The organism is Spirosoma radiotolerans (assembly GCF_000974425.1).
GTDB classification, from domain to species: domain Bacteria; phylum Bacteroidota; class Bacteroidia; order Cytophagales; family Spirosomataceae; genus Spirosoma; species Spirosoma radiotolerans.
Genome location: NZ_CP010429.1, coordinates 4,675,856 through 4,733,526, shown reverse-complemented (window position 1 = coordinate 4,733,526; position 57,671 = coordinate 4,675,856). Strand labels below are relative to the sequence as shown.

Annotated in this window: 34 protein-coding genes (1 of these 34 cut by a window edge); 21 read left to right on the top strand and 13 right to left on the bottom strand. The window is 48.7% G+C overall.

Features of this window, described 5'->3' with window-relative positions:
* Positions 1-132 precede the first annotated feature (132 nt).
* From SD10_RS19175 to SD10_RS19165, 3 genes are read left to right on the top strand one after another with little or no spacing between them, the layout of a single operon-like run.
* Positions 133-1,662, top strand: coding sequence for a gliding motility-associated C-terminal domain-containing protein (locus SD10_RS19175; RefSeq protein ID WP_046575948.1), 1,530 nt, complete (start codon positions 133-135; stop codon positions 1,660-1,662).
* Positions 1,663-1,700: 38 nt separating this feature from the next.
* The gene (locus SD10_RS19170; RefSeq protein WP_046575947.1) at positions 1,701-2,492 is read left to right on the top strand and encodes a ThuA domain-containing protein; all 792 of its coding nucleotides are present in this window, start codon (positions 1,701-1,703) and stop codon (positions 2,490-2,492) included.
* Positions 2,493-2,552: 60 nt separating this feature from the next.
* A complete protein-coding gene (locus SD10_RS19165) occupies positions 2,553-4,397 on the top strand; it encodes a glycoside hydrolase family 9 protein (protein ID WP_052731227.1) in 1,845 nt (614 codons plus the stop codon).
* Between the two features lie 6 nt (positions 4,398-4,403).
* Here the strand turns inward: SD10_RS19165 and SD10_RS19160 are convergent, their stop codons facing one another.
* The 3 genes from SD10_RS19160 to msrA form a co-directional block, all read right to left on the bottom strand.
* Positions 4,404-5,018, bottom strand: coding sequence for a hypothetical protein (locus SD10_RS19160; protein WP_046575946.1), 615 nt, complete (start codon positions 5,016-5,018; stop codon positions 4,404-4,406).
* Between the two features lie 110 nt (positions 5,019-5,128).
* Positions 5,129-6,337: an MFS transporter gene (locus tag SD10_RS19155; RefSeq protein ID WP_046575944.1), complete on the bottom strand. Its 1,209-nt coding sequence runs from the start codon at positions 6,335-6,337 to the stop codon at positions 5,129-5,131.
* An 85-nt stretch (positions 6,338-6,422) separates the two neighbouring features.
* On the bottom strand, positions 6,423-7,085 hold the full coding sequence (msrA, locus tag SD10_RS19150; protein WP_046575942.1) for a peptide-methionine (S)-S-oxide reductase MsrA: 663 nt from the start codon (positions 7,083-7,085) through the stop codon (positions 6,423-6,425).
* 121 nt (positions 7,086-7,206) lie between these two features.
* Here msrA and SD10_RS19145 point away from each other — a divergent pair, with 121 nt between their 5' ends.
* Positions 7,207-8,112, top strand: coding sequence for an AraC family transcriptional regulator (locus SD10_RS19145; protein WP_046575941.1), 906 nt, complete (start codon positions 7,207-7,209; stop codon positions 8,110-8,112).
* Positions 8,113-8,148: 36 nt separating this feature from the next.
* Here SD10_RS19145 and SD10_RS19140 read toward each other — a convergent pair whose 3' ends face one another.
* Complete coding sequence (locus SD10_RS19140) at positions 8,149-9,714, bottom strand: RagB/SusD family nutrient uptake outer membrane protein (protein ID WP_046575939.1); 1,566 nt, start codon at positions 9,712-9,714, stop codon at positions 8,149-8,151.
* Positions 9,715-9,751: 37 nt separating this feature from the next.
* Positions 9,752-12,982 carry a SusC/RagA family TonB-linked outer membrane protein gene (locus SD10_RS19135; protein WP_046575938.1) on the bottom strand — a complete coding sequence of 1,077 codons (3,231 nt, stop codon included), beginning with the start codon at positions 12,980-12,982 and terminating at the stop codon, positions 9,752-9,754.
* Positions 12,983-13,407: 425 nt separating this feature from the next.
* Between SD10_RS19135 and SD10_RS19130 the strand changes: the two genes are divergently transcribed.
* The 4 genes from SD10_RS19130 (at position 13,408) to SD10_RS30380 (ending at position 22,158) form a co-directional block, all read left to right on the top strand.
* Positions 13,408-14,547 (top strand): FG-GAP repeat domain-containing protein, encoded by a 1,140-nt coding sequence (locus tag SD10_RS19130; RefSeq protein WP_046575936.1) that lies wholly within the window; start codon positions 13,408-13,410, stop codon positions 14,545-14,547.
* A gap of 77 nt (positions 14,548-14,624) precedes the next feature.
* On the top strand, positions 14,625-15,029 hold the full coding sequence (locus SD10_RS19125; protein WP_046575934.1) for a hypothetical protein: 405 nt from the start codon (positions 14,625-14,627) through the stop codon (positions 15,027-15,029).
* Between the two features lie 53 nt (positions 15,030-15,082).
* Entirely contained in the window at positions 15,083-19,249 is a 4,167-nt protein-coding gene (locus SD10_RS19120) for a hybrid sensor histidine kinase/response regulator transcription factor (RefSeq protein ID WP_046575932.1), read from the top strand.
* 278 nt (positions 19,250-19,527) lie between these two features.
* On the top strand, positions 19,528-22,158 hold the full coding sequence (locus SD10_RS30380; RefSeq protein WP_052731226.1) for an RICIN domain-containing protein: 2,631 nt from the start codon (positions 19,528-19,530) through the stop codon (positions 22,156-22,158).
* 100 nt (positions 22,159-22,258) lie between these two features.
* Here the strand turns inward: SD10_RS30380 and SD10_RS19100 are convergent, their stop codons facing one another.
* The gene (locus SD10_RS19100; protein ID WP_046575928.1) at positions 22,259-23,767 is read right to left on the bottom strand and encodes a Gfo/Idh/MocA family protein; all 1,509 of its coding nucleotides are present in this window, start codon (positions 23,765-23,767) and stop codon (positions 22,259-22,261) included.
* Positions 23,768-23,946: 179 nt separating this feature from the next.
* Between SD10_RS19100 and SD10_RS19095 the strand changes: the two genes are divergently transcribed.
* From SD10_RS19095 to SD10_RS19070, 6 genes are all read left to right on the top strand, one after another.
* Positions 23,947-27,228 carry a helicase-related protein gene (locus SD10_RS19095; protein WP_046575926.1) on the top strand — a complete coding sequence of 1,094 codons (3,282 nt, stop codon included), beginning with the start codon at positions 23,947-23,949 and terminating at the stop codon, positions 27,226-27,228.
* Between the two features lie 196 nt (positions 27,229-27,424).
* The gene (locus SD10_RS19090) at positions 27,425-28,519 is read left to right on the top strand and encodes a PDDEXK nuclease domain-containing protein (protein ID WP_046575925.1); all 1,095 of its coding nucleotides are present in this window, start codon (positions 27,425-27,427) and stop codon (positions 28,517-28,519) included.
* Positions 28,520-28,536: 17 nt separating this feature from the next.
* Positions 28,537-32,097 carry an Eco57I restriction-modification methylase domain-containing protein gene (locus SD10_RS28825; protein ID WP_052731225.1) on the top strand — a complete coding sequence of 1,187 codons (3,561 nt, stop codon included), beginning with the start codon at positions 28,537-28,539 and terminating at the stop codon, positions 32,095-32,097.
* A 21-nt stretch (positions 32,098-32,118) separates the two neighbouring features.
* Positions 32,119-33,948: an AAA family ATPase gene (locus SD10_RS19080; protein ID WP_046575922.1), complete on the top strand. Its 1,830-nt coding sequence runs from the start codon at positions 32,119-32,121 to the stop codon at positions 33,946-33,948.
* A gap of 27 nt (positions 33,949-33,975) precedes the next feature.
* Positions 33,976-34,644, top strand: a complete 669-nt coding sequence (locus tag SD10_RS19075; RefSeq protein ID WP_046575920.1) for a nucleotidyltransferase domain-containing protein — start codon at positions 33,976-33,978, stop codon at positions 34,642-34,644.
* A 55-nt stretch (positions 34,645-34,699) separates the two neighbouring features.
* Entirely contained in the window at positions 34,700-37,666 is a 2,967-nt protein-coding gene (locus tag SD10_RS19070; RefSeq protein WP_046575918.1) for a helicase-related protein, read from the top strand.
* A gap of 13 nt (positions 37,667-37,679) precedes the next feature.
* Here SD10_RS19070 and SD10_RS19065 read toward each other — a convergent pair whose 3' ends face one another.
* Positions 37,680-38,405 carry a pseudouridine synthase gene (locus SD10_RS19065; RefSeq protein WP_046575916.1) on the bottom strand — a complete coding sequence of 242 codons (726 nt, stop codon included), beginning with the start codon at positions 38,403-38,405 and terminating at the stop codon, positions 37,680-37,682.
* Positions 38,406-38,679: 274 nt separating this feature from the next.
* On the opposite strand from SD10_RS19065, the gene SD10_RS19060 reads away from it, so the two are divergent.
* Both SD10_RS19060 and SD10_RS19055 read left to right on the top strand, forming a co-directional pair.
* The gene (locus SD10_RS19060; protein ID WP_227699022.1) at positions 38,680-40,263 is read left to right on the top strand and encodes a CehA/McbA family metallohydrolase; all 1,584 of its coding nucleotides are present in this window, start codon (positions 38,680-38,682) and stop codon (positions 40,261-40,263) included.
* Between the two features lie 118 nt (positions 40,264-40,381).
* Positions 40,382-41,245 (top strand): M23 family metallopeptidase, encoded by an 864-nt coding sequence (locus SD10_RS19055; protein ID WP_046575914.1) that lies wholly within the window; start codon positions 40,382-40,384, stop codon positions 41,243-41,245.
* A gap of 100 nt (positions 41,246-41,345) precedes the next feature.
* Here the strand turns inward: SD10_RS19055 and kduI are convergent, their stop codons facing one another.
* On the bottom strand, positions 41,346-42,230 hold the full coding sequence (kduI, locus tag SD10_RS19050; protein ID WP_046579791.1) for a 5-dehydro-4-deoxy-D-glucuronate isomerase: 885 nt from the start codon (positions 42,228-42,230) through the stop codon (positions 41,346-41,348).
* Positions 42,231-42,708: 478 nt separating this feature from the next.
* On the opposite strand from kduI, the gene SD10_RS19045 reads away from it, so the two are divergent.
* The 5 genes from SD10_RS19045 (at position 42,709) to SD10_RS19025 (ending at position 50,629) form a co-directional block, all read left to right on the top strand.
* Complete coding sequence (locus SD10_RS19045; protein WP_046575912.1) at positions 42,709-43,446, top strand: HAD family hydrolase; 738 nt, start codon at positions 42,709-42,711, stop codon at positions 43,444-43,446.
* 66 nt (positions 43,447-43,512) lie between these two features.
* Positions 43,513-44,664 (top strand): TIGR03364 family FAD-dependent oxidoreductase, encoded by a 1,152-nt coding sequence (locus SD10_RS19040; RefSeq protein WP_046575910.1) that lies wholly within the window; start codon positions 43,513-43,515, stop codon positions 44,662-44,664.
* 331 nt (positions 44,665-44,995) lie between these two features.
* On the top strand, positions 44,996-48,271 hold the full coding sequence (locus SD10_RS19035; RefSeq protein WP_046575908.1) for a SusC/RagA family TonB-linked outer membrane protein: 3,276 nt from the start codon (positions 44,996-44,998) through the stop codon (positions 48,269-48,271).
* A 60-nt stretch (positions 48,272-48,331) separates the two neighbouring features.
* The gene (locus SD10_RS19030; RefSeq protein ID WP_046575906.1) at positions 48,332-49,903 is read left to right on the top strand and encodes a SusD/RagB family nutrient-binding outer membrane lipoprotein; all 1,572 of its coding nucleotides are present in this window, start codon (positions 48,332-48,334) and stop codon (positions 49,901-49,903) included.
* Between the two features lie 186 nt (positions 49,904-50,089).
* The gene (locus SD10_RS19025; protein ID WP_046575904.1) at positions 50,090-50,629 is read left to right on the top strand and encodes a phosphonate degradation HD-domain oxygenase; all 540 of its coding nucleotides are present in this window, start codon (positions 50,090-50,092) and stop codon (positions 50,627-50,629) included.
* A gap of 272 nt (positions 50,630-50,901) precedes the next feature.
* Here SD10_RS19025 and SD10_RS19020 read toward each other — a convergent pair whose 3' ends face one another.
* From SD10_RS19020 to SD10_RS19000, 5 genes are all read right to left on the bottom strand, one after another.
* A complete protein-coding gene (locus tag SD10_RS19020) occupies positions 50,902-52,125 on the bottom strand; it encodes an Nramp family divalent metal transporter (protein WP_046575902.1) in 1,224 nt (407 codons plus the stop codon).
* 95 nt (positions 52,126-52,220) lie between these two features.
* Positions 52,221-52,694 (bottom strand): Dps family protein, encoded by a 474-nt coding sequence (locus SD10_RS19015; protein ID WP_046575900.1) that lies wholly within the window; start codon positions 52,692-52,694, stop codon positions 52,221-52,223.
* Between the two features lie 82 nt (positions 52,695-52,776).
* Positions 52,777-53,715, bottom strand: a complete 939-nt coding sequence (locus SD10_RS19010) for a sugar phosphate isomerase/epimerase family protein (protein WP_046575898.1) — start codon at positions 53,713-53,715, stop codon at positions 52,777-52,779.
* Between the two features lie 44 nt (positions 53,716-53,759).
* Complete coding sequence (locus SD10_RS19005; protein ID WP_046575896.1) at positions 53,760-54,881, bottom strand: hypothetical protein; 1,122 nt, start codon at positions 54,879-54,881, stop codon at positions 53,760-53,762.
* Positions 54,882-55,006: 125 nt separating this feature from the next.
* On the bottom strand, positions 55,007-57,671 hold the 3' portion of the coding sequence (locus SD10_RS19000) for a hydantoinase B/oxoprolinase family protein (protein WP_046575894.1). It continues 1,187 nt past the right edge of the window; 2,665 of the gene's 3,852 nt are visible here — the last part of the coding sequence; its start codon lies beyond the right edge, outside the window — the gene reads right to left on this strand; it ends in the stop codon at positions 55,007-55,009.

The following is a 57,671-nucleotide window of genomic DNA, read 5'->3' as shown; positions in this document are numbered from 1 at the left end:
GTGGGTTTCATGCATAAATAGTGGGTAACCCTTCGAAGATGGTACCTATATTCACAAAAATCAGTATCTTAGACGCCCTTCGTTTGGTAGATCAGGTCATTGGTGCCAACCCCATTTAATGACATCAGGGTTATGCAAAAAGGATATAGTTGGCTCTGGGTTAGCCTCGTTGCGTTCCTGCCCGGAATGCTGGCGGGCCAAAACCTCATTCCCAACGGTAACTTTGAAACGTACCGAAATTGCCCACGTCAAGATAATCAACTCATCGAGGCCACTCCCTGGTATAACCCGAACCGGGCCACCCCTGATTTCTACCACGAATGTTTTCAGACGGGGCAAATGTCGTTACCGCCCCATTCGGGTAAGGGAGTTGGGCATTTGTTTTTCGATCAGGGCTGGGCTGAGTACCTGGGCGTACGGCTGATCAAACCACTGATCGCCGATGAGTGCTATTATTTCGAGATGTACATTGCTACGGATACACCCAATAAATACCTTCCCGAAACACTGGGGGCCTATTTCTCGACCAGCCCGGTCACGGATGTAACAACAACGGACAGACTGCCAGCCAATCCGCAAATTCTGGATACCCAACCTAAAAATAGTCTTGGCCGCCTGCAGTGGCAACGTGTTGCGGGTTTCGTAACGGCGAAAGGTGGTGAGCAATATATAACCATTGGAAACTTTAATAAAGAACCTCCTTTTCTAGGCTACTACTATTTATTTGTTGATGATATATCGCTGGTACCCGTCAACCTCGAACTGGGTAAAGACACCACCTTATGCGGTCGTCAGAGTACGCTATTACTCGATGCTACAACGCCCGGAGCCTTCGATTATCGGTGGAACGATGGGAGCACAAAGCCAACTCGGCAGGTAACTAAACCAGGTAAATACTCTGTAACAGCTGTCACTTCGTGTAAAACACTCACCGATAGTCTCATCGTCGATTACGCGCTTGACTTCAGCCTGGGTGCCGATACGACGATTTGTAATGGTCAGACCCTCACGCTCAAGGTGCCTGCGACAACCACATCGACTTACCGCTGGCAGGATGGGTCATCGACCAATACATTGACAGTGCGCCAGGCCGGGCAATACAGCATTCGGGTGACACAGGCCAGTTGTATTGCCAGTGATACCATTCAGGTACAGTATATACGGCCGCCCGAGTTGGAGTTAGGACCCGACAAACAACTGTGTGGGGCACAACTGTTTGTCATCAAACCGACGGTTGCCGAGGGGAAGTTTAGCTGGACGGATCAAATTTCAGGCGTTGAACGAACGGTGAGTAGTTCGGGCATATACCGGGCAAGCGTGCAGAATGCCTGCGCCACGGTTACCGATTCGATTGTTATTGATTATAACGCCTGCGATTGTGTTCTTTACGCGCCCAATACCTTTACGCCAAATGGGGATGGGCTAAATGATGTTTTTCTGGCCTATGGTTGTGGCGATATTACCATCACATCACTGGCAATTTTTAATCGCTGGGGAGAGGTTGTTTTCGAGACGAAAGACTCGCCCTTTCTGTGGGACGGTAATTATCGCGGTGACCATTGCGAAACGGGGGTCTATGCCTGGCGTATTCAGTATCGGCTCAGGCAGCAGGGTAAAGTCATCACGGATCAGAAAACTGGACCCCTTAGTTTGATTCGCTAGCCAAAAAAACAGTTCACTACAAGGAAGTCAAAACATAGATGGCAACGCATTTTACAAAACGAAGTTTTATTCGTTCGCTTCTGATCCTGGTTGGTGCCAGTGGGAGCGGTTCCCTACTCGGACAATCCACGAAACCCCGGTTCAATGTGCTCGTCATGACCGAAGCCGGTGGCATTCATGCGCCATTCGTAGCCGCGGCAAAGACGTGGCTCTCCAATCAGGCCGCCGAAAACAATTTCGCCATCCACTACATTGAAAATGCCGAGCCAATAAACGATAGGTTTCTGGACCAGTATCAACTGTTTATTCAATTGAATTATCCGCCCTATATGTGGAGTGATACGGCAAAAGCCGCTTTTCAGAAGTACATTACCGAAGGCAAAGGTGGCTGGATTGGGTTTCATCATGCCACCTTGCTGGGCGAATTCGATGGGTATTCTATATGGCCTTGGTTCTCCGATTTCATGGGCGGTATTCGATATAAAAACTACATTGCTGATTTCGCCAAAGCCACTGTACGGGTAGAAGCTAAAAATCATCCCTGCATGAAAGGATTGCCTGCTTCGTTTGAGGTTCAAAAAGAAGAGTGGTACACGTATGATAAAAGCCCACGCCCCAATGTTAATGTGCTGGCCTCGGTCGATGAATCGACTTACTCGCCGGACTCGGCCATTAAAATGGGTGATCACCCGGTGGTTTGGTCGAATGAGCGGATGAAGGCGCGGAACATCTATATCTTTATGGGCCATCACCCCGACTTGTTGACCAACAAAGCATTTACCACAATTTTTAGAAATGCCATCCTGTGGGGAGCCGGAAAGTCAGAATAGGTTATATGCTCTAACAACCCACAACAAGCCGCTACACTACTCAATCAACCATAATTTTCAATGCATTATCGATCCGTCAAAAAGCTGTTTGTCTTTATTTTTATCCATCTATCCTGCCTGCTGAATGCACAGTCGATTCGTGTTTTAACCAACCAGGTAGGGTACGAGCCGACAAAAGCCAAGCGGGCTATCGTGATGGCCGACAAGCAGGTAGTTATCCAGGGCTTCGAACTCATCAACACCACAACCGGTAAAGTTGTATACTCGGGAAAATCCGTGTTTAGCGGACCTGTGAACAAATGGAAAAACTGGCTCTTCTGGACGCTTGATTTCAGTCCGTATACGACCGAAGGCACTTACCGGGTGCAGATCACCAGTGCCGGAAAACCAATTGAGTCCTACCCATTTTCGATCAGTAAAAATGTACTGGAGCAATTTACCTTATCGGATGTGGTCTATTATTTCAAAGGCCAGCGCAGTTCAGGCTTGCTGGACAAAGCGGATCATAAGCTAATATTGGCGGGTCGTCCGGGCGATACACTTGATGTTCACGGCGGGTGGTACGATGCAACCGGCGATTATGGCAAGCACTTATCGCACCTTACCTTCTCGTCGTATTTCAATCCGCAGCAAATTTCACTCACTGCCTGGAGCCTGTTAAAAACGCACGGTCAATTAACCAAACGAACAGGAACGGACTTTCGGCAGTATATGCGCCGATTACTTGATGAAGCCATGTACGGTGCTGATTACCTGGTGCGGGCACAGGCCAAAGGCGGCTCGTTTTACCGGTCTGTAAAAGCGCCGGGGCCAGGTAAGTTAGCGAAGGACCGCGTTATACAGGCCGAAGATAAAGCGTATCGGATTAAGCAAACAAAGGACCAAACACTTGCCAGTGCAGCCGATGAAACAAACTGGCGTAAATACCAGGTTAGTTATCGGTCGGGTGGGGGATTGGCCATTGCGGCTCTGGCGATGTCCTCTACGTATGCTCCTGATATGACCGGCGATTTTACTCCAGCTGCTTATTTGAAAGCGGCTGAGGATGCCTTCGCTTTTTTGGAGAAAGAAAACGCGGCCATGACCAACGATGGAGTGGAGAATATCGTTGATGATTACTGTGCGCTGAGTGCGGCCACGGAATTATATAAGGCGACAAAAAAAAGTAGCTATAAACAAGTGGCTGATAAACGGGCTCAGCAGCTTATGAATCGGCTTTCGTCCTGGAAAAACTACAAAGATTACTGGCGGGCCGACAACAAGGACCGGCCCTTCTTTCACCCTTCAGATGCTGGTTTGCCGTTAATAAGTCTTGTGTATTATTACCCCTTGGCGTCGCCTGAAATTCAGGGTAAACTAAAAGAAGCGATTAAGCGATCGATGACCTATGAACTGGCGGTCACGCATGAGGTAACGAACCCGTTCGGCTACAGTCGGCAGTTAGTGCAGGACACGTTAGGAAATCGGCGGAGTACCTTCTTCTTCCCGCATGGGAGCGAAGCCTCTCCCTGGTGGCAGGGTGAAAATGCCCGGATTGCGTCTATGGCAACGGCCGCACGGCTGGCTGCTCCCTTATTTAGCGATGACAAACAACTGCACGATCAATTGGCTGGCTTCGCTCTTGATCAGCTTAATTGGGTATTGGGGTTAAATCCGTATGATGCCTGTATGTTGCAGGGAGCAGGACATAATAACCCAACCTATGGCTTTTTTGGCACGTTTGAATACACCAATGCACCCGGCGGTATCGTGAACGGGGTTACATCTGGATTCAATAATGAAGATGATATTGATTTTAACCTGGCCTATAAACTAACCGGCAAAGACAGTGACTGGCGGTGGGCCGAACAATGGTTACCGCATGCTGCCTGGTACATGCTGGCTATCGCGGTCAATGAAGAATAGACGATCTTAAAACTCGATTCCTTCTTCGTGTAACAACTCGGCCAGGTTCAGAACAACATCGTCTAGAACAGGTACGCTGGCATCCCAGTTCTGGGTGAGCCAGGGAGCCGTGCGGGTAGCCACGAATATTTTTTTAGGCTCCGTTGTGATCCAGATAACCGTCTCGACGCCAAAAGCCAATAAGCGCTCTGTTTTGGCATAGACATAGCCGGATTCTTTCCCCGAGAACTCTTCGGGTTCAATCCGAACGTCTACTTCAATAGCGATTTTAGGCGGCACAGTAAAGTATTTGTCGGATAATGTCAGGCCGGACGATTTGTCGAAAATGGCAATATCATTGGATAGGTTGTTACCTCTATCCAGGTGAATACCCGACTCATTTGTAACAACTAAGTACTTCCTTCGATTAATAACTCTGCCTAAAAACATCACTAAAGTAGCTACTAAAGTGGCCTGTAATGAACTGCTTCCCATAATTTCGGCGGGTGTTTTTTTTCCGGTTTTTACATCCCGGTAACCACGGTAATACAGCGCGCGTCCGTTGAGCGTTTCATAAATCAGGTAGGTTGGTACGCCCGATTTCCTCTGCTTTTTAGGGGATGTGGCAACAGCTACTGTCATGGCTTTCGTTGATTGCGTTTCATAACAATACTACGCATTTTAGCTGGTAGTAAGTAAAAGTCTCTTAAAATGGCTGCACGCAATGGCTCGTTCCGGCGTTTATGTTGGCCTTAAAATAGCTTGACCATGCGGGCTAAGCCTGCCGAGATGAGGAGCATAACGGCTACAAAGCCCAGGCCATAATATAAACCGAAGGCTTCAGCAACGAACCCGATCAGGGGCGGGCCAGCTAGAAAACCGATGAAGCTAAACGTCGCAAACGTCGCCAGACCTGCTGCGGGCGGAATACCCGGCACCCGCATGGAGGCTGCATAGAGCACTGGTGCACCAAGGGAGCAGCCCGCGCCCAGCAAGCCGAAGCCAATGAGCGCCGTTGCTGGATAGGGTAGCGCAATGGCGAATAAAAGGCCCGCTGCTGCCAGAATACCACCAATTTGTAACCAGTTTTTGGCGCCTATTTTTGGAATAATAGCATCACCCAGAAACCGGAACCCAGTCATTGTTAGGGAAAAACTGGCAAAGCCCAGTGCCGCAATCTGGCTGCTGGCGCCCAGGGTTTCACGAAGATAAACCGCACTCCAGTCAAAAGCGGCTCCTTCACCCATGGCCAGGGCAAGGCCAATCAGAATCATCAAGAGTAAATCCAGGTTCGGACGAACAAACGACGACCCGGCTTTTTCGCCCGTTTCTGTCCGACTACTCGACGGAATCTGCGACAGGATTGGCTGTAGCACAAAGGTCAGTAGTAAGATCAGGCCCGCCATCACCGCAAGGTGTGTTGGGGGCGACATGTGTAGCGCAATGACCGCTCCGGCAATGCCCGAACCAAGTAGCCCTCCCAGGCTCCACATACCGTGGCACGACGACATGATAACAATGCCTTTGGCGCGCTCCAGGTTGGTTGCAGTGGTGTTCATAGCCACGTTTATCAGGGCTGCATTCAGACCCATCAGAAATAGGCCAATGGCCAGCACGTAGGGGTTAGGCGCGTTGAGCGGAATACAAATAGCCAGCGTTAAACCAACCGCCGACCAGAAACAGGAGCGTGCTTCGCCCAGCCGGGCTATGATCCAGCCCGTTAGCGGGTTCATTACCAGTAGTCCAATAGGCATGGCGAACAGCGTCAGCCCCAGCTCGGCGTCAGAGAGGTGCAGGTTTGCTTTCACATAGGGAATGTGAGCTACCCAACTACCAAACAGGATGCTATCGGAGGCAAATACTAGGCCTACAGCCAATGCCTGCTTGTTCAGGAAGAAGGTCAGCAGATTCTGTACAAACAGATTTCGGTGCGGGTTATTCAACGGAGCAGTCGTGTTCATAAGGCAAAAATAGCCGGTTGAGGCCGGCTATTTTTATCATCTATTATCCGTTATTAATGCTGAATTGACACGTTCATGTCAGAAACTAATCATTCATTGTCAACGCTGTATTATTTTTGAGGTGACCTGCCATTGCTTTCCGGAGTTTCTCAACTTTGGGCAATGATACTCGCTGAATGTAAGGCTGGTCTGGGTGCAGAGCAAAATAATTCTGGTGGTAGTTTTCCGCGGGGTAGAAAACGGTGATTGGTGTTACTTCCGTAACAACCGGATTCGCGTAGTGCTTCGACTCGTTGGTGCGCTTGATGGCGGCCAGAATTTCAGCTTTTTCGGCCGGTGTCCGATAGAAGGCAACTGAGCGATAGTCACGGCCTACATCGGGCCCCTGACGGTTTAGTGTGGTGGGGTCATGACCGGCAAAAAAGGCATCGAGTAATTGGGCATAGCTAATTACTTTCGGATCGTAATAGACTTGAACCGATTCGGCGTGACCCGTTACATCGGTGCCAACTTGTTCGTAGGTTGGGTCTTTCACGTTGCCGCCAGCGTAGCCGGAAATAACTTCGCGAACCCCTTTAAGCTGGTTCATACCTTCTTCCAGGGCCCAGAAACAGCCACCGGCAAAGGTAGCAACAGCCTCTCCGTTTTTCAGAGCAGGAAGCTTGGCGGGTGAGGTGTCTTTCGATTGGCCTTGTGCACAACCGGCGAGCAAAAGCAGACTGAGCGCCAACAAGTGAATTCGTTTCATGTTGTTTTGTGAAGTATTGTTACGGTATAAACGATTGGAAATGAGTTACGGTTTCCTATTTAATGAATCGCGGTAGAAACCCGCTTATTATTTTCGTAAGTTACAATCTGCACCGTCGGTTATGAAACTTCAATTTGAAAAAATAGAACCCGAAGCGGGAAGTTCATTCAAGGTAATGCACCATACAGCGCCCGAAACCTGTAGGGTATACTGGCACTATCATCCTGAATATGAAATTGTTTACATACCGGGTGGGAATGGCCAGCGACGGGTGGGCACAAACGTGTCACGATATGAATTGGGCGAATTGGTGTTTATCGGACCAAACTTACCTCACCTGAACTTTAGCTACGGAAAAGAAGGCCAGTTTGAAGAAATCGTCGTGCAGATGCGTGATGATTTTATGGGGGACGCTTTTTTGCAAAAGCCAGAGCTGGCTACCGTTCGGCGGTTATTTGAGCGGGCGCATAGGGGCCTCACCTTTGGTATCGAGACTAAAAAAAACGTGGGGCCTTTGTTAGCGAAATTACCGGAGCAGATTCCCTTTGAGCGACTAATAACCCTGCTGCAAATTTTGCAATACCTGGCGAATGCGCCGGACGCCGAAGCACTCCACGCCGATGGTGTGCGGTTCGATCTTAATCCTAAAGAGCAGGAGCGAATTAACCGGATATGCCAGTATGTCGAACAACACTATACGGAACTAATTGATATACGCGCTGTATCTGACTTGGCCAGCTTGACTGTACCCGCCTTTTGTCGGTATTTTAAACGAATGACTCAATTCACGTTTACCGATTTTGTAAATGAATATCGTGTCAATCAGGCACGTCGGTTGCTGCACTCCGCCCGCACAGTAGCCGATGTAGGAACGGCTGTTGGGTTTAACAACCTGTCGCACTTCAACAAGACATTCCTGGCGATAACGGGCCAAACGCCAAGTGCTTATCGAAAAATGCTTAGTGGGCAGTACCTTTCAACCAAACACGTTGCGGATGCACGTATAAAAAAACCGATAAGGCTATGACAGCCTTATCGGTTTTCAAGCTCATTAACGGTCTGATTAGACGCCTGGATAACCTGGGTTCTGAGTTTTCAGATTAGGGTTATTCAACAGCTCCTGTTTCGGCAGGGGCAGCAGCAGGTGTTTCTCCTGCAACGCCTGATTCGAGCTTAGATTGACGTGACCAACAAAATTGTCGAATCCGTTGGTTTTTTCGTTGTACACTTTCCGCAGGCGTACCATGTCAAACCAGGTAATCTGTTCGTAACACAGTTCGTGCCACCGTTCCCGCCAAACGGCTTCGCGGAAGGTTGCCTGCGTATAGGAACCCAGAGCGGGTGTCGTCAACGTAGCCCGATCACGAATTCGTTTGAAGGCATCGTAAGCCGCTTGTGTAGGTCCACCTACTTCGTTTTGCGCTTCAGCGTAGATCAGCAGCGTTTCGGCATACCGGATCTGGGGTACGTTCAGGTTGTTCTGACGTGAACCCGCAACACCCGCCGTTCCGTTGGCCGTACGGTTGAAGTGTTTGAACACATAAGGCGCGCCCAGATCAAAAGGGGCACCATTCCCGTTGGTATAGTACGTAGTGTAGAAATACCCCGCCTGGTCCTTCGCCCGAAGATCTCCCTTTTCGTAGGAGTTATAGAAGGCTGGGGTGGGTACCGAACTACCCGTTCCTCCCGGACCGTTGTAGGTAACCGGCTTAAAGTTCGGATAGAAGTTATTCATCGGATTTCCGGCCACCAGCGTGTTATACTGGAGCATAAACAGGTGTTCTACCCGGTTCTTCGTGCTCTCGCGGTGAACGTCTTCGTAAGTCGTAAACAGGTTGATCAGCGATGGGTTTGCATTGGCATACGTGATTACCTCCAGGGCTTTGTCGGCGGCTAGTTTGTAATGCGATGCACCTTTGCTAAGCGGGAACCCGGCCATCGTCAGGTAAACTTTGGCGAGTTGTGTTTTTACCGCAGCCAGGTTGGCCCGACCACTTGCATCCATCCAGGCCAGACCCGATGCTTCAGCAGCAGTCAGGTCTTCAACGATCAGTTTGTAGACATCTTCTTTAGACGCACGAGCGGGCAAAAAATCCGCCGAAGCCGCTGATTGGGGCTTCGTAACCAGCGGAATATCGCCCCATAGCTGAACGGCAGTGAAGTAAGCGGAAGCGCGCAGGAACCGGGCTTCGCCCAGAATTTTGGTTTTCTGAGCCGCATCCATCGGTGTAATACCCGGCACTTTGTCAAGCAACTGGTTCGCGTTGGCAATGACCCGATACAGGCCGTTCCAGTAATTGACCACGTGCCCTGTATTGCCATCGTGCACCAGCGAATACAGGTTGTTCAGGTCGGAGTTTTGCGCGGTCTCCGTTGTGGATGTACCCGTCAGCGCTTCCAGTAGCTGCCAGTTGCTGGAGAAAATACCAGCATCGTCGCCCATAAACCGCAGGCTGGCGTATACCGACGCCAGAGCCGCTTCGGCGTGGTCTGGAATGGTATAGAAGTTGGTCGTCGTTAAGTTCGACGGGGCTTGTTCAGTTAGGAAATCCGTACAGCCAATCGGGCCGGTTAGGGCAAATCCGCATAGCAAGGCCCGGCTTATATGTTTTACGAGTGTATGTCTCATACTTTTGAAATGTCAACTAGTTAAATGGGTTTGTGGACTACAATCCAATCTGGAGACCAAGCAGATACGTGGTTGGTTTTGGATAGTTGTGCCAGATCATGCCTTGCGAGAAAGCACTGTTGTCCGTTCCCTGGTTGGTTGGTGTTACTTCAGGATCGCCAACGATTGGATCTTTCAAGAGAAGGAAAAAGTTTTGCGAAGAAACATACACGCGCAAGCGGCTCAACTTAAGCTTGTTCGTTACGGCAACTGGGAGCGTATAGCCGAACAGCAGGTTTTTGCCACGCAGGAATGAGCCATCCTTGATCCAGTGACTGTCTACGTTGGTCACATAACCAGCCCGCGTATCCCGTACTTCGGCAATCTGGCTGCCTTGGTTGGTAGGCGTCCAGGCACCCAGCACAGATGCGTAGCTGTTAGCCAGAGCCTGCCGGTCTTCGCTGGCGTGGAGGTTCATCAACATAACTTTGTTGCCGAACATATACTGGAGTTCAAGGGTGGCATCGAAGTTACCGAACCGGATGTTGTTTGTCATGGCACCCCAGCCTTTAGGGCTACCGTTACCGATGATACTACGGTCAGCATCCGTGATGGCTTTGTCGCCATTTACGTCCAAGTATTTGATGTCGCCGGGCAGAATAGTCAGGCCGTTGCGATAGCTGGTAAACTTGGCCGCTTCCTCGCGCTCTGCTTCACTCCATACACCTGCACGGGTTAAACCCCAGAACGAACCCACCGCTTCGCCGACCCGGATTATGTTCGTTGGGTTGGTGAAGTTAGGACCACCCACGTTGAAGATGTCGGAAGGCGTTGCCAGCGATAAAACTTTATTTCTATTGAGCGAAATATTGAACGTTGTGTTCCAGCTAAACTGACCCCGGCTGATGTTCACCGTGTTCAGACCAAATTCGAACCCTTTGTTTTCCATCGAACCGACGTTCCGGCGAATCGTAGCGTAACCGCTGGTACGTGGAACCGGAGCATCGAGCAGCATGTCGGTGGTCAGGCGGTAGTAGTAATCCGCTTCTAACGTCACGCGGCCTTTGAACAGACCAATTTCCAGACCTACATCGGTTTGCGCCGTTTTCTCCCAACGAAGATCAGGGTTGGCCAGACGGTTGATGCCCGTTCCACTCACTTTAGTATCGTTGTAAATGGTGGCATAGTTTGAGCTCAGCAGCGATAATGACGAATAAGGCGGAATTTCAGAGTTACCTGTTAAGCCATAGCTAGTCCGTAGTTTCAGGTTTGAAATCAGCGAGTTGCCTTTCAGGAAGTCTTCTTCCGATATACGCCAGGCTAAAGCTGCCGAAGGGAAGAAAGCAAATTTGTGGTTTTCACCGAACTTCGATGAGCCATCGGCACGTCCGGTTGCGGTGAACAGGTACTTATTCTTGTAACCATAGTTGATCCGGCCAAAATAGGAGTTGAACGCAAACCGCGTTGCCCCCGAGCTAACTGATGGGTTGATCGCGCCAGCCCCTAAGTTATTGTAGGTAAAGTAGTCGGTAGCGAATCCACTCACACTGGCACCAAAGCCAAATGTGTTGGTTTCCTGCCAGGATAGACCCAATAAGCCCGTAAACGAATGGTCCTGACCGATCTGCTTATTATAAGTCAGGTAGTTTTCCAACGACCAGAAATTCTGCCGGTTACTATTGGTCGATGCGTTACCGTTGTTGCCAATGTTCAGGGTACGGGTTTGCGACTGGTTGATTTCCTGGGTTTGAATGTTCGTACCCAAAACGGTGCGCATTTCCAGCCCTTTTCCAAACGTGATGTTCGTGAACAGGCTACCCAGAATCGTTTGGGTATTCTGGATGTATTTGCGATCCATCAGGCGGTGAACCGAACTCATCGTACCTTCAGCGTATGGATAATCGCGGTTTTCAGCGAACACACCTGTGTCGGGGTACCGAACGGGCAGGAACGGAAAGTCTTCCACAATTTGCCGGGCTACAGCGTCATTGATATCCACCAGGTTTTCCGTCTGGTAGTTGTAGCTCATCGTACCGCCAATTTTCAGCCAGCTTTTCACCTGATCGTCAATCGAGAAGCGGCCCGAGTACCGTTTCATGTACGACGTTTTGATCAGACCCTGATCATCCCGATAGTTTAGCGAAAGTGAATACTGTGTCCGTTCATTACCACCACTAAAGCCTAACTGGTGATTTTGCGATAATTTGTTCTGTGACGATTCTTTGAACCAGTCGGTATCGTATAATGGGTTCAGGTTTGCATCGAAAACGCCCGGATGCGCTGCGCTAAAAGCCGTCCGCCGAACCTTGGGGTCCAGGTAAGACCATTTGCCAGCTGCCCAGCCGACGGGATCGTATTTCGCCATATTGGCATACGCCAGATCCTCAGTAGCTAAGTATTCTTTTGCGTTCAGAACTTTTGGTTTGTTTGGACCGATGGTGTTTACGCTGAACTGGCTATCGTAGGTAACGCGGCTTTCACCGGCTTTCCCTTTACGAGTCGATACCAGGATAACGCCGTTGGCTCCACGTGCGCCATAAATAGCCGTCGATGAGGCATCTTTCAGTACCTCAACGTTGACAATGTCATTCGGGTTAATGTAGTCGATTGGGTTACTGAACTGATCGCCGGTACCCTGTGGAAGCATAACGCCATCGACCACATAAAGTGGGTTGTTCGACGAGTTGATGGAGCTAAAACCCCGAATGCGGATAGTTGTACGACCACCAGGACGACCCGAGTTGGTGTTTACCTGCACACCCGGCATCCGACCCGAGAGCGCCTGGTTCAGCGATGGGGCAGGCCGTTCCTGCAACTGCGCTTCTTTAACGCCAGATACGGCTCCGGTAAGGTCTGATTTCTTCGTGGTACCATACCCAATAACCACAATCTCGTCGAGTACTTTGCTGTCTGCTTTCAGGCTGATATCGACCGCTGTTTGGTTGCCGATACGCACTTCCTGCGAGAGATACCCAACAAATGAAAACACAAGGGTCGAGCCATTGTCGGGTACGTCTAATTTATAACGACCATCAGCATCTGTAACCGTTCCGCGTTGGCTTCCTTTTAGAATAACACTAACACCGGGTAGGGCTTCATCTTTTTCATCCGTAACTCGACCGGTGAGGGTTCTGTCAGCACGGATTTCGGGATGATTTACGTAGGGATTCCGCTCAAACGAGTTGTTTGCATAGGTAAAACTAACACAGGTAAATGCCAGCAGCAATTGAGTACTTGATGTTTTTAATAGTCTGCCCAGCATTCGTCGGGGAAGTAAGTGTTTCTTCATAAGGTCGTTTCTTTATACTTACAGTTTGGTTTTGTTAGGGAAAGAAAATTATACATTGGGAAGATTTTTTTGTAAAAACGCTAAGCACTTGCAGAACTACTCGCAAAGATTAGAAAATAATTAAAAAAGAGTTAATTGGTTATTAAAAATAGTTGAAGTAACAATTGGTATGGAATACGTCTATTTTCAGATAATTTTAGACAAAGTCTTGAATATTTTCCTGAAAACTAGCCTCTTAAATGGCTTTAGTGAGTAGAAATACACTTGTCTATGAAGGAGTAATCATATAGAGACCATTGATCTTTCTGGCACCCACTCAGGGAGTGCCCCAGTTACTGTTTGTGCCTGAAATAGGTTAATCTGCTTGCCGATTCGTAGTAAAGATTCGCGTATATAAGCTTTAGCTAACGAAAACAGATGCCTGTATGCTTCGTCCGGTTAGTAGTCTTTTCGCCTTGCTGCTTTTAGTCAGCGCTGTTGCCCCTGAACCAGCCTTGCGTTTCAACCGCTATTTTGTCGCGGCCGAAAGCTATGAATCGGTGGGTGTCTTCGACGTGGATAACAATGACACGCTTGATCTGGTATCGGGCGATTTCTGGTACGAAGGCCCCCGCTTCCGGAATCGGCATCTTATTGGAAACGAGCCTCGCAAAGACCAGTACTACGACGACTTTTCGACCATTCCGATGGATGTCAATGCTGACGGACGACTGGATTTTATAACCGGCGGTTGGTTCGATCAAACCCTGCGCTGGGTCGAAAACCCCGGAAAAAAAGGGAGCACCTGGCCATTGCACGAAATTGGTAAAGTCGGTAATGTAGAAACAACGCGTGCCTGGGATGTAGATGGCGACGGAGTCATCGATATCGTGCCAAACAATCCGAACCATCCGCTGAAGTATATCAAATTAACAAGCCCGGGTGTGTTCAGGACCGTAACCGTAGCGCCAACACAGGGGCACGGGCTTGGCTTCGGAGACGTTAACGGCGACGGACGAGGTGATCTGATTGTGAGCGATGGCTGGCTGGAAGCACCCGCCAACCGGGAGCAGACGCCCTGGACCTTGCACAAGGAGTTTTCATTCGGTACGGCCAGTGTCCCTATCCTTGTTGCCGACGTGAACGGCGATCAGCGAAACGACCTGATTGTAGGGCAGGGCCACAGTTATGGTCTGCACTGGTACGAGCAAACCCGCGATGCCAGTGGTCAGCGTGGCTGGACAAAGCATCTGATCGATGAGAAAAATTCGCAGTACCATTGCCTCGAATGGATTGACATAACGGGAGATGGCCGCCCGGAACTCCTAACGGGCAAACGTTTTCGGGCGCACAATGGCCGCGACCCCGGTGAGGAAGATCCGGTTGGCTTGTATTATTTTACCTGGGATGCTCCCAGAAAACAGTTTGTCAAACACGACATTGCGTATGGCCCGGCGGGCGTTGGGAAAGGAACGGGCATTTATTTTGCTGTGGCTGATTTGCACAAAACCGGCCGAAAAGACATCATTGTGGCTGGTAAAGACGGGTTGTTTGTATTTTTTAACGAAGGCGCTATGAAAAAATAACGTTGTTAGTCTATGTGCTTGGCAGTTTTTACGTATTTTTATCTTTCGTTTTTTTCTTTCCGTAACAAACTGACTATATGCAACGTGCTCAATTAAAGGAGTTTTACGGGTATGGCCTCATACTGGCCGTCCTGACAACCGTTCAGGTGTATTCTGTTTATCTTGCCACAACAACCGATTTATCCCTCTCCTGGAAGCATTACGTAGGCTTTGGTGCTACAGCCCTGGCGGGCATTTTGTGGGCCTTTCGTAAACCACAGTATTTGTTTTATGCCCTTGGCCTGACGCTCGTACTGGGCTATGAAAACCTCATCGGCTTCACCCCAACGCTTGATTTCACGGCTACGCGCTATTATTTCAACAACATGGCCTTCCCGGTATCGTACCAGGACTTTTCCATGTACATGCTGCTGATCTGGGCTTATGTCGCTCACGAGCGTCTACGCACCATGGTGCAGTCGTTGTTTCTGAAAACGAGGTAAATAAAGAACCTAAAATAGGTTCTTTATTTACCTTTCCGGAAAACACACCTTGGATGCGTCTTCTTTGTGTAGTATTCTATCTACTACCTTTTTCCTTATTTGCTCAGCCTGGCGGCTGGCAGGAAATCACTATATCCGAAGGCTTGTCGCAGGGCATGATCTATGATCTCAAGCAGGATCAAAGGGGCTTTATATGGGCAGCGACCAAAGACGGACTGAATCGCTACGACGGCTATAATTTCACCGTTTTTACCCACAACACCTACAATAAGTACAGTCTGTCGTCTAATGCGTGTTCGACCTTACTCGTTGATCGCCATGGGCGGTTATGGATTGGCACGTTGAATCGAGGACTCAATCTGTATAACGACCGAACCCAACAGTTTTATCATATAGATATGAGTGATCCGGCTTCTCCTGACGCCGGAAATTATGAGATCAGTCTGTTGGCCGAAGATCCGGAAGGTAATATCTGGGTGGGAACCAGCCAGAACAAACTCGTTAAAGTTACCTTGTCCGGTACGCTAAAATCCGGTTTTCCCGAGCAGCCTGACGTCACGTCCGGGGTTGAGTTCAGCCGATTTTCGTTTCCGCTACATGGAGGAAGCAGTGGCAGCGCACCCGCGCGAATTAGCTTCCAGGCCAATGGGCAGGCAGTGGTCAGTGCTGCCCGAGAACTATACCGGCTAAATTGGCGTCAACCGATGCCCGCCACCTATTCACAAATCAAACGGTTTGGTTCGTTAGCCACCCTGTTCAAGGCAACACCGGACGGGCAGCAACCGGACTACTGGTTTGGATTCAGTGCCGATACGCTCATTGGGTGGCAACAGACCAAACGAAAAGCGATCAGATTACCACCAACCAAAAATTCCAGTGTTTATCTGAGCAGTATTGATCACCAGACGATAGCTGTGGCAACGCCCGACTTTTTGTGGCTTATGTCTCCCGCTCAACTCTACGCACAGGATAGTTTATCGGTGCGTAATGCGTTCGCCGTTATGCCATCGAATGTATTTGCTGTAACCAAAATCCTTATCGACAGGACCGGCAACGTCTGGGTGGGTACGGCAGGCTATGGGTTGCGTAAATTCAATCCGCACGTCAAACAGTTTCAGATTTACCTGCCTAACAGTTCCCTGTCTTACTTATTTCAGGACCAACAGGCACAAATCTATGTACGCAATCAATTCGATTATGGGCGGTTAGACCGTTCCAGCAATCGCTGGAAACCTTTTCTGTCTAAAAGCGGTCTGACGCTGAACGATAGGCCAGCGTATATTATACAGGACCATCAGGGCTTTTTCTGGGTATCCATGGCGAACGACCAGGCCGATCCACCTGTTCATCGACTCGTTAAGTTTTCAGCGAATTGGCAGCAGCTCAAAACCTACCGGCTGCCGCCCGGCATTGCCTTTGGTTTGTATGGAAACCAAACCCGGGAAGATAAAGCCGGACATCTGTGGATTGGGGCAGCCAATGGCAGGCTTGTTCGATTCGACCCGATTACTGAAACATTTCAGGTATTTTCGTATCAGGACCTGCTGCTTCGACAGACTGCCGAAAGCGAAACCTATTCGCTGTATTTCGATGGAGCTGGTACGGGCTGGATTGGTACACAGGGTGGTCTTATCCGGATCGATCATCCACAGGCTACCCCCACGTTTTCGATTTATAAAAACGACATAGCTAAACCCGAAAGTTTAAGCAATGATTTTGTATCCAGTACAATCGACGATCCTGACCAGCCGGATAAGTACCTGTGGGTAAGCACAAAAGGGGGTGGGCTGGAACAACTTTCTAAAAAGACGGGGCAGTTTCGGCATTTTACCGAAGCGCAGGGGCTACCCAATAAAGTAGTCTATGGCATTCTGGTGGATGAATTTAAAAATCTCTGGATGAGTACCAACCGGGGGTTAGCCCGGTTTAACCCCAGAACGTTCAAATTCCGTAACTATACCAAAGCCGATGGGCTTCAGGACGATGAGTTCAATACGGGTTCGTTTCTGAAAACTGCATCCGGCGAGTTACTCTTTGGGGGGATAAATGGGTTGACAGCCTTTCAACCCCGGAACATAGCGGCTACAATGACCAAAGCCGCTCCCTTGGTGCAGCTTATTGGGTTAAAAATAAATAACGAAGCCATTGCCGTGGGTGCCCCTGATGGTATTTTGCCGGCCAGTATAGAACAGACCCGGGAACTTGATTTATTGCATACACAGAATCTGGTAACACTGGAATTTGCGTTGATGGATTATACCAATTCGGCTAAAAATCAGTACCGATATCGGTTGGATGGCATCGACCAGGATTGGGTGGATGCTGGCACTAATCGCTTCGCCAACTATGCTCAACTGCCCAGTGGCACCTATACGTTTGAGCTGGAAAGTTCAGCTAACGGAGAAATCTGGAGCAAATCCCTACCACTAGTCATACGCATTCATCCGCCCTATTACCGGAGCTGGTGGGCTTACTTACTGTATGTCTGTATACTGCTATTCATGGGCTGGCTGCTATATAAGTTCCAGAAACAACGATGGTTTTTGCAGCAGCAGGTAGCGCTTGAGCAAAAAGAGGCCGTCCGGTTAGCGGAACTGGATGTGCTCAAAACACAGTTCTTTACGAATATTTCGCATGAGTTTCGTACCCCGCTGACGTTGATACTGGGTCCCTTGACCGCATTGAAACAGCAACTTCAGACAGAGAAGGTCGTTACGTTGACTGCACCAGTGGTTCATGTGATGGAGCAAAACAGTAACCGGTTACTGAGTCTGATCAACCAACTTCTCGACCTAAGCAAACTGTCGGCCAGCCAGCTTGGGCCGGCACCGGAGATTGGCGATCTAAGCACCTTTTTCCGAACCTTAGCCAGCTCCTTCAGTTCACTGGCCGAAAGCCGACAGATTCAGTTCTCATTCACGCAGCCACATGCCCGCGTTCAGGCTAAGTTCGATCATGACAAGATCGAAAAAATAGTTACTAATCTCCTCTCAAACGCTTTCAAATTTACCCCCAACGGCAACCGGGTTTATTTACGAGTTGATTACCCGGACCCAGGAGAAACCGGAGAGTTGGTCATTACAGTAGAGGACACCGGGATTGGTATTGCCCAAACTGATCTGGCGCATATTTATGAGCGATTTTATCGGCGGTCCTCTGGTCCGGTCGCTGGTGAATTCAACCGAACCTACGAAGGCACAGGTATTGGGCTATCGTTGGTTAGTGAGTTGGTAAAGGTACTGGGGGGCACAATCAATGTGAACAGTAGAGAAGGAATAGGCACGCGGTTCAAGGTTCGCTTACCGCTAACGGGTATCGAGCAACAAACGGTAGAAGAGAATGTAGCGCTGTCCGAGCCGCCAGAGCGTAATATGGTGCCTTCACAGGTTCTGGTCAACACGCCTTTACCAACGCCTTCGACCGATAATGTGCTGCTCATTATCGATGACAATGCGGACATTCGGGCGTATGTGCGGACGATATTCGAGTCGAATTACCACATTATTGAAGCCGAAAATGGACAAAGCGGCCTGGATAAAGCGACAACCAGCCTGCCTAACGTAATCATCTGCGATCTGATGATGCCCCGACTCGATGGATTTGAGTTTTGTCGCTTGCTGAAACAGCAGGAAGTTACCAGCCATATTCCCGTAATCATGCTCACCGCCAAAGCAACGGTGGAGGATCGCATTGGCGGTTTTGAGCTGGGCGCTGACGACTATCTGACCAAACCCTTCAACCCGACCGAACTTGAGGCCAGGGTACGTAATCTGGTTCGGCAGCGCGAGCGGCTGTATCAGCGATTTACCAGAGAACAGGCCACATCAATGACCGATACGGCCAGCGCGGAAGTCGGTAAATCCGGTCTGTTGGCGGCTGAACAGAACTTTATGGACCGATTATCGGCGGTAGTGACGCAGCACATTGACGATCCGGAATTTACGGTAGAGATCCTGGCCGAAGCGCTTAATATGAGCCGAACTCAATTGTTTCGTAAACTCAAAGCGCTGACCAACACAACGGCAACGAACTATATTCTGGATATCCGCATGACGAAAGCCGCCCAGCTTCTGAAAGGTCGGGAGGAGAGTGTTACACAGGTCGCATATGCGGTTGGGTTCGACAATCCCTCTTACTTTACAAAAGTATTTAAAGAACGTTATGGTGTACTACCCTCCCAGTTTGGTAAGCCACCGGTTCGTTCAGTGGATTCAGAATAGCCCGATTGACCCTTCATGTTCGTTTAAAAAGCCCTCTTTAGGGCTTTTTTTTATTTCTGCAACCAGAGTGCTACTCGATGCAACCAGAGTGGTAGCCGATGATTTCGTATCGGTGCTACTTGCCGCCGTATTCAGTAGGCCTGTAGCTTTTACTCGTACAACGGCAATCGTTCTGCCAATCATAAATGATAACGCAGTCCATTCTCGTAAATCCAAATAAAAGTCTGGCGTAAGGAGTACAACCGTTTGCAAAAATCTAACCCATATATAATTCTTCTATGAACTCAATATTTACGTTGATTCCGAAGCCGTATGCCGTTGGCTACCGCTTTGCCGTTGGCCTCCTCTGTTGGCTGGGGAGCCAGATTACCGCGCTGGGCCTGCCGATACCGACGAGCTTTCACCGGACTGGGGAGATAGCGAAACGCTACCCGGCTACCCAGGTATCCGCCATGCTCGCCTTGCCGGTATCGGTATCGGGGGTTGAGGCTGGCAAGTGTTATCGACTCGTGTCTCGGCTGAGCGGCAAGGTGCTGGGCGTAAGTGGCACCGCCCAAAGCGACGGCGACCCGCTCACTCAGCAAACCGATGCCAATAAGCTCATGCAGGGCTGGCGCTTCACGGCTACGGGCGGAGACTATTATACCATTCAGGGGCTGGCCACCCAGAAAGCCATGCAGGTCAACGGCTCCTCGACGGCGGAGGATGCCTTGGTCGAGCAGTGGACGTACTGGGGTGGTGCTCATCAGCAGTGGCGGCTGGTGCGCAATGGCGAGGGCTACTTCACTATCCTCAACCGCAATTCGGGCAAGGCTATTACGGTGCGTAATGCCAGCACGGCTGAGGGGGCTGCCATCAGTCAGCAGACTGCGGGGGCGGGCCAGAACCAGCAGTGGAGCATTGAGGAGCGCAGTTGTACCGCTACGGCCACCAATCAGGCACCTGTAGTTGTCGCCACATCGACCCCGTTAACGGGTAGTTCGCCCTTGAGCGTGACCTTCACAGGCAGCAAATCCTATGACCCGGACGGCGACCCCATCACCTACGAATGGAATTTTGGCGATGGCAGCAGTTTCTCTACTGAAGCTAATCCTGTGAAGGTGTTCACTGCAAAGCCCGGCAGTCAGGGTGTCGGTCTGATTCTGAACTATACAGTTCAATTGACGGTCATCGACAGCAAAGGGCTGCGGAGCCCGGTCCAGACCTTTGCTGTCAGGCTCAACAGTACCAATCCCACCGTCCAGATTACCAACCCGGTCAACAATGCCAAATACGCGCTCGACAAGTCTACCAGCTATACCCTGGGCGCTACGGTTACCGGCAGTGGCATCCAGTCTCAAATCTGGCAGGTAAAGCTGCGTCATAACAACAGCGAACAACTGGTGAAAACCACGTCGGGGACTAATCCGGTTATCGATATTTCGCCCGTGGGCTGCGATGGCGATGATTACTACTACGTGATTTCGGTAAAGGTGACGGATTATGCTAATCTGTCGGGTCAGGATTCGGTCAGGATTTATCCGGATTGCAACTCGGCTAAGCTCAATGTTATCGGGCTGACGGCTACCCCGATCAGTAACGGCAGCATACGCCTTAACTGGACAAACCCAACGCTCCCCTTCGATAAAGTACTGGTGGTGGGCAGGGCTGGCTCGGGCCTTACAAATATTCCTCTGGAGCCTGCCTATACGGCCAATGCCAGCTTCACTGGCAATGGTTCGGAGTTGCCGGGAGGAGGCAAGGTACTCTATCAGGGTACATCGAACTCGGTGGTGGTAACTGACCTGACAGCGGGTCAACCCTATTATTTTCGGGTGTATGCCCACGCTGGCAACGGCTGGTCGGGGGGCGTAGAGGTAAGCACGACGCCGACATCGGTTACCGCTAATCGTCCGCCCGTGGTCGTAGCGACAACAACTTCGTTAACGGGTACATCGCCCCTGAGCGTGACCTTTACCGGCGACAAATCCTATGACCCCGACGGCGATCAGCTTTTCTATGAGTGGGCGTTTAGTGATGGCACCTACTTAAACGTGGCTAACCCTGTGAAGACCTTCACGCCACAAATAGGGCAGCATGGATCAGGTTCGATTACAAGATTTACCGCTCAACTTACGGTAACCGATAGCAAAGGGCAACGAAGCACCAGCCAGGTATTTACTATCTCGCTCACCGATAATACCGCACCAACGGCCGATAAGTGTTATCGACTCGTGTCTCGGCTAAGCGGCAAAGTGCTGGGCGTAAGCGGCACCGCCCAGAGTGACGGCGATAAGCTTACCCAGCAAACCGATGCCACCAAACTTGTTCAGGGCTGGCGCTTCACGGCTACGAGCGGAGACTACTACAGCATCCAGGCGTTATCTACTACGAAAGGCATTCAGGTTGCCGGTTCCTCGACGGCCGATGATGCCTTGCTGGAGCAATGGACCTATTGGGGGGGCGCTCATCAGCAATGGCGCTTAGTGCGCAATGCAGACGGCTATTTCACCATCCTCAACCGCAATTCGGGCAAGGCCATCACGGTGCGCAATGCCAGCACGGCCGAAGGGGGGCAGATCAGTCAGATGACACTGGGAGCGGGGCAGGAACAGCAGTGGAGCATTGTAGAGAGAACGTGTACGACTGGAGCCAGAGTGGGGGCTATGGAAGCGGGTATTGCCATCAAACTATGGCCTAACCCGGCCAACGACCATGTGCTGGTCGATTTAAGTCCCGTCATTGGCCAGCCTGTCGGTCTGGAAGTAAACGATCTGCTTGGGCGCTCAATTCAACAGATACAACTGGATGCGGCTTCTGCTGAGCCATATCGTTTCAACACGAGCCAACTCCCCAATGGCCTGTACCTGATTCGGCTTACGCCTGCCGGGCAACTGCCAACTACGCTGCGGCTATTGATACAACGTTAAAAAAGACGGGACTGCCAGGACAAATAACCCAGAACGGCGAAAAGGCCATAAAGATTTGTTCTTTATGGCCTTTTCGCCGTTTGTAAAAATTAAGAATACTCTACGCCGTTAAGGACCAGCCCTGGCGGTATTCGCGCTTAACGAACTGGTTGGCTTCGTCGAGGTTGGTGATTTTCATATTTTTGCCATCCCACAACAGTCGCTTACGGCCTGGGTAATCAAAACCTTTGCCATCCGCTTTAGGCGTACGGAGTGTATAGCTACGGATAGCCAGGTTACCCATCAGAACCGATTCGGTGAGGGGACCCGCAAAGTCGAACGAAGACGTTAGCGCCTTATGTTCCTTGCTGTTAAAACCTGCCTTACAGGCTTCGGTCCATAATACCTGGTGACCGTTTTCGGGCAGGCCACCTGTTGGTTTGGGCGCTGCAACCAGTTTGTCCCCGCTTTTAGTATACAGTCGTGGGTTGTCGCCATACATGCCGCAAACAATCAGGCCTTTGTCGCCGTGCATCAGCACGCCATTCTCCCCATTTTCTGGCATGAGTTCGCCTTCAGGCAACATATCCGGGCGGAACGGACGCAAACCGCCATCTTCCCAGATCAACGTAACTGCCGACTTATTTTTGGTCGAAGCGGGAAACTTCAGTTCAACATGCGAGGATGGTGGACATCCTTCGGGAATGTACTCGGGGGTCCAGTCTTTCAGGAACACCTGGCCAATGCTGGTTTCAACCTGGGTTGGGTAGCCTAGGCCAAGTACCCGGAAGGGCACGTCCATGATGTGACAGCCAATGTCGCCCAGTGCACCCGCACCGAAGTTCCACCAGCCGCGCCATTTGAATGGGTGGTAAGCGGGTGTGTAGCCTACTTTTTGTGCGGGTCCGAGCCACAGATCCCAGTCGAGGTCGACGGGCGTTTCCGATGCCGGTTGTGGTACCGGAATGCCTTGTGGCCACACGGGCCGGTTGGTCCATAAGTTGATCGTATGAACGTTACCAATCAGCCCCTTGTCGAACCACTCCACCATTTGTTTCTGCTGCGGATTGGACGACCCCTGGTTACCCATCTGTGTAACGACTTTATACTTACGGGCTGCTTCGGTCAGCATCCGCGCTTCGTAGATGTTATGGGTCAGTGGTTTCTGCACATATACGTGTTTGCCCCGTTGCATAGCCGCCATAGCGATGACGGCGTGGGTATGGTCAGCTGTCGATACGGTTACCGCATCAATGTTCTTCCCTTCCTTATCCAGCATCTCGCGGAAGTCCTTATACCGTTTGGCGTTTGGGTGCTTGGTGAAATTTTCTTTCACGCGGGCCAGACCCCAGTCTACGTCGCACAGAGCCACCATGTTATTAGCTCCATTGTTATACGAGTTGTTGGTATCGCTGAACCCTTTACCGCCAAAGCCTACCCCGGCAATATTGAGTTTATCACTGGGGGCAATAAAACCTTTGCCACCCAGCACGTGGCGAGGTACAATAAAAAAGCCTGCCGCAGCCAGAGCTCCGGTTTGCATAAATTGACGCCGTGAGGTTGTCGAACCGGTAGCCCCGGTCTGATCGGGCGAGTCCACGCCAGGCGTTGCGTTATCTGATGGATTCATAAAACAGATGTCAAACTGATTTAGGGAGATAAAGTAAGGTGGTTTGTTTTTTTACCCTAGTCCGTTTGGAATTGTTGGATTTAAGGTATGTGTTGAACGGGCCTATTTTATTGATCTTGCAGTTTTTTCCATACTTTATTGATAAGAGCAATAAATTGCCGACTAATAGTACTAATCGAATGCAAACGAAATTCTTCACCAACGACGATGGCAACTCCCTGCTTGCTAAAATTGAAGGTATTTTCACTCATCGTAATATTTACTTCTTTGATGCGTTAGTCGGCTATTTCTATGCATCGGGTTATTTTCGGATCCGCCCCTATATAAAGCGGGCGGGTGAAGTGCGGGTGTTAGTCGGTATCAATGTCGACAAAATGGTGTACGAAGCATCCCGGCAGGGTGTGTTGTTTTCTGCTGATGCCTATAAATCGCAGGAAGACTTTTTTGAGTCTATTAAAAAGAACATTCAGCAGGCTAAATACAGTAAGGCCGTTGAAGAGGGAATGCTGGGGATGATTGACGACATCGTCTCCGGTAAGCTTCAAATTCGGGTACATCCTAAGCAGAATATTCACGCTAAAGTTTATGTGTTTCGGGAAGAAGTCCGGCATGACCATGGCTATGGTTCTGTTATTACAGGTTCCAGCAACCTGACCGAACCAGGACTGGAACGTAACTTCGAGTTCAATGTCGAACTGCGAGAGAACGGTGATATTGACTTTGCTACGGAAACATTTAACCGCCTTTGGGATGAATCGGTGCCGGTGTCTGAAGAGTTCATTGCCCGACTGAAAACGGAAACATTTCTTAACGACCAGTTTACAGCCTACGAAGTATATCTGAAATTTCTGATCGAGTATTTTGGCAAGAGCATCGACTACGATCCGAATTCAGAGACCGACTTGCCCAAGGGCTTTATGCCCTTAGCGTATCAGGCTGATGCCGTCAATGATGGCTACAACAAGATGGCCAAACACGGTGGCTTTTTCCTGTCTGATGTCGTTGGCCTGGGCAAAACCATCATCGCTACCCGAATTGCCAAGAAGTTTTATTTCAAAAACGGTTTTCCAGAATATCGCTCGCGCACACTGATTGTTGTGCCACCGGCACTTAAGCAGAACTGGGACGAAACCATCGAAAAGTTCAGTCTGGATGGGGTGCATATTGTAACGAATGGTAGCCTGCATAAAGTTAGGAACCCCAGTCAGTATGATATGGTCATTGTAGATGAGGCCCATAAGTTTCGGTCCGATACGGCAGAAGCCTACAACGATCTGCAAAAGATATGCAAAACGCCCACCCGACGCCGTAAGAACGATGGATCGCGTTACCCCAAACGGGTGATGCTGGTATCGGCAACACCGCTTAACAACTACCCCCAGGATATTGCCAATCTGGTCTATCTGTTTCAGGATAGTAAAGACTCGACGCTCGAAATCGGTAATCTTCAGCACTTTTTCCGGCAGCATATCGATGCTTATCGACGGCTGAAACAGGAGCCTGATATGCAGAAGGTGAAAGAGGGCGTTCGGCAGATTTATGAGCAGATTCGGGTTAAAGTCATTGAACCGCTTACCGTTCGGCGGACGCGTACCGACCTGAAAATTCATAGCCAGTATAAAGACGATCTGGCGGCTCAGAAAATCGAATTCCCGGATGTGCGCAAGCCCGAAAAAATACTCTATCAACTGGCTCCCCATCTGGAAATGCTGTATGACCAGACGATCCGCCAGTTAACCCACCCGACCGAAGGATTGACATATAACCGCTATCGAGCCATTGGCGCCCTGAAGCCCCATAAAAAGCAGAAGTATAAAAAGGCCGATATGATCTCGACCCAGTTGGCGAAAATCATGAAAACGATGCTCGTCAAGCGGATCGACAGCAGTTTCTACGCCTTTCGCCAGTCGATCCGCCGGTTCTGCGATGCGAATGATGCCATGCTGAAGATGTTCGATACCGGTCGGGTATTTATTGCCCCCAATCTACCCGTTTCGGACATGATCAATGACGGTCGGGAAGATGAACTGTTTGACCTGGTTACAACCCTGATGGATCTTGATCCAACGGTCGATATCTGCGTGCCGGATGATTTTGAGCCGGGTTTTTACCAAGGCTTAAAACGTGATCAGGCCATTCTTAACGACCTGTCAAAAGCCTGGGATGATCTTGGCGATGAGGACCCAAAACTTAATACGTTTGTCGAGTATCTTCATCGGCAGCTTTTCGATGATACGAATCGGGAAAAGAAACTCGTCGTTTTCTCCGAAAGCAAAGAGACAACCGAATATGTGGCCCGGCGCTTGAAAAGCCTGGTACCTCATCGGATTCTGACAGTAGACAGTCACACCCGCAAGGATCGGATGCCTACCATCCGGGCTAATTTTGACGCGAACTTACCGACTGATCTTCAGCAGAATGAGTATGATATCATCATTTCGACCGAAGTATTGGCGGAGGGGGTAAACCTGCACCGCGCCAATGTGATCGTCAACTACGATACACCCTGGAACGCAACCCGCCTGATGCAGCGTATTGGCCGGGTAAACCGCATCGGTACTAAGGCGAAAGCCATTTACATCTATAATTTCTTCCCGACAGCGCAGGTCGACAACGACATCGATTTGCAGAAAAAGGCGATGATGAAATTGCAGGCCTTTCATGCTGCCCTGGGCGAAGACAGTCAGATTTACAGTCCCGATGAGGAGATAGAGTCATTTGGGCTGTTTGATAAGGAGGTTGATGAGGAACGCGACGAAAAGCTGGATTACCTGATGGAAATTCGGAATCTGAAAGAGAAAGACCCGGATCTGTTTAAGCGTATCAAAACCATGCCATTACGCGCCCGCGTCGGACGTAAAGACCGAATGCAGCATCAGGCGACTATTGCGTTTATTCGGGATCAGAAACGGGATGCGTTTCTGTATGTTCATGCCAATAAAACCGCCGAAAACTATAAAGTTGAGGAACTGACGTTCCTGGAAACGGCTAAACGATTTCAGTGCATGGTGCATGAGCGGGCTACGAAGCTCCATGATCTTCATCACGAACAGGTACAACTGGCCGTAGATCGGTTTCAGGCGCAGGTAGAAGCCGAAAAGGCGCAGGACAAAAAAGTAGACGTTTCGCAGGGGCCTAATGAGAAGAAAGCGCTGATGTTTCTGGATGCGTTTCTATCATTGCCATTTATCAGCGAGGACGAGAAAGCATTAGTTGGTTTGGCAAAAGATGCGATTCGGCGCGGGCGGTTCCAGAATTTGCAACGCGACATCAATAAGCTTCAGAAAACGCAATCAAAAGTGAAAGTGCAGGCCGCCATCTTGTTGGAACACCTGATGAAAATCCTCAATAGCTATCCGCTAAGCGAGCCCGATGAAGATGTGTCGGTAACGCCTGTTTTGCCGGTCGTTGTTGCGCCTACTGAACCAGCCATTATTATTTCGGAGAGTTTCAGCATGTGATAGTCATTGGATGATCACAAATGGATTTTAAATACCTCCAACTATATTCTGGTTAGTGAATAAAAAGACATCGAACTTGACTGGCTAAAAAAAATAGAAACGAAATAGGAATTTGGCTTATCTATTGATAATCAGTCTGGTTTTCTATTTTTAGACCTGTTGCAAGAAATAGTAGCGCAAAATAAACCCACCTAGCATGAAAGAGACAGAAGCAACAGATCCATATCTGACTTTATTGCAGGATATAAGCAGCCAGATTCTGCAAAGCCGCTACCGGGCAGCACGCTTGGTCAACCGAGAATTGTTATTGCTGTACTTTACTGTAGGCAAACGGTTGTCTGAAAAAGTTGCGGCTGAGAAGTGGGGTGCAAAAGTTTTGGAGCAACTGTCGGCAGATTTACAAAATCAATTACCTGGATTACGGGGATTTTCATATCGTAATCTGAGAAATATGCGCCAGTTTGCGGAAGCCTACAGCCAGTTAATTGCCGATCCGTCATATAGTCAGGTGCCAATCGAAGACAATCAGTCAGAATCAATTTGGCAGATACCGTCTGCCAAATTAAGTGATCAGGATTTTAAGGTTTTCGTCGGTTTAGGCTTCTCCCATCATATTCTACTGTTAAATCGTTGTCATGATTTGGAGGAACGGCTTTTTTATATGCGTAAAGCCGTTGCAAACCAATGGACACATGAGATGCTTGACTGGCAGATCAAAGCTCGACTGTATCAAAAACAAGGGCAATTACCTAACAATTTCGAGCAGACGCTTTCAGAGCCATTAAAGGTAACTGCTTTACAGGCTTTTAAAGACGAATACCTGCTCGACTTCATTAATGTCGAAAAAGATGACGAGCGAGTGGTTGAAAAAGGCATTGTGCAGAACATCCGAGAGTTTATCCTGAAAATGGGTACTGGGTTCTCGTTTGTTGGCAATCAATACCGTTTGGTGATTGATGAGCAGGAGTTTTTTGTGGATTTACTCTTTTTCAACCGTCAACTCCAATGCCTGGTGGCTGTTGAGTTGAAACGTAGTGAATTTAAACCGGAATATTTGGGACAACTGAGTTTCTATGTCAATGTCCTGAATGATTTGGTACGTCTACCGCATGAGAATCCTAGCATTGGTATCTTGTTGTGCAAAGAGAAATCCAACGCTATTGTCGAATATGCCTTTCAGGGTTACAACACACCAATGGGCGTAGCCACCTACCAACTCAGTTCCGACCTTCCCGAACACCTGCGCGACGTATTGCCCGACCCTGAAGCCTTGAAAAAGCTGCTCGACTAATATTACAAATACAGATTATGACTAAATCTGAACTTAAGTTATTTCTACGCCAACCTTTCTCTGACAATATAGAAAACGGAACGGTTCGAACGCTGGTAAAGAGACTCTTCGGGGCTGCTGTGGAGCTTTTTACATCACCTAACATATTGGTTGAGAGTAAGGAAAGTATCAGACTGTCTCAGCAAATAGGTAGCATTCCACTTTCCGATGGACGTAACCTCGCTATTTTCGACGTAACGGTTACAGATTCTATTCAGATTGCTCGTAACCGAAAGGGTCTGCGTGATGCAGCCGCTAAATACATTGATCAAAGTGTTATTTACGGAGCGATAGTCTTTTACCACAATCCAAATCAATCAGATTATCGTTTATCGTTCATTTCTCGTTATGCTGAATTCGATCTTGAAACTGGCCAATTAATAAAGGGAGAGACGAAGCCAAAGCGCTATACATTTCTGCTTGGCCCAAATGAGAGTTGTACAACAGCCGCAGAACGACTGGGTGATTTAATGCTTAATACTCGGCCCAAACGGTTGAAGGAACTGGAAGAGGCTTTCTCAGTAGAGCGATTGAATCGTGATTTCTTTAAAGAATACCGCTGGCACTACGAGCGCTTCTGGCGATATATTGCTGAGCGCCCCGATTATGCAGACGTATTGCGCGACCCCGAGCGCCCAACGAAAGAACTCCAGGAAAAGCCTATTCGTGACTTTGCCAAGAAACTGCTGGGGCGAATGGTATTTCTCTATTTCCTCCAAAAGAAAGGGTGGATGGGGTGTAAGAGCAATCAAGACTCTTGGATAGAAGGTGACCCTTTCTTTGTAAGAACCTTATTTACAAAATTCCCTTATCCAGAACAGTTTTATAGCGAAGGGTTAACTAAACTTTATTTTCAGACGCTGAATGTTAAGCGATCCGGCGACCGATTTGTGATTGATGGTATGGAGCCCTGCCGAGTTCCGTATCTAAATGGCGGTTTGTTCGACGATGCGCATGAAAAAGCCAGTCATTTCGATTTCCCGCCGGAATACTTTTCAGCCCTACTTGATTTCTTCGACCAATATAATTTTACGATTGACGAAAATAGCCCTGATGAACAGGAAGTGGGCATTGACCCCGAAATGCTAGGGCATATCTTTGAGAACCTGCTTGAAGAAAACCGTGACAAGGGAACATTCTACACGCCCAAATCAATCGTATATTACATATGCCGCGAAGCGCTTATAAACTACTTAGCTCCACATTTTCCAGATGCGGCTGATATAGAAGGGTTTGTAAAGCAACACCGGGTATCTGATTACCTAAGTCAGCAATCACAGGCTAATGCGCTCGATAGCCTGTTGAACTCCGTGCGCGTATGTGATCCGGCCATTGGCTCTGGGGCTTTCCCGATTGCCATGATGCAGGAAATTTTTCAGGCCAAACTGCATATCTACCCATATCGGAAAACGATTGATCCGTTTGACCCGGCTAAGGTGAAACTGAGTATTATTGAAAATAATATTTACGGTGTTGACCTTGATAGTGGGGCTGTTGACATTGCCCGACTCCGTTTTTGGCTCACCTTGGTTGTCGATGAAGATGCTCCCCGACAATTGCCTAATCTTGATTACAAGATCATGCAGGGGAATAGCCTGTTTGAGCAATTTGAGGATGTTGATTTATCGCGTGTACATCACATGGCTCATCAGGTGAAGGTATTTGAGCCTGACCGCGATTTATTTGGCAATATTCTGAATCCTCAACTAACCATGACCTATCATGGGCTTCATGAGGTGGATTTATCCGCTTTAATTAAGCGGTATTTTGAAGCCAACGACCCAAAACGGAAAAAGAAGCTGCGGACGGACATTAGCGACCACATTAATGACCACATCAATTACAATCTGGAGCGACGGGAAGAATCTCTCCGCCAAAGCATCGCTTTAGCGGGTAACGTCGACGTATCACGTCTGAAGGCTAAAGATCGTAAACGCCTGGACGATTACCGGCAACAATTGCAGCAGATAGAGCAGACTCGGCAACGACTCATTGATTTACAACAGACGAACGAGCGCCCATATTTTCTGTGGCATTTATTCTTTCAGGATGTGTTTGCCGAAGGTGGGTTCGACATCATTATTGGTAACCCGCCTTATTTCTCGGTCAGTAAGCAACCCGCCTTAAAAGCCATACAGGAAAAATACGATACTTACGAATCGACAGGCGATATCTACGCGCTGTTTTATGAATTAGGGTACCGGATGTTGCGACCAGGTGGTACGTTGGCTTACATTACGGGTAGCTCGTGGTTACGTTCCAACTATGGCAAATCACTACGTAATTTCTTCATTCAAAAAACGAATCCAGTCAAGCTCATTGACTTCTCGGATAGCGAAATTTTTGAATCAGCAACGGTGCGAACTACGTTGTTTGTCTTTAAAAGAGAGCCTAATGAGCGCCAATTGAAGGCCTTACGTCTGACGCGACGAACTCAACGTTTTATTCAACAACTAGACGAGTATTTTGACAGTAAACATATTGAACTGGAAACTCAGCCCGATCGGGCTTGGGTGGTGCTAACTAAGGAGCATTTAAGTCTTAAACAACTGGTTGAATCGAAGGGAAAACGATTAGTTGATTGGGGAATAACTATCAATCGAGGAATTGTAACTGGCCTCAATGAAGCTTTTGTAATTGATAATAATACACGGTCTCTATATGTCGAGCAGGATGAGAAAAGCGAAGAAATAATTAAGCATTTTCTCCGCGGACGTGATATAAGTCGTTACGTTTCTGGAAATTCCAATATTTACATGATTTTTACACGTAAAGGAATAGATATTGAGCGTTACCCAGTCATCGAAAAACACCTGAGTCAATTTTACGAAGACCTAAAGCCGCGTAATAACGGTGAGACAAAAGGCCGTAAACCGGGGCCATACGCGTGGTACGAAATACAAGATAATATTGCCTATTACCGGGACTTTGACAAGCCTAAACTTATCTACCCTCAGATTACAAAAGACTTAACATTCTGCTATGACGAAGAAGGATATTACACGAATGATAAATGCTTTATTGCCACAGGTGAGCATTTGAAATATCTTTTGGTGTGGCTTAATTCCAGGCTCTTTCGTTACTGCTTTGAAGAAGATTTTCCTGAAGTTGAGGGTAATGCGCGTGAGTTAAGAAAAATCTTCATGGAAGAAGTTCAAGTCATTGTTCCTTCGCCTGAAGAAGAAGACCGTTTAGAAAACCTGGCTAACTATCTGCTATATCTACATAATGAGGCCAACAAACCCGTAAATCCTTATGTTGAGAATCGCCAAGTTGCTATTCTCTTCGACGATATTGCCAATCACCTTGTTTGCGAACTCTATTTTGCCGACGAAATGCGTGAAAAAGGCGTGGATCTGGCATCGGTGCTTAAATTAGAATCGTTGATGGGTATCAACGATATAGCCGAGCAGGGTGCTGTTATAAACCGAACTTACCAGAGTATTCAGGTAATGGGTAGCCCCGTACGTGACCGCCTGAAATTAGTTATTGACCGTTTACCAGAAAATGTCGGCCGAATACTTAGTAATTCTCGGTAAATTTTTTTCTATCTACCTACAATGGCAAAAATTTCTACCCTCCACATCAATAATTTTAAGTTTTTCAGTGAGTCCAAACCAATTGAAGTTGATGGTAAACACTTACTGATTTATGGTGAGAATGGCTCTGGTAAATCGTCGATTTATTGGGCATTATACACTCTATTAGAATCTAGTTTTAAGAAAAATGATGATATCAAAAAGTATTTTGATAAACAAGACCCAAAAAATTTGATTAATATATATGCTACCTCAACTGAGGCAAATAATTATGATTCATTCATAAGCATATCTCTTGATAATAATAACGATTACAAAATTGCTTACAATGAATTCTCTATAAATGAGAATGTAAATGCTATAGAAAGCAGAAGAGCATCAGATTTTTTGACTTATCGTTTTGCTTATAAAATACACGATTTTAAACACGGAAAAGAGATAGAATTATTTGATCTTTTTTTGAATGAAATATTTCCATATGTTATCTCAAGTAAAGATCTAAAATACCAAGAGTACATTGGTGAGATTGAGTATAGTACAAGAATACTAAGCACAGCTTGGAACTCATATTTAGCCAACGGATTAACAAGGTATCGAAATGCGAAAAATCAGAGAGTACGTTCAGATACAGCACGAGCGAACCCTTATAAAGACTTAGCAAAAGACTTTGATAATGAGGTGCTAAGAATATTAGGAGAAATTATAACAATCGGTAATCAAGTATTAGAACAGCTTGGCTATTCAGATATCAAATTCACTTTAGATTATTCAAATATAGCTTTTAATGAAGTTGGCGATGCGGAGACGCCAACGATAAAACTAAGAATAACAAAGTTTAACGGCCAAAATAATCCTTTTAAATTTCCGCAGTCATTTTTAAATGAAGCACGTCTTACAGCTGTCGCTTTAGCTATCCGATTAGGTTTTTTAGAGAGTAGATTATCTACTGCGGAGTTAAAATTACTGGTACTTGATGATCTTCTTATCAGCTTAGATATGAGTAACCGGCGTAGAGTGCTGGATTTGTTATTGACAAAATATGCGTCAGTATATCAGTTATTTATTTTAACTCATGAGCGTTCTTTTTATGAGAAAATTAGACGTCAGATTTCCTTGAAGAATGAAGAAAGTAATTGGAAGTATATAGAGATGTATGAAGATACTCGTCAGTTACCACCAAGACCATATATTAAAAAATCGGCTAGCTATTTTGAATCAGCGGAACAACATTTTATTCAATTTGACTTTCCAGCTACGGCTAATTATCTGAGAAAAGCTTGCGAACAACTATTAGATGAACTTTTACCATTACGTTTTTTACTTGATAGCAATGGAGAAAGAATCTGGCAATTAGGTAATTTATTAATAAAGGCTGAAGAGTATTTTAATGCACTTCCCATAAGCGTACAGCCAGTTAATGAGTTAAAGGAATGCTTGAAAACTTTATTAAATCCACTTTCTCACGCAGATCTTGAAGCTCCTGTTTACCGTCAAGAGCTACTAGACATCTTCGAATCTTATAATAAATTAAGGCTCTACAAGCAGTTGGAGAAGTTAATTTTATGCGAAAAAGATAAGCATGTAACGTTCACTCTTATTGATCATTCTTCTAGTGCGAATACTTTATCATGGGATATTACTTTACATGAAGACCTAATTGCAATAAGATTACCCGGTGAAGAATATAGGCTAGCTTATTGCAAGTTTACAGCCATTTGGGCAAAAAATGGAGATAGTCAACCCAAGCCAATCAGCGGGGAAAATGATATAACCAGATTTTACGAAGATGCCTGTCGAAAGACTGGCAACGTACCAGAAGATATATTTGATATTCTTTACGCTAAAGATTGAAACGGTTACTTTATCATCCTTACACCAATGAAAATTGAAAAAGGCCAAATGATCGCTGGTCAACCCATTCTGAAAGTCAGAGATTTCTTTAAACGGTACGAACGATTTAGCGTTGAAACAGCTGCTTATTTCTTCACGCTTTCGAAAAAAGCCGCAAAAATGATCTGTCTAGAGTTTACGGAATTAGGCTATTGTAAACGCGTACTGCCCGAAGAAATGGCACCTGCTTACAGGAAAGAAATTCGATACGAACTTTTACCTCTTGGCTGTTCTTTAGCGTTAGCTCGTGCTGTTCCGCCCATAACTCGTCAAAAGGCAGATCGTATTGTACAGGAATTCATGGATCGTGTTGAGGAAATTAATGGCAATGAAAAATACATTTACAAAGTGTCAAAGGTGCTGCTATTTGGTAGTTACATCCGTCCTGAGGCCACTGAATTGAACGATGTAGATATTGCGGTTGAAATAACCCCCAAGTATGATAGCCCAGATGAGCGTCGTAAGAAAAGTGACGAGTATATGCGATCAGCAATTGAGAATGGGCGGCACTTCAGAGATTGGATGGATCAGATGTTTGCTCCACAAAATGATGTAAAAGCATTCCTTAAAAATAAGTCCCGGTACATTAGTCTTCATCCATCGGATGATGAAGTGTTAGAGATAACCGAGACCAAGCAGATATATCCTCAGCTATAACTAATTCAATACGTTGTAACCTTTGAAATAGCCTAAACTACAGCCATATAACGGCATGAATCAACCCGATAAGCCAACACTGAACTATGATCTCGAAACGGGTGAGCTGATGTCGGGTGTTGGTCCGGGTACCGTTGAAACGTTTTTAAAGCAGTATTACGGTCGAGCTAAAAAACGAATACGGATTGCCAGTGCTTATTTTACGGTAAAGGGATACGATATCGGTACCCAGTACTTGACTAATCGATCTGTACAGTTTCAGATTCTGGTAGGGGCTGAAGAGGGGGCGAGTGTTCAATCGTCGATTATCAAAGAAGTTGAGCGCGAACTAACCAGTTGTAAAGAAGACCTCTGGAACGCTGTGTATCAATTGGTGCAGCGGATGGAGTCTAATCAGTTTATTATTCGGGATGCTCGTGAGATGGTCGACGCCCGCGGGATCGAGATAGCCTTTCACTGCAAATATTACATCTGCGACGACTCCATTTTGTGGCATGGTTCCGGCAACTATACGGGCCGGGGCTTACGAACCACTATTGAACAGGCGAGTCTAATTCGTTCGGCTCCAGAGGTAAAATCCTTTGTGGAGCGCTTCGAAAAAGACATGCGCGGAGCTAAAGACCTTCTACCCGATTTATTGGAACGACTCCGAAAATGGCTCGACTTAGTTCCGCCCTTCCACGTATATCTACTGATTCTGCATAAACTAAATAAATTGTTTGAACGGGAAGCGGAACCGGGTCTCGATCTGCCTGTCTACTACCAGCAAGCTATTATTATGCGGGCGGTTGAGCAGGTAAAGTTGTATGATGGCAGTATAATTATTGCGGCTACTGGATTAGGCAAAACAGTTATTGGGGCAGAAATTGCTTATCAACTGCGGCTGTTCAAACGAGCTAAGCACGTTATACTTATTGCTCCGCAGGCCGTGCACGATGAGTGGAAGCGTCATATCAAAGCGCGCGAATTCTTTTTCGAGCCAATCAGTATTGAAACGCTCTTTAAAGATTCAGTGGACGAAACACCGACCCACCATAAAACGCATCAGTTAGAACTGATACTGAAGCAGGCCGGTCCGCAAACTCTTATTATTATAGATGAAGGGCATGCTTATCGAAATCAACTGAAGCAACAATGGATTGCCTTTGAAAGTAAACGCCGTAGAAAGAAGCAACCGAAAGGAAGTTTAGTTTATAAGCGGTTATTACCTGTAGTCAATCAGAAAGGAGCGGCTATGATTTTGCTAACGGCCACTCCTTATGGAACCGACACGCAAAACTTAAATAGCCTTTTGCGCCTACTGCCCGAACGGCGTATTGATCCATTGTTTAATGAACCGACAGCCTGGCGTGTGGAGTCGTTGGACGATTTTATGAAACTGCCGGTGGTATCAGTGTTGGGCTTACATGACGTATTGAAGTTAGCTAGAACGCGTAACAACGTAGATGAAAAAGGAAGGCTGTTTGTCCAGTTTGGCGAAGAACGCCGGTATTTACCAAGAGTCATTCAGGTAAATAAAGTGAGCTACGAACTGCCTTTAGCTAGCGAATTACGAAAAGCGTTTGATGCTGATTGTTTCTCACACGCCACGCCGACGTTGACAGACCATTATGATGAAGAAGCAAGAAAGTTTAAAACAGGAGCAGTGGATACTGCCGACAAAAACTTTATCTTATCCTGGCTAAGTTCGCCGTCGGCGGTTCGGGAAAGTATTCGTAAGAATCTATATACCATTGGTACGAACGACCCCGTTGACGGCACAGGCCAACAAATACCAATATGGGCTAATGATCTATCAGCTAATCCGTCATTCCCAACAAAAGATGAACAGGATAAATTAGGCTATACTGCTAAAATGCTGCGTAGCTGGTACGAGAGAAACCAGGTGCTTAGGTCCTCGTTAGAATCGCTGAAAGAGTTTCAACCCGACGATAAAGTCCATAAGCTACAAGCTATTATTCAGCAGCATTGTCTGGAAAGAAAAGAGAAAGTCATTGTTTTTGTTGAGCGTTTGTGTACAGCAACGTTTATAGAAATAGCCTTACAAAATTACTTTGGAGGTACTGTGAAAATCGGCTGCACAGTTCATGTAACGTCAAGTAAGTACGAATTAAAGAAACCCAAATACCGACGCGAACTGCTAAAACAGTTCTCTCCTAAATCGCATCGCCACAGTACAAAGCATGAGCTGGATATATTGATCTGTACCGATGCTGATGGAGTAGGTGTGAATCTACAGGATGCAAATGTGGTTGTAAACTATGATCCCACCGAAGGAGCTGATACGCTTTTTCAGCGTGCAGGACGGGTTCTCCGTTTTACCAACGACCCAGACCGAATAGTCTATCTCTACACATTCATTCCGGCGAATATTCAACAACAAACACGTTCAGAAGCGTGGAAGCGAATCCGTAATACATTCGACCGTATGATGAAGCGGCACACAAAATCGCGTCATATTTTGGGCCTTGACGTGATGGCCTCTGAAACAGTAAAAACAATTGACCTGAACGATCCACAAATAGAAGAGCGATTAGCGAGTGAATTTGATTATTACGAAACTACGGGTACTAACCAATCTCATCCGCTTTTTCATCATGTAGCTATGCGTGAACAATATAGCGACCTGGCTAAAACCTTGCCAGAAGGAATACATAGCGCAATGTATTACGGGCAAGAAGAAAGAGTAGTGGTACTCATAGATATCAATAGCGAGAAGCGGCTTTTACTTTTCAACACGGCCACCCAACTCTTCGAACACGAACACGATAGTCTGGAGATCCTCGACCTCATCAAATGTGAAGAGGCAACCGAGCGAGCACTAGTGAATCCTGCCACTGTCGAGAGTGAAGCCAAAAATGCTGTACGGCTTTGGTGCGAGCAAACAAGTACTGATCTTGACAACGTGAGAGAGATATGTGCTGTTTACCTACTGCCCAAACCTAAAAATCGATCCGTACGGGCTATAATCGCTGGCGTAATTAACTATAGACAAAGGAAATGGAATAAGGCGAAACAATAAAAGGTAAATTGATTTAGTTTATTTTTTGCTCTTCTTCCCCAAACAACACCCCCAGCATCCGCCCAAACTCGGCCTGCCAGGGCGCTGTGATCGTAACCGGTTCCGACGTGACCGGATGCGTAAACTTAATTTGTTGCGCGTGGAGCAGCATGGTGTTCATCCCGAAATGATCCTTGAATAACTTGTTCTGCTTGTTGCAGCCGTGCGGGCGGTCGCCGATAATGGGGTGGAGGATGTGGGCCATGTGCTTGCGTAACTGGTGCATCCGGCCCGTGGTGGGTGTCAATTCCACCAGCGAATAACGAGACGTAGTATGTTTCCCAAATGGCAGAGGTATCTCCGTCCGCTGGAGGGTTTTTAGCTGGGTAAAGGCGTCTTGTACAATTCCGTCGTCCCGGCGAAGTGGATAGTCGATCGCTTGCTCATCGGGCGTGTGGCCTCGCACAATGGCCAGGTACGTTTTGTGTACGGCTCCTTCCATAAACTGTTGCTGCATGAGGGAGTTCATGGATTCGGAAAGGGCGAAGAGGAGGACGCCCGCCGTTTTGCGGTCGAGCCGGTGAACGGGATAAACGCGTTGCCCCAACTGGTCGCGGAGAAGTTGGACGGCAAATTCGCTCGCGTCGCTGGCTATGAACGAGCGGTGTACCAGTAAGCCATGCGGTTTATTGATGGCCACCAAATCTGTATCCTGATACAGTATAGAGAGGGGTTGCGTTGTATTTATACCTTGATTCATTGCCCGCAAGTAGCACAAAAAAATAGACACCCTCTCCAATATGCTTCATAAAAAGCTCGCTTGTAAAACAGGGTTGAGTGGGGTCAGATTCTTAAATCTGACATGTGCGGTTACTTATAACCAAACTATGCGAGGTTTTGAGAAACCTCACGTGTCGGTTATAAGTAACCAACACCACAGGCATATGCAGCCTATAAGGTTATCTGTCTTACACGGCAAGATTCATTTGCGTTGTATACCGAAATGGCTGTCTACTGGCTTTTTTTACTGCATATTGACTGGAATAGTTTACTTCATTGCACAAAAAAACACCTATGCTCAGATAAGTAAGCCGTCCGGCTCACTACATATTGCCGTGCGCGATGGCAAGACAGGCAAGCTCACCGCCGTTCGGGTGCGGTTGACGCAGGGTGGGAAACCCATAAAAACACTGCCAAAAGAAGTCGCAGCGGTTTCGTATGGCTTATGGGACCATGCCGATGGCTACAGGTATCAACCCGATAGTTCGTTTTACGTGCCGGGGCAATTTACTCTGCCGCTACCGCCGGGCACCTATCAGCTCACCCTGATGAAGGGAAATGAGTACGTCAATCAGCAGCATACGCTTGTTATAAAACCCAATCAGGCGCTTCAGAAAACCTACACCCTGACACGCTGGATCAATATGGGGGCACGGGGCTGGTATTCGGCCGATGATCATATCCATATCCGGCGCTCACCGGGCGAAAACCAGTCCTTGATGAACTGGCTCCAGGCCGAAGATCTGAACGTGGGCGTTCTGCTCAAAATGGGCGATTTCTGGGAAACCTATTATCCCCAATACGCTTTCGGTGAGCAGGGAAACTATCAATCCGGGAATTATCTGTTGACGGCCGGTCAGGAAGACCCCCGAACGCCCGAACTGGGCCACGCCCTGGGGTTTGGCGCTACGGGGGCTGTGCGTTATAAGCAGGATTATTATTACTACGACAAGGTTTTTGACGAATTGCACAAACGCGGTGGCCTGACTGGATACGCGCACCAGGCCGAATCGTTTCATGGCTACCGGGGACTTACCCTCGATGGCTTGCGTCGCAAAGTCGATATGCTGGAACTGCTGCAATATTGCGTGTCGGATCAACCCCTGCGCACGGAACAGTATTACCACATGCTGGACCTGGGATTTCCGCTGACGGCTACGGCTGGGTCGGATTTCCCCTGGTGTGGGCACGACCACGATCATGGCCCACCCGAACAGTCGGCCCGGATTGGGAACGCCCGTTTCTACACCTATCTCAATAAACCGTTCAGTTATACCGCCTGGAAAGAAGCCGTAGCCGCCGGACATACATTCGTGACCAGTGGCCCTGTTCTTACCTTCAGTGTCAACGATGCCTTGCCCGGTGACCGGGTTGCGTTGATGAAGGGAAGCGGGCTGCGCATCCGGGCCGAAGCCCTGGGCCATCCCGGTCAGACGCCACTCGACACTCTGGAAATTATCGCCCACGGTCGGGTACTGGGTCGAGTCACGAAACAGGATTCGGGTCAATCGACGGGGCGGTTAGCCCTAACCATAGAGCTTCCGTCTGTGGCGCATGGCCTCTGGATTGCGGCCCGGTGCTATGGGAAATCCCGACAGGCGGCCCACACAACGCCTGTATATGTGAGCGTTGATGGAGATGGGTTTCACAATCCTGAATCCGTTGAACGCTACCTAACCCTGAGTGAAAAGTACCTTCGTGAATTGGAGCAGGAACTCGAAACGCACCACGATAACCCCGAATTCCGGGCCTGGTATTATAAGAAAGGGCTCAAAACCCGCGTCGACGAAACGCGTCAGGTGATCAGCGAATTGAGAAACAAACTGATTCGCCGATAAGAACAGGATAAACTTACTGTTCACTGCTTCAGCCGTGAGTAGGGAAACAGTGCTTGCTGGAATCTGGTTATAACATGGATAATCAGATTTGCTGACCCAGGCGCTAGCCCCATAACGTATGAACAAGCTTCTCTTTACTATCCCGATGGTATTTTTTCTGAGCCTGGCTTCGGGACAGGCCCAAACGAAGAAAGCTTCGTCAACCACAACGCCCAAGTCCGTAAGTGTGGCGCAGGGTGAAGTAGCTCGCTGGGCTGGTAACTGCTTGCGTTGTAGTTTTGAAAAACGCGCCTGGTCGGCCGTTAATGGCACCTGCTACTATCCGGTTGATATGGATATGAAACCGGGCCATTATACTATTTCCCGCCGGACAACGGGCGGTAAACTGGAAACAGCCACGATAAATGTAGCTGAAAAAGCTTGTGTACAGGAAGACATTACCAATTTTCCAAAGAAGGAGTACGTCAATGTGTCTCCTCAAAATCAGGCTCGGGCGGCTAAAGAAGCGGCTGTCGTTAATCCATTGATTCGCTATCAGTCGAGCCTGCGTCCCGCTGTTTTCGACTTGCCGGTGGGCAAGCCTGCCAATTCCCTACCCAAAGGAGAAGGTAACTTCGGTGCCTGCCGGACCATCAACGGCCAACCCCGAGACCGGCATACCGGGCAGGATTACCCTGTTGGCGTGGGCACTCCGGTGCTGAGTGTTGGCAATGGTCGTGTGTTACTGGCTGCCAATCAGTTTTATAGTGGAAATGCTGTTTATATCGACCACGGCAACGGGCTTATTTCGGAGTATTTCCATTTGAAAAGCTACTCCGTTAAGCCGAATCAAACGGTTACCAAAGGGCAGAAAATTGGTTTCGCTGGCGAAACAGGCCGTGTAACAGGGCCTCACCTGCATTTCGGTGTGCGCTGGCATGGCGCCTGTATTAATCCCGGCTTTTTACTGATCGATCCGGCGGATATGCAGGAAGTGAAGTAAGCTTTCTGACGTGTAGTATATCAACGACTCATAAGCCTTACCTGGGCATAACCCGGAACAGCCTCCTTTTTACGGTGGAGAGGCTGTTCCGGGTTATGCCTTATTTGAGGGCAGTTATGGCACAGAAATCCATGTCGCTATAGTCGAGGTTCTCACCGGCCATTCCCCAGATGAAGGTGTAATTTGAGGTGCCAGCCCCGGCATGAATCGACCAGTTAGGCGAGATTACTGCCTGTTCGTTCTGCATAAAAATATGGCGGGTTTCCTGCGGTTGTCCCATAAAATGGCAGACGCTCTGGCCTTCCGGCACTTCAAAGTAAAAGTAAACTTCCATGCGCCGGTCGTGCGTATGGGCGGGCATCGTGTTCCAGACGCTGCCTGCTTTCAGTTCCGTCATACCCATTTGCAACTGGCAGGTTGGCAACACACTATTTACCAGTAATTTATTGATAACCCGGTGGTTGGCGGTTTCCATGCTGCCCAACTCCACGACGTCGGCATCGGCACGTGCTATTTTGCGGGTCGGATAGTTTCGGTGGGCCGGTGTCGAGTTAAGGTAGAATTTAGCCGGAGCATCGGCGTCGTAAGAAATGAACTGAATATCCTGCGTACCCTGACCAATGTATAGGGCTTCTTTATAATTCAGATCATACGGGGCCCCATCGGCTACCACGCGGCCAGCCCCGCCTACATTGATGATACCCAGTTCGCGCCGTTCCAGAAAATAGTTGGCTTTGAGTTGATCGGGCGTGTCGAGGGTAAGCGGGCCATCAACTGGCATAATGCCTCCCGTCAGGTATCGGTCAAAAAACGACAGTGTCCATCTGAACTGGTTGGCTACGAACAAGGTATCAATGAGAAAGTTCTGCCGGAGCTGTGCGGTATCCATGCCTTTTACTTCGTTGGGTGAAGAAGCATATCGGCTTTCGAAGACTGTTCTGGGCTCGGTTTGGCTATCGGTCTGGCTGGTTGATTGGGCTTGCATAGGTACAGAATTGCCAGCTGGCAAAAGGGGTGTTAGCGGTTATTTCCGGGAAACGTTTAAGCGATACACTGTATAAAGTACAAAAAGGCTAAGCAGCGTTGGAGAAAAACGAAGCGATGGCATGTCGCTAAAATTACCTTAATCACTACCTATTTTACACGAAAGTAGATGCCTGGCGCAAAAAAATACTCGTTTACGCCGGGAAGTAATTGATTATTTTTCTGCAAACGTTTGCGGCAGCGTTTGCAGAAAAAAAGACATTCTTAAAAACGTTTTATTGACTGATGCAAACCACCGGCGAATGGATGGAGTCTTGTCTTTCTAGAATTATAGTTGACAATGCCTGAGGTAAGTTACCTGTAGAAATTTTCGTAAAAGATCTGGTTACGCTAATTTCATGTTTTCTTAATCCGGAAGAAGTTGGTCATACCAAAAGATTCTGTTGATTTGTTTTCTTTTCATTTGGATCTACCGAATTATGCAGCCAATTGAGTTAGTTGTTTTCGATATGGCCGGGACTACGGTCACCGATCACCATGAAGTAGAGCGGTGTTTTGCCGAAGCTGCTGTGGAAACGGGTCTGTCGGTTACCGATGAGCGGATTCTGGCTATGCAGGGCCTTGCCAAGCGGTATGTTTTCGAAACGCTTTGGAAAGAGCAACTCGGAGAAGATAGCCCCGAGGTTCAGTCGAACGTTGACATTTCCTACGATTCTTTCCGGCGCATATTGGAAGAACACTACCTGACGCAGGGCGCAACACCCACCGAAGGTTGCCTGGAGACCTTTGCCTATCTGCACGAACGGGGTATTGCCATTGCGCTCACAACGGGTTTCTACCGCGTCGTTACCGATATTATTCTGGAAAAACTTGGCTGGCTCGAGGGACTCGATGCGCAACGGGTAGGAACGCCCACCAGTTTACTACAGGCTTCAATTGCCAGTGATGAAGTTTCGCGCGGTCGGCCGTACCCACAAATGATCGAGCGGGCCATGCAATTGGTGGGCGTAACGAATCCCAAAGCCGTAGTGAACATCGGCGATACGCCTTCTGATCTGTTGTCGGGTCGGGCTGCGGGCGTGGCGCTGAATCTGGGCCTGACCAACGGGACACATTCGCGCGAGCAACTGGAAAATCAGCCGCATGATTTGCTGCTGGGTTCACTTTGGGAGCTGCCCGCGCTGCTGGAGAAACACGAACTATCTCTTACAAACTAATAGCTGCAGAGAGTGATTAAGTTGTATGCCCAGGGCTGTGTCCTCACGGTCTCTCTTTCTTAAAAAATGACATCATCGTACGATCTGATTATTATTGGTGCCGGGGCGCTCGGTACCTTCCATGCGTATCATGCCGCTAAATCGGGGAAACGCGTACTCTTGCTCGAAAAAGATAGCTACCCGATCGGCGCGACCGTACGAAACTTCGGCCAGGTAGTACCCTCCGGCCTGGCAGGACGGTGGTTTGAGTACGGCCGCCGAAGCATGGAAATTTACCGGGAAATACAACAGGAAACCGATTTGACAGTCCGACCGAATGGTACGATCTACATCGCATCCGATGCCGACGAGTGGACACTGGCCAACGAACTTCACGACCGGTATCAGCACCTTGGTTATACGAGTGAGCTACTGACGAAGGCGCAATGCCTCGCCAATTACCCAGCCCTAAAGCCTGACTATGTCGTAGGCGGTATTTTCTTTCCGCAGGAAATGAGCGTAGAACCAGAGCAGATGATTCATCGGCTGCTGGCGTTCATTCAACAGAAATACCCAGTCGATTACCGGCCCGGTTCAGTCGTGATCGACACCCAGCCGAACGCCAGCGGAGCCACGGTAACCCTGAGCAATCAGCAACAGTTTCAGGCCGGGCGTGTGCTTATTTGCGGAGGACATGAAGTTCGGCTGTTATTCCCTGACGTGCTGGCTCAGGCGGGGTTAGTGGTTAGTAAACTTCAGATGCTACTGGCCGAGCCGGTGGCAGGTCTGCGTTTGCCCGGTAATATTCTGACGGGACTGACAATCCGGCGTTATGAAGCGTTTCAGGAATGCCCATCCTACGCCAGCCTTACGGCAAACACGCCCGAGCATCTTGCCGAACTCAAAAAGTGGGGTATTCACATTCTTTTCAAGCAGGCCATCGATGGTTCCATCATCGTTGGCGATTCGCATGAGTACGCGGAGGCTACCCAGGCGGAGGACCTCGGCTACCATACCCAGGATTACATCAACGACCTGATGCTGACCGAAGCCCGGCGCATTGTTACCTTCCCGTTAACCATCCGAAAAACCTGGGCTGGTTTTTACAGCCAGACAAAGGCCGAGATCTTTGAGCATAATGTGGCCGACAGCATACGCATCGTAACGGGTATTGGCGGAAAAGGCATGAGTTCCGGTGCTGGCTATGCCGAAGAAAGCATCCGGCAGTGGCTTGGTTAAAAGATGGGCTAATGGGGCGAACGTAGACGTTCGTACCATCAGCCTACTATCATTTCACCACCGTATCCTTAGTCAAACGGTACTTATTGGTAGAATAAAAAGAAGTCTTATTGTTGTATTTATTTGGCATTTTGATGTTAAGACACGGTAAATAGTTTGGCTTTTTATTTATAAACAGGTAATCTATACTTAATATTAAGCCAACAGCACAATCATACTTTTGCGGGAAATTACTTAAGCAACACTAACCTGCAAACGTATGAAGCTTTGTATACCGTCTTCAACGTCATGGCATCGGCCGACCGCTCCTCGCGATTTATGCCGACTATCCATGACGTTTTTATTTTGTCTGTTATCCGGCCTGTCGGCCTTTGCACAAACGATTACCGGGCGCGTACTGTCTGGTGATGATAACCAACCGCTGCCGGGTGTATCGATTATTGTGAAAGGCACAAATACGGGGACAACCAGCCGTGCCGATGGTACCTACTCGATCAGTGCGCAGTCTGCCAGCACATTAACGTTTTCGTTCATTGGGTACGAAACGCAGGACGTTACCGTAGGGAACCGCAGTACGATCGATGTGTCGATGGCCGGGAGCGCAAAAGCGCTGAACGAAGTCGTGGTAACGGCGCTGGGTATTCGAAAAGATGTTCGGCAAACGGGGGTCGCCATTCAGACCGTCGATGGGTCGCAACTGCTTAAAGCGCGTGAACCAAACCCGATTAACTCCCTTACCGGTAAAGTAGCCGGTCTGACCATCGGGGCATCCGCAGAATTATTGGGGCGTCCATCGGTAGTCCTGCGGGGGAATCAGGACGTACTGTTTGTTGTCGATGGTATCCCCATTACATCAGACACCTGGAACCTCAGTGCCGATGACATTGATACGTACACTGTGTTAAAAGGTGCTTCAGCTTCCGCATTATATGGTTTCCGGGGCAAAAATGGGGCTATCCTCATCACGACCAAACGCGGAACGAAAGATAAACGCGGGTTCTCTGTTGAGGTGAACACAAGCCAGATGGCTGATCAGGGCTTTATTGCCATTCCTAAAGTACAGGATCAATACGGCCCTGGTGACCACGGCGTGTATGCGTTTGGTGATGGAAAAGGCAACGGTCTGAACGATGGTGATTATGACATCTGGGGACCTGCGCTCAATGGGCAGCTCATCCCACAGTACGACAGTCCGGTTGTGCCAGGACAGAGTTTTACGACGACATTTAAGAAAGCGGATGGCAATAACGTGGTGTTTACCAGCAACCGCCAGCCAACGCCGTTTATTCCCCGTGGTCAGAATAACCTGAGCCGGTTTATTCAAACAGGTATCCTCTCGAACAACAACATCGCCGTGGCGGCATCAGGGGAGAAATATGACATGCGTTTTTCGCTCTCGCACAACTTCCAGCGGGGCCTGGTGCCGAACACGAAGCTGAACGTTACCAACTTCAACATGACGGGCGGATATAACTTTTCGCCTAAACTTCGTTTCGAAGCCAGTTTGAATTACAACCGCCAGTACACGCCAAATTTTCCAGACGTGAACTACGGTCCTAATTCGCTGATTTACAATATTATTGCCTGGGGTGGTGCCGACTGGAACATCGACGATATGAAGCAGATCTGGCAGCCGGGTAAAGAGGGTACTCAGCAAATCTACGCCGAATATCAGCGCTACAATAACCCCTGGTTTCTGGCCAAATACTGGTTGCGTGGTCATTACAATAACAACGTGTATGGGTATACGTCACTTCGCTATCAGCTAGCCGATGGGCTACAACTGACGGCCAAAACGCAGTTAACGACCTATAACCTGCTTCGTACGGAGAAATTGCCCTATTCGGCAACGACTTATGGTCGGGAAGAAGCCCGTGGCGATTATCGCGAAGACCGCCGTAGTCTGTTCGATAATATCAATCAGGTGCTGCTTCAGTATAATCGCAAAGTGACGAAGGATTTGAATATCAATGCGCTGGCTGGTGGCGAAGCCCGGATTTTCAATTACAATTCTGACTTTGCCAGCACCAACTACCTGAACGTGCCGGGCGTTTATAACTTCGCCAACTCATCGAATCCGGTGATTGCCTCAAATTTCCAGTCGGACATGCGCGTGCTGTCAGCGTATTACTCCGCTGATTTCACCTTCCGCGATTACGCTACGCTGACCACAACGGGTCGTGTAGATAAGCTCTCGACCTTACCTAAAGGAAACAATTCCTACTTCTATCCGTCGGTGGCCCTGAGTACGGTCATTTCCGATTACGTGAAATTGCCGTCCAATCTGGGTATTTCATTCCTGAAATTACGGGCTTCGTACGCCAACGTAAAGGATGGGCTTACGCAATCGACGATTCAGAATGCGTTTAATCCATTCTCCAATTACGGTTCAAATCCAATTGGGTACGGTGATAACTATTCATCCTCCTACGGCGGTCCGACTTATCAAAACTCGGCGGTCTATTCCTTGCCGCTGCTCTACAACAACAAGCCCGGCGCGTACTTTACCAACACGCTCAACAACCCGAACCTGAAGCCAAACTCGACCTCACAAAGTGAAGTTGGTCTGGACGTTCGTTTCTTCGATAACCGGATTGCGGTCGATGCGGCTTATTATGTCAGCAATGACGGTCCGCGCATTTTTACCCTGCCTTCATCGGAAGCAACGGGCTCCACGGGCCGGTTGGTAAACGGTATTCAAACGCAGAAAAAAGGGGGCGAAATCTCCGTAACGGGTAAAGCCATTCGTTCTGCAAAAGGACTGAGCTGGGACGTGGTTGCCAACTATTCGACCTATACCGAACGGCTCAAAGAAGTGTATCCGGATGGGGGCATCAACACCCTGGCCTCAAATTATTTCGTGAATGGCAGCAGCGGTTCCCGCTACCTCAACATCGGCGACCGAACCGACGCTTATTATGCCGGTGCTTTCGTACGGACAACTGATGGTCAGTTGATTAACGACGGCGGTGGACGGCCTATCGTCAATCCAGTAGCCCAGTTATTGGGTTATGTGAACCCTAAGTTCGTGTGGGGAATCAATAACCGGTTCAGCTATAAAAATATCAACTTCAGCTTCCAGTTCGATGGCCGCGTAGGGGGTGTTATCATGGACTATATCAAACAGAAGACGTACCAGGGCGGTCGTAATATCGAAACCGTTGAAGGCGCGCTGGGCGCTGCCCGTCCGAATGATGTGCTGGGTATCAAATCGTACGTGGGTGAAGGTGTTGCCATTGCCAGCGGAACGATCAACTACGACGTAAATGGTAACGTAACCAATTATGGCGAGCTGAAATACACGCCGAATACGACAAAAACCTATGAGCAGGATTACATCGGCCGTGTGTATGGACAGGCCGAAGCGTCGCTTATCAGCCGGAGTTTTGCCAAACTGCGGGAGGTGATCATTGGGTACACACTACCGCCAACTATGCTGAGCCGTTTGGGCGTAAAACAGGCCAGCGTATCCATTGTGGGTCGTAACCTGCTCTATTTCGCCGAACGCAAAGACATCGACCTCGACCAGTTCGTAACGGGTGGTGCGTCGTCGCTGCAAACCCCGACTACCCGTCGGTACGGGATCAATCTAAATCTGACATTTTAAACAGGTTCGATGGCGCGAGCACACCGCTCGCGCCATCGAACGCCAAAAAATAGATTCTTTATGAAACTCAATCAACTCGTTATCGTCTCGCTAACGGCTCTTGGCCTGATGCTCTCAGGCTGCGAAAAGCCATTTGATGAACTGGAGCAGGACCCGAACCGGCCGACGAGCGCCCCGGCTTCGCTGGTTTTCAATGGTGTATTAAACGACATGTATAGTGTGGCGGGTGGGGGTGCCTGGAATGATGCACAACGGTGGGATCAGTTTTACGCCAGCAACTACAACTACTACGCAACCAATGATTACGCCTGGACAGCCACCAGCCTCTATTACACAACCCTGAAAAACGTTGTGAAGATGGAGCAGGAAGCCAAGAAAGCGGGTTTACCGGACGTAAACGCCTATTCGGCGCTGGGTAAGTTTTTTCGGGCGTATTATTTCGAAAATATGACCAAGCGCGTGGGCGATATTCCCCTGACCGATGCATTGCAGGGACTGGATAACCCGACGCCAAAATACAATACGCAGAAGGAAGTTTATGTACAGATTCTGAAATGGCTCGACGATGCCAATGCCGACTTAACCACTCTGATTGCCAAAAGCGATAACAACCTGACGGGCGATATTTACCTCGGCAATAATCTGGCGAAATGGCAGAAAACGGTCAACACCTATAAGCTACGGGTGCTGGTGAGTTTGAGCAAGAAAGAGGCTGATACAGAGTTGAATGTAAAAGCCCGATTTGCCGAAGTATTGGCCAACCCGACCAAGTTTCCTGTGATGGCTTCGATGGACGATAACTTGCAATACGTTTATAATAGCTCGTTCAACAAGTACAATCGTAATCCGGATAATTTCGGGCAAAACGCCACGCGTGAAAACATGTCGGCCACATACCTGGGCACCCTGACCACGCTGAAAGATCCCCGGACATTTGTGGTGGCTGAACCCGCTACGGCAAAAGTCGCTGCGGGGGCGAAGCCAACGGATTTTGCTGCTTTTGTCGGCGCGTCGTCTGGCGAAGATTTGGCCATTATGTCTTCGAATGCCAACCAGGGCTTGTATTCATTCCAGAACCGGAAGCGCTATTACAGCACATACACTGCCGAACCGTATATCATCATCGGCTATCCGGAACTGCAATTTACCATTGCCGAAGGAATCAACCGGGGATGGGCCGGCGGTACAGCCGAAGATTATTACAAAAAAGGAATTCAGGCATCCTGGGGTTTTTATGGCCTGACAGATGGTGCCAACACCGTTTATTTCTCAGCCGATGGAGGCTATAAGGTGTTCAACGCCTATACCGTAAATGTCAGTTTCGCTGATTACTACGCGCAGGCTGCCGTAAACTACGCCGGCAATACAACAACTGGACTGAATCAGATTTTGACGCAAAAGTACCTTGCGTTTTTTCAGCAGTCGGGCATGGAAGCGTTTTATAACCAGCGTCGGACAGGTGTGCCTACATTTTTGGTAGGTCCCGGAACGGGCAATAGCCAGCGGATTCCGGTACGGTGGCAATATCCATCAACCGAACGGTCGTATAACACCACAAACAATGCCGCAGCCGTAACCAGTCAGTATGCCGGTAATGACGACATCAATGCGGCCATGTGGATATTGAAATAATTTCCGCTTCTTAGATTAACCATCAACCCCACCATTTATCATAAAGTAGACCGATCAGGTTTCCAAAACCTGATCGGTCTTTTTCCTTCCGGGGTTATCCGTATATTCACCCCCGGATAATTAGATCATTGTCGGTGATCTTTCTTTTGTCAATTAGCCAACTGGATAAACCATCCGGTATTACTTATGGAAACGATTGCTACTCTCTTTGCCCAAGGTGGGCAGGATGCTTATTTTGGCGAACCCGTAACCCAGTTGGAGCATGCTTTGCAATGCGCCTTGTTGGCCGAGCAGGCTGGCGCTGATGAAGAAACGGTTGTAGCAGCCTTCCTGCACGATATTGGTCATCTGCTTCCACCAGCCATGGCCGATGGGTACATGGATGGCTACGGCACAGTCGACCACGAACGGCTGGGAGCCGATTATCTTCGTAATCTTGGCTTTTCGGAAAAAGTAGCCCAATTGATTGAGCACCATGTGAATGCCAAGCGCTATCTGGTATTCAAAAATCCGAAGTACTTCGCCCGGTTGTCGGAAGCCAGTTTGAAAACGCTGGAATTTCAGGGTGGACCGATGACGCAGGAAGAAGCCGCCGATTTTGAAGCTAATCCTTACTTCAAAGGCATTTTGCAAATGCGCACCTGGGATGAGCAAGCCAAAATTCCGGGCTTGCCAACGCCCGGTATAGCTTACTATTTAACCATAGCCAATCGAAATCACAACTGAAGAAGTTCTTCGTTAACGTAAATGATGATTAGCTTTTGTCATCCCGACCAAGGAGGGATCTTAACTTTTCGTAGCGCTCAAGATAGGATACGTTAAGATCCCTCCTTCGTCAGGATGACAAGAAATAGTCACAAAACACCTGTAAATCAATCTATTAACTCTTGGGGTATCTTTGACGCACGTTAGCTATGGACGATTTTTGCTGGTTTTGGTGAGCTATTCCACTAAGTAAAAATAAGCAAGACGAAGTCAGCTCATCGACACTGAAACGTCTAGATTGCCTGAATAGCCAGCCAGACGTTCCAGAGACCAAAAACGGCCGTAACAAGCACAACGCTGCCCATGGCTATATTTTGCCAAAGGGTATTACAGTATTTATCGCCAAGCAAAGATTTATTATTGACGGCCAGAAACAAAAACACCGTCACGAACGGGAGGAGTATGCCATTGATCGCCTGTACGGCAACGATGACCGGAATCGGTGTAACGTTTAACAACCCGAACACCAGCCCTGTCGTTAGCACAATGAGCCAGATGGCCCGGTAGGTAAGCGAGTTTTTCGGAACGCCAAGTAAACTGTGTGCCGTTACGGATGCTGCCAATGGTGCTGTGAGCGAGGATGCAAAGCCGGCGGCAAAGAGGCCAAAGGCAAACAGCGACCCTGCCCAGGGACCAATTCGGCTGGTCATTACCTGTGCCATGTGTGCGTAAGAAAAGTCATTGGGAATGAGAAGACCTGCCAAGAGCAACACCACCGAAATGATGCCGCCCAGGATAACGGCTACCCAAATGCCCAACTTCATTTCGCCCAACGACTGCCCATTGGATTCTCCAGTTGCCGAATCACCGGACGTTGGCACGATGCTTGATCCGAAGAAAAGATTGTAAGGCACAATTGTTGTCCCAATGAGGCCGTTAATCAGCAGCAGAGAGCCCGAAGGTACGGCGGGCGTAACCAGCGCACTAGCCAGACTTGCGGGTGTAACGGGCGTCCCGAAGGCAACGTAGAGGAAGGCTCCGCCCATAGCAAAAACGACCAGGCCAAGCATATTCGCCAATCCCTGCGTGGAGCCGACCCATAAGAGTACGACACACACCAGCCCAACAACAATCGTCAAGAGCGGAACGGGAAAGCCCGTTAACAGGGCAAGGCCAGATACAGCCCCGAGAATATTGCCTGCCTGATAAGCGGCACAGCCCAGAAAAATAGCCAGAAACAACGCCCAGGCGATTCGTCGTCCGCGAGGACCGGCATAGGTCTGGACAATAACCTGGCCTAAATCATTGCCAGTAGCGATAGTAATTCGGGCAGCGGCCTCCTGCAACCAGACAGTGCCCAGGGTAGAGAAGGTGAGAACCCAAAGGAGTTGAAGTCCATAAGTTGAACCGGCAATAGCACAGGCCGTCACCGAACCGGGGCCAATAAATGCAGCCGAAATAACCGACCAGAATAAAACACTGCCGAGACCTGAGCGAAGAGAAAGTACTTTAGGCACGTGAGGAATGATGAATTAGAAATGAGGAATGATGAATGTAAAGAAAACTCCTTACAATCCATCATTCCTCAGTTATTCTTCCTCATTATTCGGAATTAGGAAAGGTATTTCCGCAGCATCCAGGCCATCGCTTCGTGGGCTTCCATAAGACCCGTCAGGAAGTCGGCGGTACCCGCGTCTTTCAACTCGTCGTCGCACTTTTCTACGTCTTCGCGCAGTTCACGAACGATTTGCTCATGGTCAGACAATAGGTTTCTGAACATATCCGCTGTGTCTTTGGGCTTGCCAGAATCTTCTTTGAGACTCGTGTTATGAATAAATTCGGCCATTGTTGCCAGGGGTGTACCGCCTAACTGCCGGATACGTTCAGCGACTTCATCAATTTCGGCTTCAATGGCTTTATACTGAGACTCGAAGAATTTATGGTATTCCATAAAGTTCGGCCCGGCAACATTCCAGTGGTATTTACGGGTCTTAATGTATAAGACGTGCAGGTCAGACAGGAAATCATTTAAAAGTACATTGTCCTGTTTGAGGACGTCTTTTTCGAGGCCAATATTGGGTTGCATGAGACTAACGTGAGTTTATGAGGTTGTGAACGGTCACTGTGACCTTCACAAAGATTAACCCACAAGCCTCCTGTTTGTTTCACTAGCCGATCAACCCGGCAAAGACGCGCTTTACCTGGGCCAGATCCTGTTTGTGGGCGTCGACGGGCCCTATGGTGTTGGGTGAGTCTTTCTCCAGGCATTGTTCCAGCACCAGATTCGGCTTACTGTTCAGGGCTTTTAAGGTATTGGCAAGGCGCTGGTAGTCAATGTCGCCATCGCCGAACGTTTCCTGCCAGATGCCGTTTTTCGATTGCCGGATGTGTACTTCCGTGATTCGGCTGCCGTATAGCTTAACGACATCGAACAGGGCTACCTGCGAATTTCCTGATCCCCGATAGACCCAATGCGCATCCAGGCAAAGCGATACGTGTTTTGGGTCAGTGGCCAGCAGCATGTGATGAAATTCGCGGGCGGCCTGCCGGTGTTCGGGGGCGTGCGTGTGGTAGGCAAGCGTAATGCCGCGTTTGCGCAGTTCAGCCCCGAGCTGGTCCAGATTACGAGCCTGTTCTATGAGTTCGGCATCCGATTTATCGTCGTTGGTCCCCCATTTGATGGGGCTTGGGTTCGTGACAAAAATAGACGTTCCGGCGGGTTTGGCAGCATCCGCAATGGCCAGTACCGAGTCGATGGATTTCTGCGCTTCATCGGCCCTGTGCAAGGTGCTGTTTACATAGAGCGAGTGCATGACCAGCTTGTGTTTGCTCAGCAGGGGCACGAGTTTCGTAACCTCTTCGGCCGAATTTACCCCCGGTTCATACGCCGTAATACCCGATTGGGCCAGTTCGGCCAGCGACGCATCGGGATCGGCCATCCAGGTTTTCCCCTGCCGCTGGTAGAACGTGAGCCATGTGTAGGAGTTGCAGGCAACCGGCAACGATTTCGTGGCCAACTGCGCCTGTGCAAACTGGCTTTCACCCAGGAGGGAAGCCCCGGCGAGGGCCGTAGCGGAGGTTAGAAACTGGCGTCGGGAAGCGGGCATAAGTCTTAAATAAAGAAGACTATAAATACAAAGAGAACGTAGACCTACTGAATAAACCGTAAGCTCTTTCCATCAAAAACACCAAGTCCATTGTGTTCGGTCAGAAACAGTAATGTGCCGTCAGCGGTAAATTGCATTTTCAATACATTCATTGCTGGGCCGGCTGCATAACGACTGCCACCCGTCCATTGGAGTTTTGGTTCAAAAACTTTTTGCCATTTTTTTATATCGGCCAGGTTAGTGCCGAGTTTAGCGTTGAAAATACCAAACTGAGAGTAAAAGTACAGGCAATTGTTGGTGGGATTATAGGCGCTAGGCCCTATTCGATGTCCTCCCTTCCATGTAATTCCAATCTGTTTACTTTTTTTGCCCGTTAGCGGATCGTTCATAAGAAACTCCATTGGGGTTTCTTTATCTTTTGATAACAAAACAGGTGTTGCAATTTCATTGGTGAACCGATAAATGCTCCCGTGTGTCAACATGATGTGACTAAGTCCTCCAGACATATAAACGTTTTGCTGATCTTCACAAAAGCCGTTGACTGGATTTAATTCCATATCAGCTTCCTTAGTATTTAAGCGTATAAACGCTCGCTCCTGCGTATTAAAAACATACACATTACCCCCCCATTCACCTTGATCGAACCCAAGCCATAATTTATCCCGACTGTCTAAAAAACAAACTGGCGAATCGAACCAGCTGCCTGTATACCTAATTTGTTTATTTTGGGAGAAAGAGCTATCAGGAAAGTATAACGTGTTGCTTTGAAAATCGACGATTCCTTTATTGGTTATTAAGAAGCATTGATTTTTTTTGTCGAAAACAATACTGCTCAACTTATCGGTATAGCTACCGATAGTATGCCAAGTTTTTTGATGTTCATCGAAGGACTTAATGAAGTGATTGGTGTCACCAACAACGATATTGCCCTCACGATCAATAGCCGAGGCAACAATTGGTGCATCTGTAGTTAATACCAAAGGCTGCTTATTGGTAACGCCTTTGATTAACTTGAGCTTACCGGATTTGCTTTGCAACAGGATAGTTTTACCGTTGATTGAAAAATCTTTATAGCCTGTCTGGGCACTGATTACCTGAGACCAGGCTGTGACTGGTTGGCCAACGAGTATAAAAATAAGCGCCGTGAGTAAACAAGGGAGCTGCATAGTTAAACGTGTTGAGATTCTATAAAGATAAGAGCTATTGGGAGCTAAATTTCCATACGTTGACCTTCAACTTTATTGGCTACTAATTTTTGATTTGAACGGAAGGATAGACCGTTGCTTTAAGCTCAGGTCTGATCACTTTTATGATGAACATAACCCGCTCCACCGCCCCCTGGTGTTTCGATCCGGATGCGTTCGCCCGGTTGCATGGCGCGGGTAAAAATGCCAGATAGATCTTCCTGCCGACCATCGGCATAAAGCAAGGTTTGGCGACCCGTTAGGCCCGCTTCGCCACCGTTCAGGCTATACGGAGCCACGACCCGGTGCTGGCTAAGGAGGGTGGCCTGTACGGGTTCCAGAAACTCGATGTCCCGAATGATGCCATCGCCCCCGCGCCATTGACCATGACCCCCGGAACCAGTACGGATACTGAATTCATGAAGCCTTACCGGGTAGCGACGCTCGAACTCTTCGGGATCGGTCAGCTTAGTATTGGTCATGTGCTGGTGTACCGCCGAGCGACCATGCGCCCCAATTGTGGCGCCTGCGCCCCCGCCAATGGTTTCGTAATAGCCAAAGGGATTTGGCAATGTTGATTTTCCGAACAGGAAATTATTCATGGTGCCCTGACTACAGCCGGCCAACCGTAACGCCTTCAGCAATGTATCGACCAGCCGCTGGCTAACTTCGGTATTGCCACCCACTACAGCCGGGCAGGCCGACGGTGAGTCCGGAAAAATCGGATTCAGAAAGGAGGATTCCGGGAGAATCAGGTCGACGGGAGCCATTAAGCCTTCATTCAATGGAATATCTTTAGCGCACCAAAGCCGAAGCACATACAGCACGGCACTGTACAGAATCGAGATATTGGCGTTTAGGTTGTTAGGGTGAACGCCCGAAGTGCCTGAAAAATCAAACGCAACCCGCCCGTTGGCCACACGGATCCGTACATGAATGGCATGGCCGTCGTCGAGCGATTCCTGCGCCGTAAACTCCTGCTCATCCAGCGGTTGCAATACAGATAATATCGCGTCGGTGGCGGCTTGTTTCAGCCGTGTCATGTAATGGTGGACGGTCGAAAGGCCGTATTGCCGGGTTAATGCCTTGAGCGCCGTTTCGCCTGCTTTGAGCGATGCCAGCGCGGCTTCAATATCGGCCTGATTTTCGGCTAGGGCGCGGGTAGGGTAAGGGCCATCCGTAAAATAAGTCGATAAGCCAAGGGTCGTTTCGGTATTTTTCCATAAAAACTCACCCGCTTTAACCACGTACATCGGTTCCAGAACAACGCCTTCTTCAACCAGCGAAACGGCATCGGGTGGCATGGAGCCCGGCACTTTGCCACCAATTTCGGCATGGTGAGCGCGGTTGATCACATAACCGATCAGTTGGGGCGGTTCGCTTGGTGTTGCGTCCGTAAACACACCGCTAAGTAGGGTTACGTCGGGGAGGTGAGACCCGCCGTATTTCGGGTGATTGGTGATGACCACATCGCCCGGTTTAAGGGCTATTTTATTTCGTACCAGCCGTGCGCAAACGCCCAGGCTGCCCAGGTGTACCGGAATATGGGGCGCATTGGCGACCAGTTCGGCGTTGGCATCGAGCAAGGCACAGGAAAAATCGAGCCGTTCCTTCACATTCACCGAAAAGGCGGTCCGCTGCAACTGAGCGCCCATTTCTTCGGCAATGGCCCGGAAGCGCTGGGTGAACAATTCCAGTTGAATGACTTCGTTGGCGGCTATTTCTCCGGGCTCTTCTACATCGGCAACGTAGTCGATAAGGGCGTTTTTGTTGGCCTGCACAACCAGTCGCCAGCCCGATTCGATGAATGCCGACGAGGTCGTGTTCAGGAGCAAAGCCGGCCCGCGAAAGGTATCGCCTTCCTGCAATTGTGTCCAGTCGTAGGTTGGGTAGGCTTCCCCGCTAAACTGTGTTGAGTAGCCGACCGGAACCGCGTGCCGGTGGCTTATAGGCGATCCGTTTGTCGGTAATTTTTCGGTAACCGTGCTGGCCAGAGCCCGTATGCTTTCGACTTCGATCGGTCGCGGGTGCCCATTGGCGTTGGTTGGAAAGTGGCCATACAAATGCTGGTATTTCTGCTCGAAATCAGTCGCTAACTGATCACTGAAGGGAACTTCAACCGTGGCTTCCTGGCCCATCAGCCGCAGGAATATCGAAACCGCTTTTACCTGGATCGTCGTTTCCGTACCAACATCCTGCTGCAGTGTCTGGGTGGCTGAGTCAATAAGCTGCTGGCGGATGCCGGGAAGTTCAGGCTCAATGACCGACAGCGGTTGCAGGATCGACTGGGCGGACATCCGTTCAATTTGGGCCTGGCCGATGCCATAGGCACTTAACAGGCCCCCATCGAAGGGCAGAATGAGCCGCTCCATGCCTAATAACCGGGCAATAGCACATCCGTGCAAACCACCGGCGCCCCCAAACACAAGCAAACTATACTCTTTGGGATCGAACCCGCGAGCTACCGAAATTTTCCGGATGGCACCGGTCATGGTTTCATTGGCAATGTGCTCGAAGCCACGCAGCAAGTCAATAGCAGAGGCAGGCGTGCCTGTTGCGTCAACTTGCCGAACAATAGCCGCCAGGGCTTCCTGTGCTTTGGCCGGAAAAACAGGAATGCCAAACTGTTTAGGGTCTAATTTGCCTAGTAACAGATTGACATCCGTAATGGTCAGCAGGGGGGCTTGGCCCGGAACAGCTACGCCATAACAGGCCGGGCCGGGATTGGCGCCTGCGCTATGCGGACCAACCCGTAATTGTGTTCCATCGAAC

What these genes read in the sequence shown, in the direction of transcription:
- SD10_RS19145 (WP_046575941.1), top strand. Translation starts at nt 7,207, where the DNA reads ATGAAACTTCAATTTGAAAAAATAGAACCCGAAGCGGGAAGTTCATTC.
- SD10_RS19005 (WP_046575896.1), bottom strand. Translation starts at nt 54,881, where the DNA reads ATGCAGCTCCCTTGTTTACTCACGGCGCTTATTTTTATACTCGTTGGC.
- SD10_RS19070 (WP_046575918.1), top strand. Translation starts at nt 34,700, where the DNA reads ATGAATCAACCCGATAAGCCAACACTGAACTATGATCTCGAAACGGGT.
- SD10_RS19120 (WP_046575932.1), top strand. Translation starts at nt 15,083, where the DNA reads ATGCGTCTTCTTTGTGTAGTATTCTATCTACTACCTTTTTCCTTATTT.
- SD10_RS19095 (WP_046575926.1), top strand. Translation starts at nt 23,947, where the DNA reads ATGCAAACGAAATTCTTCACCAACGACGATGGCAACTCCCTGCTTGCT.
- SD10_RS19090 (WP_046575925.1), top strand. Translation starts at nt 27,425, where the DNA reads ATGAAAGAGACAGAAGCAACAGATCCATATCTGACTTTATTGCAGGAT.
- SD10_RS19175 (WP_046575948.1), top strand. Translation starts at nt 133, where the DNA reads ATGCAAAAAGGATATAGTTGGCTCTGGGTTAGCCTCGTTGCGTTCCTG.
- SD10_RS19055 (WP_046575914.1), top strand. Translation starts at nt 40,382, where the DNA reads ATGAACAAGCTTCTCTTTACTATCCCGATGGTATTTTTTCTGAGCCTG.
- SD10_RS19140 (WP_046575939.1), bottom strand. Translation starts at nt 9,714, where the DNA reads ATGAGACATACACTCGTAAAACATATAAGCCGGGCCTTGCTATGCGGA.
- SD10_RS28825 (WP_052731225.1), top strand. Translation starts at nt 28,537, where the DNA reads ATGACTAAATCTGAACTTAAGTTATTTCTACGCCAACCTTTCTCTGAC.
- SD10_RS19130 (WP_046575936.1), top strand. Translation starts at nt 13,408, where the DNA reads ATGCTTCGTCCGGTTAGTAGTCTTTTCGCCTTGCTGCTTTTAGTCAGC.
- SD10_RS19040 (WP_046575910.1), top strand. Translation starts at nt 43,513, where the DNA reads ATGACATCATCGTACGATCTGATTATTATTGGTGCCGGGGCGCTCGGT.
- SD10_RS19065 (WP_046575916.1), bottom strand. Translation starts at nt 38,405, where the DNA reads ATGAATCAAGGTATAAATACAACGCAACCCCTCTCTATACTGTATCAG.
- SD10_RS19100 (WP_046575928.1), bottom strand. Translation starts at nt 23,767, where the DNA reads ATGAATCCATCAGATAACGCAACGCCTGGCGTGGACTCGCCCGATCAG.
- SD10_RS19015 (WP_046575900.1), bottom strand. Translation starts at nt 52,694, where the DNA reads ATGCAACCCAATATTGGCCTCGAAAAAGACGTCCTCAAACAGGACAAT.
- SD10_RS19035 (WP_046575908.1), top strand. Translation starts at nt 44,996, where the DNA reads ATGACGTTTTTATTTTGTCTGTTATCCGGCCTGTCGGCCTTTGCACAA.
- SD10_RS19155 (WP_046575944.1), bottom strand. Translation starts at nt 6,337, where the DNA reads ATGAACACGACTGCTCCGTTGAATAACCCGCACCGAAATCTGTTTGTA.
- SD10_RS19045 (WP_046575912.1), top strand. Translation starts at nt 42,709, where the DNA reads ATGCAGCCAATTGAGTTAGTTGTTTTCGATATGGCCGGGACTACGGTC.
- SD10_RS19165 (WP_052731227.1), top strand. Translation starts at nt 2,553, where the DNA reads ATGCATTATCGATCCGTCAAAAAGCTGTTTGTCTTTATTTTTATCCAT.
- SD10_RS19170 (WP_046575947.1), top strand. Translation starts at nt 1,701, where the DNA reads ATGGCAACGCATTTTACAAAACGAAGTTTTATTCGTTCGCTTCTGATC.
- SD10_RS19010 (WP_046575898.1), bottom strand. Translation starts at nt 53,715, where the DNA reads ATGCCCGCTTCCCGACGCCAGTTTCTAACCTCCGCTACGGCCCTCGCC.
- SD10_RS30380 (WP_052731226.1), top strand. Translation starts at nt 19,528, where the DNA reads ATGAACTCAATATTTACGTTGATTCCGAAGCCGTATGCCGTTGGCTAC.
- msrA (WP_046575942.1), bottom strand. Translation starts at nt 7,085, where the DNA reads ATGAAACGAATTCACTTGTTGGCGCTCAGTCTGCTTTTGCTCGCCGGT.
- SD10_RS19025 (WP_046575904.1), top strand. Translation starts at nt 50,090, where the DNA reads ATGGAAACGATTGCTACTCTCTTTGCCCAAGGTGGGCAGGATGCTTAT.
- SD10_RS19125 (WP_046575934.1), top strand. Translation starts at nt 14,625, where the DNA reads ATGCAACGTGCTCAATTAAAGGAGTTTTACGGGTATGGCCTCATACTG.
- SD10_RS19030 (WP_046575906.1), top strand. Translation starts at nt 48,332, where the DNA reads ATGAAACTCAATCAACTCGTTATCGTCTCGCTAACGGCTCTTGGCCTG.
- SD10_RS19075 (WP_046575920.1), top strand. Translation starts at nt 33,976, where the DNA reads ATGAAAATTGAAAAAGGCCAAATGATCGCTGGTCAACCCATTCTGAAA.
- SD10_RS19080 (WP_046575922.1), top strand. Translation starts at nt 32,119, where the DNA reads ATGGCAAAAATTTCTACCCTCCACATCAATAATTTTAAGTTTTTCAGT.
- SD10_RS19160 (WP_046575946.1), bottom strand. Translation starts at nt 5,018, where the DNA reads ATGACAGTAGCTGTTGCCACATCCCCTAAAAAGCAGAGGAAATCGGGC.
- SD10_RS19135 (WP_046575938.1), bottom strand. Translation starts at nt 12,982, where the DNA reads ATGAAGAAACACTTACTTCCCCGACGAATGCTGGGCAGACTATTAAAA.
- kduI (WP_046579791.1), bottom strand. Translation starts at nt 42,230, where the DNA reads ATGCAAGCCCAATCAACCAGCCAGACCGATAGCCAAACCGAGCCCAGA.